Origin of the sequence: Acinetobacter sp. Ag2 (assembly GCF_001005515.1) — a bacterium.
In the GTDB taxonomy this organism is placed as follows: domain Bacteria; phylum Pseudomonadota; class Gammaproteobacteria; order Pseudomonadales; family Moraxellaceae; genus Acinetobacter; species Acinetobacter bereziniae.
Genome location: NZ_LBNA01000037.1, coordinates 1 through 57,671 on the forward strand (window position 1 = coordinate 1; position 57,671 = coordinate 57,671).

47 protein-coding genes and 1 tRNA gene are annotated in these 57,671 nt (G+C 38.6%); 22 read left to right on the forward strand and 26 right to left on the reverse strand.

What is annotated here, in order from left to right; all coding sequences use genetic code 11:
* Positions 1–543: BapA/Bap/LapF family prefix-like domain-containing protein (locus AAV97_RS05280; protein WP_046760028.1), on the reverse strand; the 543-nt coding region annotated here is incomplete at its 3' end.
* 722 nt (positions 544–1,265) lie between these two features.
* Here AAV97_RS05280 and AAV97_RS05285 point away from each other — a divergent pair.
* Positions 1,266–2,027, forward strand: a complete 762-nt coding sequence (locus AAV97_RS05285; RefSeq protein WP_046760029.1) for a 3-oxoacyl-ACP reductase — start codon at positions 1,266–1,268, stop codon at positions 2,025–2,027.
* A gap of 96 nt (positions 2,028–2,123) precedes the next feature.
* On the opposite strand, the gene sucD is transcribed toward AAV97_RS05285, so the two are convergent.
* From sucD to sdhC, 9 genes are all read right to left on the reverse strand, one after another.
* Positions 2,124–3,014: a succinate--CoA ligase subunit alpha gene (gene sucD / locus AAV97_RS05290; RefSeq protein WP_004829423.1), complete on the reverse strand. Its 891-nt coding sequence runs from the start codon at positions 3,012–3,014 to the stop codon at positions 2,124–2,126.
* Between the two features lie 12 nt (positions 3,015–3,026).
* On the reverse strand, positions 3,027–4,193 hold the full coding sequence (gene sucC / locus AAV97_RS05295; RefSeq protein ID WP_004829424.1) for an ADP-forming succinate--CoA ligase subunit beta: 1,167 nt from the start codon (positions 4,191–4,193) through the stop codon (positions 3,027–3,029).
* 168 nt (positions 4,194–4,361) lie between these two features.
* A complete protein-coding gene (gene lpdA / locus AAV97_RS05300) occupies positions 4,362–5,798 on the reverse strand; it encodes a dihydrolipoyl dehydrogenase (protein ID WP_005032929.1) in 1,437 nt (478 codons plus the stop codon).
* Positions 5,799–5,858: 60 nt separating this feature from the next.
* On the reverse strand, positions 5,859–7,073 hold the full coding sequence (odhB, locus tag AAV97_RS05305) for a 2-oxoglutarate dehydrogenase complex dihydrolipoyllysine-residue succinyltransferase (RefSeq protein WP_046760030.1): 1,215 nt from the start codon (positions 7,071–7,073) through the stop codon (positions 5,859–5,861).
* On the reverse strand, positions 7,073–9,910 hold the full coding sequence (locus AAV97_RS05310) for a 2-oxoglutarate dehydrogenase E1 component (protein ID WP_005032931.1): 2,838 nt from the start codon (positions 9,908–9,910) through the stop codon (positions 7,073–7,075). The genes odhB and AAV97_RS05310 overlap by 1 nt, the downstream gene beginning before the upstream one ends.
* A 624-nt stretch (positions 9,911–10,534) precedes the next feature.
* Positions 10,535–11,245: a succinate dehydrogenase iron-sulfur subunit gene (locus AAV97_RS05315; RefSeq protein ID WP_004829428.1), complete on the reverse strand. Its 711-nt coding sequence runs from the start codon at positions 11,243–11,245 to the stop codon at positions 10,535–10,537.
* Between the two features lie 14 nt (positions 11,246–11,259).
* Complete coding sequence (locus AAV97_RS05320) at positions 11,260–13,158, reverse strand: FAD-dependent oxidoreductase (protein ID WP_005032935.1); 1,899 nt, start codon at positions 13,156–13,158, stop codon at positions 11,260–11,262.
* Positions 13,159–13,170: 12 nt separating this feature from the next.
* Complete coding sequence (sdhD, locus tag AAV97_RS05325; RefSeq protein WP_004717289.1) at positions 13,171–13,536, reverse strand: succinate dehydrogenase, hydrophobic membrane anchor protein; 366 nt, start codon at positions 13,534–13,536, stop codon at positions 13,171–13,173.
* The gene (gene sdhC / locus AAV97_RS05330; protein ID WP_004829430.1) at positions 13,536–13,925 is read right to left on the reverse strand and encodes a succinate dehydrogenase, cytochrome b556 subunit; all 390 of its coding nucleotides are present in this window, start codon (positions 13,923–13,925) and stop codon (positions 13,536–13,538) included. Before sdhC ends, sdhD begins: the two co-directional genes overlap by 1 nt.
* Positions 13,926–15,002: 1,077 nt before the next feature.
* On the opposite strand from sdhC, the gene gltA reads away from it, so the two are divergent.
* From gltA to AAV97_RS05345, 3 genes are all read left to right on the forward strand, one after another.
* Entirely contained in the window at positions 15,003–16,277 is a 1,275-nt protein-coding gene (gene gltA / locus AAV97_RS05335; protein WP_004829431.1) for a citrate synthase, read from the forward strand.
* Between the two features lie 273 nt (positions 16,278–16,550).
* Positions 16,551–18,119: a peptide MFS transporter gene (locus AAV97_RS05340; RefSeq protein WP_009585090.1), complete on the forward strand. Its 1,569-nt coding sequence runs from the start codon at positions 16,551–16,553 to the stop codon at positions 18,117–18,119.
* On the forward strand, positions 18,116–19,918 hold the full coding sequence (locus AAV97_RS05345) for an aminopeptidase P family protein (protein ID WP_046760031.1): 1,803 nt from the start codon (positions 18,116–18,118) through the stop codon (positions 19,916–19,918). Before AAV97_RS05340 ends, AAV97_RS05345 begins: the two co-directional genes overlap by 4 nt.
* 324 nt (positions 19,919–20,242) lie before the next feature.
* Here the strand turns inward: AAV97_RS05345 and AAV97_RS05350 are convergent, their stop codons facing one another.
* Entirely contained in the window at positions 20,243–20,860 is a 618-nt protein-coding gene (locus AAV97_RS05350; RefSeq protein ID WP_228136511.1) for a hypothetical protein, read from the reverse strand.
* Positions 20,861–20,929: 69 nt separating this feature from the next.
* Positions 20,930–21,598 (reverse strand): YARHG domain-containing protein, encoded by a 669-nt coding sequence (locus tag AAV97_RS05355; RefSeq protein WP_004829446.1) that lies wholly within the window; start codon positions 21,596–21,598, stop codon positions 20,930–20,932.
* A gap of 177 nt (positions 21,599–21,775) precedes the next feature.
* On the opposite strand from AAV97_RS05355, the gene AAV97_RS05360 reads away from it, so the two are divergent.
* Positions 21,776–22,447 (forward strand): DUF2306 domain-containing protein, encoded by a 672-nt coding sequence (locus tag AAV97_RS05360; protein WP_046760033.1) that lies wholly within the window; start codon positions 21,776–21,778, stop codon positions 22,445–22,447.
* A 45-nt stretch (positions 22,448–22,492) separates the two neighbouring features.
* Here the strand turns inward: AAV97_RS05360 and AAV97_RS05365 are convergent, their stop codons facing one another.
* The 4 genes from AAV97_RS05365 to AAV97_RS05380 form a co-directional block, all read right to left on the reverse strand.
* Positions 22,493–24,274, reverse strand: a complete 1,782-nt coding sequence (locus tag AAV97_RS05365) for an NAD(P)-binding domain-containing protein (protein WP_046760034.1) — start codon at positions 24,272–24,274, stop codon at positions 22,493–22,495.
* Positions 24,275–24,291: 17 nt separating this feature from the next.
* Positions 24,292–25,137: an SDR family NAD(P)-dependent oxidoreductase gene (locus AAV97_RS05370; RefSeq protein WP_009585084.1), complete on the reverse strand. Its 846-nt coding sequence runs from the start codon at positions 25,135–25,137 to the stop codon at positions 24,292–24,294.
* A gap of 28 nt (positions 25,138–25,165) precedes the next feature.
* Positions 25,166–26,119 (reverse strand): metal-dependent hydrolase, encoded by a 954-nt coding sequence (locus AAV97_RS05375; protein WP_004829450.1) that lies wholly within the window; start codon positions 26,117–26,119, stop codon positions 25,166–25,168.
* A 676-nt stretch (positions 26,120–26,795) separates the two neighbouring features.
* A complete protein-coding gene (locus tag AAV97_RS05380; RefSeq protein WP_046760035.1) occupies positions 26,796–27,752 on the reverse strand; it encodes a metal-dependent hydrolase in 957 nt (318 codons plus the stop codon).
* 316 nt (positions 27,753–28,068) lie between these two features.
* Here AAV97_RS05380 and AAV97_RS05385 point away from each other — a divergent pair, with 316 nt between their 5' ends.
* From AAV97_RS05385 to AAV97_RS05400, 4 genes are all read left to right on the forward strand, one after another.
* Positions 28,069–28,875 (forward strand): alpha/beta fold hydrolase, encoded by an 807-nt coding sequence (locus AAV97_RS05385; RefSeq protein ID WP_046760036.1) that lies wholly within the window; start codon positions 28,069–28,071, stop codon positions 28,873–28,875.
* Between the two features lie 544 nt (positions 28,876–29,419).
* On the forward strand, positions 29,420–29,905 hold the full coding sequence (locus AAV97_RS05390; protein WP_004829453.1) for a hypothetical protein: 486 nt from the start codon (positions 29,420–29,422) through the stop codon (positions 29,903–29,905).
* A gap of 401 nt (positions 29,906–30,306) precedes the next feature.
* On the forward strand, positions 30,307–31,932 hold the full coding sequence (locus AAV97_RS05395; protein WP_005032961.1) for an NAD+ synthase: 1,626 nt from the start codon (positions 30,307–30,309) through the stop codon (positions 31,930–31,932).
* 5 nt (positions 31,933–31,937) lie between these two features.
* Positions 31,938–32,978, forward strand: a complete 1,041-nt coding sequence (locus AAV97_RS05400) for a hypothetical protein (protein WP_046760037.1) — start codon at positions 31,938–31,940, stop codon at positions 32,976–32,978.
* 996 nt (positions 32,979–33,974) lie between these two features.
* Here the strand turns inward: AAV97_RS05400 and AAV97_RS05405 are convergent.
* The 5 genes from AAV97_RS05405 to rlmE all read right to left on the reverse strand — a co-directional run bounded on the left by AAV97_RS05405 (position 33,975) and on the right by rlmE (position 38,615).
* Positions 33,975–34,051, reverse strand: a tRNA-Met gene (locus tag AAV97_RS05405).
* 349 nt (positions 34,052–34,400) lie between these two features.
* Positions 34,401–34,715, reverse strand: coding sequence for a DUF5713 family protein (locus tag AAV97_RS05410; protein ID WP_004829456.1), 315 nt, complete (start codon positions 34,713–34,715; stop codon positions 34,401–34,403).
* Positions 34,716–34,911: 196 nt separating this feature from the next.
* Positions 34,912–35,766, reverse strand: a complete 855-nt coding sequence (folP, locus tag AAV97_RS05415) for a dihydropteroate synthase (RefSeq protein WP_046760038.1) — start codon at positions 35,764–35,766, stop codon at positions 34,912–34,914.
* A gap of 129 nt (positions 35,767–35,895) precedes the next feature.
* Positions 35,896–37,785, reverse strand: coding sequence for an ATP-dependent zinc metalloprotease FtsH (gene ftsH, locus AAV97_RS05420; protein WP_004829458.1), 1,890 nt, complete (start codon positions 37,783–37,785; stop codon positions 35,896–35,898).
* 179 nt (positions 37,786–37,964) lie between these two features.
* The gene (rlmE, locus tag AAV97_RS05425) at positions 37,965–38,615 is read right to left on the reverse strand and encodes a 23S rRNA (uridine(2552)-2'-O)-methyltransferase RlmE (RefSeq protein WP_004829459.1); all 651 of its coding nucleotides are present in this window, start codon (positions 38,613–38,615) and stop codon (positions 37,965–37,967) included.
* Positions 38,616–38,813: 198 nt separating this feature from the next.
* Here rlmE and yhbY point away from each other — a divergent pair, with 198 nt between their 5' ends.
* Together yhbY and AAV97_RS05435 are read left to right on the forward strand one after the other, a co-directional pair.
* Positions 38,814–39,137: a ribosome assembly RNA-binding protein YhbY gene (gene yhbY, locus AAV97_RS05430; protein ID WP_004829460.1), complete on the forward strand. Its 324-nt coding sequence runs from the start codon at positions 38,814–38,816 to the stop codon at positions 39,135–39,137.
* Positions 39,138–39,148: 11 nt separating this feature from the next.
* Positions 39,149–39,688: a DOMON-like domain-containing protein gene (locus AAV97_RS05435; RefSeq protein ID WP_004829461.1), complete on the forward strand. Its 540-nt coding sequence runs from the start codon at positions 39,149–39,151 to the stop codon at positions 39,686–39,688.
* A gap of 94 nt (positions 39,689–39,782) precedes the next feature.
* Here AAV97_RS05435 and AAV97_RS05440 read toward each other — a convergent pair whose 3' ends face one another.
* Positions 39,783–40,247 carry a hypothetical protein gene (locus AAV97_RS05440; protein ID WP_004829462.1) on the reverse strand — a complete coding sequence of 155 codons (465 nt, stop codon included), beginning with the start codon at positions 40,245–40,247 and terminating at the stop codon, positions 39,783–39,785.
* Between the two features lie 319 nt (positions 40,248–40,566).
* On the opposite strand from AAV97_RS05440, the gene carA reads away from it, so the two are divergent.
* The 5 genes from carA (at position 40,567) to AAV97_RS05465 (ending at position 47,618) form a co-directional block, all read left to right on the forward strand.
* On the forward strand, positions 40,567–41,721 hold the full coding sequence (gene carA, locus AAV97_RS05445) for a glutamine-hydrolyzing carbamoyl-phosphate synthase small subunit (RefSeq protein ID WP_046760039.1): 1,155 nt from the start codon (positions 40,567–40,569) through the stop codon (positions 41,719–41,721).
* Between the two features lie 14 nt (positions 41,722–41,735).
* Complete coding sequence (gene carB / locus AAV97_RS05450) at positions 41,736–44,969, forward strand: carbamoyl-phosphate synthase large subunit (protein ID WP_009586339.1); 3,234 nt, start codon at positions 41,736–41,738, stop codon at positions 44,967–44,969.
* A 92-nt stretch (positions 44,970–45,061) separates the two neighbouring features.
* A complete protein-coding gene (greA, locus tag AAV97_RS05455; RefSeq protein ID WP_004829465.1) occupies positions 45,062–45,538 on the forward strand; it encodes a transcription elongation factor GreA in 477 nt (158 codons plus the stop codon).
* 399 nt (positions 45,539–45,937) lie between these two features.
* Positions 45,938–46,822, forward strand: a complete 885-nt coding sequence (locus tag AAV97_RS05460; RefSeq protein WP_046760040.1) for a class I SAM-dependent methyltransferase — start codon at positions 45,938–45,940, stop codon at positions 46,820–46,822.
* A gap of 166 nt (positions 46,823–46,988) precedes the next feature.
* The gene (locus tag AAV97_RS05465; protein ID WP_046760041.1) at positions 46,989–47,618 is read left to right on the forward strand and encodes a CatB-related O-acetyltransferase; all 630 of its coding nucleotides are present in this window, start codon (positions 46,989–46,991) and stop codon (positions 47,616–47,618) included.
* Between the two features lie 80 nt (positions 47,619–47,698).
* On the opposite strand, the gene AAV97_RS05470 is transcribed toward AAV97_RS05465, so the two are convergent.
* The gene (locus tag AAV97_RS05470; protein ID WP_005032980.1) at positions 47,699–49,087 is read right to left on the reverse strand and encodes an amino acid permease; all 1,389 of its coding nucleotides are present in this window, start codon (positions 49,085–49,087) and stop codon (positions 47,699–47,701) included.
* A gap of 351 nt (positions 49,088–49,438) precedes the next feature.
* Between AAV97_RS05470 and fahA the strand changes: the two genes are divergently transcribed.
* The 6 genes from fahA to AAV97_RS05500 all read left to right on the forward strand — a co-directional run bounded on the left by fahA (position 49,439) and on the right by AAV97_RS05500 (position 54,355).
* The gene (gene fahA, locus AAV97_RS05475) at positions 49,439–50,743 is read left to right on the forward strand and encodes a fumarylacetoacetase (protein WP_046760042.1); all 1,305 of its coding nucleotides are present in this window, start codon (positions 49,439–49,441) and stop codon (positions 50,741–50,743) included.
* A complete protein-coding gene (gene maiA / locus AAV97_RS05480) occupies positions 50,730–51,362 on the forward strand; it encodes a maleylacetoacetate isomerase (protein ID WP_046760043.1) in 633 nt (210 codons plus the stop codon). The genes fahA and maiA overlap by 14 nt, the downstream gene beginning before the upstream one ends.
* Before the next feature lie 19 nt (positions 51,363–51,381).
* On the forward strand, positions 51,382–51,927 hold the full coding sequence (locus AAV97_RS05485) for a VOC family protein (protein ID WP_005032987.1): 546 nt from the start codon (positions 51,382–51,384) through the stop codon (positions 51,925–51,927).
* A gap of 5 nt (positions 51,928–51,932) precedes the next feature.
* A complete protein-coding gene (locus tag AAV97_RS05490) occupies positions 51,933–52,637 on the forward strand; it encodes a CoA transferase subunit A (RefSeq protein WP_004829472.1) in 705 nt (234 codons plus the stop codon).
* An 11-nt stretch (positions 52,638–52,648) separates the two neighbouring features.
* Positions 52,649–53,290, forward strand: coding sequence for a CoA transferase subunit B (locus AAV97_RS05495; RefSeq protein WP_046760044.1), 642 nt, complete (start codon positions 52,649–52,651; stop codon positions 53,288–53,290).
* Positions 53,291–53,575: 285 nt separating this feature from the next.
* Positions 53,576–54,355, forward strand: a complete 780-nt coding sequence (locus tag AAV97_RS05500) for an IclR family transcriptional regulator (protein ID WP_004829475.1) — start codon at positions 53,576–53,578, stop codon at positions 54,353–54,355.
* A gap of 73 nt (positions 54,356–54,428) precedes the next feature.
* On the opposite strand, the gene hppD is transcribed toward AAV97_RS05500, so the two are convergent.
* From hppD to AAV97_RS05515, 3 genes are all read right to left on the reverse strand, one after another.
* Positions 54,429–55,484 (reverse strand): 4-hydroxyphenylpyruvate dioxygenase, encoded by a 1,056-nt coding sequence (gene hppD / locus AAV97_RS05505; protein WP_004829476.1) that lies wholly within the window; start codon positions 55,482–55,484, stop codon positions 54,429–54,431.
* A 262-nt stretch (positions 55,485–55,746) separates the two neighbouring features.
* Positions 55,747–56,514: a hypothetical protein gene (locus AAV97_RS05510; protein WP_046760045.1), complete on the reverse strand. Its 768-nt coding sequence runs from the start codon at positions 56,512–56,514 to the stop codon at positions 55,747–55,749.
* Between the two features lie 6 nt (positions 56,515–56,520).
* Positions 56,521–57,306 (reverse strand): enoyl-CoA hydratase-related protein, encoded by a 786-nt coding sequence (locus AAV97_RS05515; protein ID WP_046760046.1) that lies wholly within the window; start codon positions 57,304–57,306, stop codon positions 56,521–56,523.
* Between the last annotated feature and the right edge of the window lie 365 nt (positions 57,307–57,671).

Here is a 57,671-nt window from a genome sequence, read left to right on the forward strand (position 1 = left end):
TGAACTATCAGTAATATTTACTGTACTTCCTGCTTCTGCTGTTCCTGTAATTAAACGACCATTAGTCGAATGAACAAGAGGCTGATTGGGTGGCGTCACATCTCCATTTTTTTTATCACTGGATGAATCGTTATTGGCTATAGCAGCAATAGCACCTATACCTAAAGCACCACCAATCACCCAAGGTAGAATCTCAATATTTGCATCATGATATAGAAGTGGTTCTATATCATTGATAGAAATATAGTTTACAGTTTCTAAAACATCTTGTGTCTGATTTAATTCCAACAAAAATAATTTATTCTGGTCATCTTTTAAAACAACGTCATTATCTGAATGGCTAGCAAAAAAATTCTCAATTGAAATTTTCTCGCCACTTTTTAACAGAATGACCAATGCATTTCCCACTCTTTCTGTTGATGCAATATCTTCTTTTTTCACATTAATAATAACAACTGAATTTTCAACCAACTTCACATCGGTTGAGCCCTTTAAGTCTAAAACCTGATGAGTTTCTTTAGAAACTATTTGAATATTTAACATAATTTTTTCCCTTTATAATTTCATTAAATGTTTTGAATTTCATGTTTTTATTTGCAACGTTTTTGAGAGCACTCTTAATTGAATTGAACTATTTTTTAGTATTTTATTATTGAAATATAAAACGCACTAAACAAAATAACTAATATAAAAAGTCACAACATATACTCATGTTTTCTAATGATTTTATAAAAAAAATTAATCAAAAATTAAATAAAATAATTTAAATCAATATTTTTCAACACCTTATTATTTATTGTTTTTATCAAATTTAACAATCTATTAAATTAAATAATCATCATTATAAAATACATTCAACTATTAACAATAAATAGAACACAATATATAAAGTTAATGCAAACTATAACACATTAAATAAATGGTTAAATTCAAATATTCTAAGTATGAAATGCTAAAAAATATAAGTTTACTTTTAACCAAACATCCATCTTTCTTATACCCACCATCTTGTCACAGATGAGCAAAAGAATTTCGACGCCTATATCTATAATTTTGTTGTTCTTTGAAAATGAAGTTTTTAGGATATTTCTAAAAGTGGTGAAGCTTTTTCAATCATGAAAGGTTAATCATTGTTTAACTAATGCCTAAGCCTTTAGGCTAATATTTAAAATAAAATACTAAAATTTATACAAGATTAACCCATTTTAAATGCTTAGCATAAAAATGCTAAACTCTAACTCATTTCAATTCACTGGATGATTCGCATGGAAATACGTGATCAAATTATTCTCGTTACGGGTGGTGCACGTGGCTTAGGTCTTGCCATTACTCATGCTTTAATACGAGAAGGTGCAAGAGTTGTTGTAAACTATTTCAATAGCGAAGAATCCGCACAACAACTTTCCAGAGAACATGCTGAACAAGTATTTATTTATAAAGCAGATGTGACTGACGAAGACCAAGTGAACTTGATGTTCAAAAAAGCTAAATTGCATTATGGGCATGCCATTACTTCAGTCATTAATAATGCACTTTTATCTTTTAAATTTGATGGAGACTTACGTCCTAAAGTCGAAGCGCTGAGTTGGCATAGCATGCAACAGCAATTAGATAGTGCTGTTAAAGCAGCTTTAAATACAACTCAAGCTGCCTTAGAAGATATGAAGAAAGATCATTTTGGTCGTATCATTAATATTGGAACAAACCTCGTACAAAATCCTGTGGTTCCATATCATGATTATACAGCAGCGAAAGCAGCACTTTTGGCTTTTACTCGAACAACATCACATGATCTTGGGCAGTATGGAATCAATGTCAATATGCTTTCAGGTGGTCTATTACGTAAGACTGATGCCAGTAGTGCAACACCAGATCAAGTTTTTGACTTAATTGCTGCATCGACACCATTACAAGAAGTCACAACTCCTGAGCAGTTTGCAGATGCAATATTGTTATTTTTATCGCCTTGGTCTAGAGCAGTGACAGGACAAAACCTCATCGTTGACGGTGGCTTAGTCAAAGGTTAATGATATAGCGAAGATTGAAGCAAATATAATAAATAGTTAAAACAAAAATGAGAGCCTTAAGGCTCTCATTTTTAGATCATTTTTGAAATACTGGGATTAAGCCAAACCTTTCTTTTTCAATACATCAAGCATTGTTGAACCGAGTTCAGCAGGACTGCGCGTATATGCCATGCCTGCTTTTTCAAATGCAGCGAATTTCTCTTCAGCAGTACCTTTACCACCAGAGATAATCGCACCAGCATGTCCCATACGTTTACCCTTAGGTGCAGTAACACCAGCGATATAACCCACCACTGGTTTAGTGACATTTGACTGGATATACTCAGCAGCTTCTTCTTCCGCAGAACCACCAATCTCACCAATCATGATGATTGCTTCAGTTTGTGGATCTTCTTGGAAAAGTTTTAAGCAGTCAATTTGGTTCATACCCGGAATTGGATCACCACCGATACCGATACAAGTCGACTGACCTAGACCAAGTTTAGTTGTTTGAGCAACTGCTTCATAAGTCAATGTACCAGAACGTGAAATAATCCCGATTTTACCTGGCTGATGGATATGACCTGGCATGATCCCAATCTTACATTCACCCGGTGTGATAATCCCTGGACAGTTAGGACCGATTAAACGTGCATTATTACCATAAGTTTCAAGGTAACGTTTTGCTTTAAGCATGTCTAAAGTCGGTACGCCTTCAGTGATCACAACGATCAATTCAATACCTGAATCAATCGCTTCAACGATTGAGTCCAATACAAATGGAGCTGGAACATAGATCGAGGTTGCATTAGCACCTGTCTCTTTTACTGCTTCACGCATCGTATTAAATACAGGCAAACCGATATGCGTTTGACCACCTTTACCTGGTGTTACACCACCAACAACTTTTGTGCCGTATGCAATTGATTGCTCAGAATGGAATGTACCATTTTTACCCGTAAAGCCTTGTACCAATACTTTTGTGTCTTTATTTACTAATACGCTCATGATTGATACTCCTTACGCTTTCACTGCAGCAACAACTTTTTCTGCCGCATCGGCTAAACCGTTTGCAGAAATTAATTTTAAACCTGATTCATCAAGTAATTTTGCACCTAACTCTGCATTGTTCCCTTCTAAACGAACAACCACAGGCACAGTCACATTTACTTCTTGAACCGCTGCAATAATCGCTTCAGCAATCATGTCACAACGAACAATACCACCGAAGATATTGATCAATACACCTTGTACTGAACTATCTGAAAGAATAATTTTGAAAGCTTCAATAACACGATCTTTCGTTGCACCACCACCCACATCAAGGAAGTTAGCAGGCTGACCACCGTACAGTTTGATAATGTCCATGGTCGCCATCGCAAGACCTGCACCATTCACCATACAACCAATGTTACCTTCCAATGCGACATAGTTTAGATCAAACTCAGATGCTTTTAGCTCACGTTCATTTTCTTGAGATTTGTCGCGCATTGCAGCAATCTCAGGTAAACGATATAACGCATTTGAATCGATGCCAACTTTTGCATCTACACACAAAATTTCACCATTTTCACGAACTGAAAGTGGGTTAATTTCAAACAATGCAAAATCATTTTCAACAAATGCTTTATATGCACCCGTCATAATCGTTACAAACTGATTGATTTGTTTGTCTTTAAGACCCAACTGGAAGCCAACATCACGTGCTTGGAAAGGCAATAAACCTACCAATGGATCAACTTCAACTTTAATAATTTTTTCTGGTGTTTCTTCTGCAACTTTTTCAATTTCCACACCACCCTCAGTCGATGCCATAAAGGTCACGCGACGACTAGAACGATCAACAACTGCACCGAGGTACAATTCACGCTCTACTGGGTATACATCTTCACAAACAAGAATACTATTTACAGGCTGACCATTTGCATCTGTTTGATAGGTAACTAATCGCGTACCTAATAGATTTTTTGCGTATTCAGCCGCTTCTTCTTTTGATTTAACAACTTTCACACCACCCGCTTTACCACGGCCACCTGCATGAACTTGGGCTTTCATCACCGCGAATTTGCCACTAATCTGGTCAAATGCTGCTGATGCTTCTTCTGGAGTAGTGATTAAAATGCCTTCTTGAACTGGCATACCATATTTTTTCAACAGCGCTTTCGCTTGATACTCATGTAGATTCATCTTTTACCTTTTACTACTTTTCACATTGTTATGACACACCAATACCTAGACTTCCATCACAATAACTATTGGCATTTATTAAAAATTGTTGTTGTATTCTTAGATGATTATTCAATTAAAAACAACCATCAAAAGTAAAAAGAGCGGTCGAAACCGCTCTTTTTTGTTTTATTTACGTTTACGTTGGATGGCGTGAATCGCACGACCATCAACTGCAAGAGCAGCTTCGTGAACGACTTCTGAATATGTTGGGTGACCGAAAGTCATCAATTGTAAATCTTCTACAGAAGATACAAACTCAAGCGCAATCATACCTTGGTGTACGATGTCTGAAGCGCCAGGACCGATGATATGCATACCCAATAAACGATCTGTTTTAGCATCCGCAACGAATTTCACAAAACCTGCTGATTCATTCGCAGCTAAAGCACGACCATTCACAGCAAACGGGAATTGACCAGTTTTAACTTCGTGACCTTTTTCTTTAGCCTGTTCTTCAGTTAAACCTACCCAAGCCGCTTCAGGATGTGTATAGATCACAGAAATAATGGTGTCATAGTTTACTTGTGCAGCATGACCGTGCATTCGCTCAACAGCCATTACACCTTCTTCCATTGCTTTATGTGCAAGCATTGGACCACGCACCAAGTCACCAATCGCATATACACCATCAACAGATGTTGCACACCAATCGTTTACTTCAACCAAACCACGCTCAGTCAATTTAATGCCTGAATCTTCAGCCAACAAACCTTCTGCATATGCTTTACGACCTACACAAACAATCAATTTGTCAAAAGTTTGAGTTTTATCTTCACCAGCTTGGTTGTACTGAACAGTCACTTCACGACCGTTGATTTCAGTACCAGAAACCTTAGCGCCAATACGAATATCTAAACCTTGTTTCGTTAAAAGTTTTTGATAATCTTTTGCCAAAGCTTTGTCCGCCATTGGTAAAAATGTATCTAATGCTTCAAACACAACAACTTCAGAACCCAGACGACGCCATACTGAACCAAGTTCTAGACCAATTACACCAGCACCAATCACACCTAAACGCTTAGGTACTTCTTGGAATTCAAGTGCACCAGTAGAGTCAACAATTAAGTCTTCATCTACTTTTGCAACTGGAATATTTACAGGAACAGAACCAGTCGCAAGAATCACATATTTAGGCTCTAAAACTTGAACGTCACCACCTTCTAATGGTGTAAATTCAACTTTTTTACCCGCAAGTAATTTACCAGTACCTTGTAACCATTCGATGCCATTTCCTTTAAGGAGCTGAGCAACACCGCCAGTTAAATTGTCAACAACTTTGTCTTTACGAGCAAGAAGCTTTTGAAGATCAAGTTGTACATTTTCAACTGAGATTCCGTGTACATCTAAGCCATGAAGTGTGTCTTCATAATGATGTGAAGAATCTAATAATGCTTTAGAAGGAATACATCCTACGTTCAAGCAAGTACCACCTAAAGATGGCTTACCTTTGTGTACACGTTTTTCGATACACGCAACTTTAAAACCAAGTTGTGCAGCGCGAATTGCTGCTTCATAACCACCTGGTCCACCGCCGATTACAACAAGATCAAACTGTTGAGACATGCTTATCTCCAAGAACAAGCCTAGAGGATCGCCCTAAGCTTGTGATGTTATTCTAAAGAATTAAAGGTCAAGGATAAGTTTAGCTGGCTCTTCAAGTAACTCTTTAACCGTTACCAAGAAACCAACAGCTTCTTTACCATCAATCATACGATGGTCATAAGAAAGCGCTAAATACATCATTGGAAGAATTTCAACTTGACCATTCACTGCCATAGGACGCTCTTGGATCTTGTGCATACCTAAGATTGCAGTTTGTGGTTGGTTCAAAATAGGCGTTGAAAGTAATGAACCGAAAGTACCACCGTTGGTAATTGTGAACGTACCACCAGTCATTTCTTCGATAGACAATTTACCTTCACGTGCTTTAGCAGCATATGCACCAATACCAGATTCAACTTCAGCATAGTTCATGCGGTCAGTATCACGAAGAACTGGAACAACAAGACCACGATCAGAAGAAACCGCAACACCGATATCATAATAACCATGATAGATGATGTCATCGCCATCAATTGATGCATTTACAGCTGGATAACGTTTAAGCGCTTCAGTACACGCTTTAACGAAGAATGACATAAAGCCTAGACGTGCACCATGACGTTTTTCGAAAGCATCTTTGTATTGCTTACGCATTTCCATGATTGGCTTCATGTTCACTTCGTTAAACGTAGTCAACATTGCAGTTTGCTGAGTTGCAGCAAGAAGGCGCTCAGCAACACGTTTACGTAAACGCGTCATTGGAACACGTTTCTCGATACGCTCACCTACAGCAACACTCAATGGGATTGCAGGTGCAGCAGCTGGTTTAGTTTGATGATTGGCAACATCTTCTTTGGTGATGCGACCACCACGACCAGTACCATCAACATCTGCAGCAGCAATACCTGTTTCAGTAAGTGCTTTACGTACTGCAGGTGCTTGATCTTGCACTTGAGCACGCTCAACAACAGGTGCATTACCTGCTTGAGTTTGTGCAGCAGCTTGCTCAACTTTCTCTTCAGATTGAACTGCTTGAGTTTGAGCTGCACCAGAAACTGCACCTTCTTCAAATGTTGCGATTACTTCAGCAGAAAGAACTGTATCACCTTCATTTTTGATGATTGCAGAAATAGAACCATCAGCAGGAGCAACAACTTCTAAAACAACTTTATCCGTTTCAATATCACAGATCACTTCATCACGTGATACTGCTTCACCTGGTTGTTTGTGCCAAGTTGCGATTGTTCCGTCAGCAACTGACTCTGGGAACACAGGTGCTTTAATTTCGGTTGCCATTATTTAGATTCTCCTGATTGATCAGCCACGATCGCTAAAGCGTCATTTACGAGCTGAGCTTGTTGTTTTGCATGCAAATATGGTGAGCCACATGCAGGTGCAGCTGAAGCTTCGCGTCCTGCATAGCTAATTTGAACTTGTAGACCAGATTTCATTACACCTTCATATAAACGAGGAGCAATGAACAACCATGCGCCTTGGTTTTTCGGTTCTTCTTGACACCAAACGAGTTCTTTCACGTTTGGATATGTCGCAAGAACTTCTGCAAGACGTTTTTCTGGGTACGGATATAACTGTTCAACACGTACAACTGCAATGTTCAAGTTTTCTTCACGACGTTTTTCAAGTAAGTCGTAATAAACTTTACCACCACAAAGTACAACACGTGTTACATCTTGTTTGTTGATTTGATCCACTTCATCAATCACAGTCTGGAACGTACCAGTTGCAAGCTCATCTAAAGTAGATGTTGCAAGTTTGTGACGAAGCAATGATTTAGGCGAAGTCACAATCAACGGTTTACGGATTGGACGTACCGCTTGACGACGCATTGCATGGAAAATCTGTGCAGGTGTTGTTGGTGTAATCACTTGCATGTTTTCTTCAGCACATAACTGTAAGAAACGTTCAAGACGTGCAGATGAATGCTCTGGACCTTGACCTTCGAAACCATGTGGAAGAAGAAGTGTTAAACCACAAACACGCTCCCATTTGGTTTCACCAGATGAGATAAATTGGTCAATTACCACTTGCGCACAGTTTGCAAAGTCACCGAACTGAGCTTCCCAAATCACTAAGCTTTTTGGCAATGTTGTTGCATAACCATATTCGAATGCAAGAACCGCCATTTCAGACAATAAAGAGTCATAAATTGCAGTACGTGGTTGATTTTCTTTGATATGACAAAGTGGGATGTAAACAGAACCATCAACTTGGTTATGTAGTTTTGCATGTCGGTGTGAGAATGTACCACGACCAACGTCTTCACCTGTCAAACGAACCAAATAACCATCATCAAGAATAGAAGCATATGCTAGAGTTTCTGCTGCACCCCAGTTGAGTGGCATTTCACCTGTTTGCATTTTAAAGCGATCATCAATCACTTTTGAAACTTGGCGTTGCATCACGAAGCCTTCTGGAAGCTCACGCATTTTTGTACCAAGTTCTTTTAAACGCTCAATCGGGAATGTTGTATCCCAATCATCGGTATAGTCATGACCAAGGTATGGTGTCCAATCAACAAACATTTTTTTGTTTGGCTCAAGCACCAATGCATTCGCAACGTGATTTCCTGCTTCAAGATCTTCACGGTATTTTTCAACCATCGCATCAGCAGATGCACGGTCTAATACTTTTTCTTGTACCAATTGGTCAGCATAAAGCGTACGGGTCGTCGGCTTTTTGCTAATAACTTGATACATCATCGGTTGAGTTGCTGCTGGCTCATCTGCTTCGTTGTGTCCACGACGACGGTAACAGAACATGTCAATCACAACATCTTTACGGAATGTGTGACGGAAATCATGTGCCAATTGAGAAACAAACAATACTGCTTCAGGATCATCACCATTGACATGGAAGATCGGTGCCTGAATCATTTTAGCGATATCAGTACAGTATTCTGTTGAACGTGCATCACGTGGATCAGAGGTTGTGAAACCCACTTGGTTGTTCACTACAATGTGAACTGTACCACCTACGGTATAACCACGAGTTTGCGACATTTGGAAGGTTTCTTGGTTGACACCTTGACCTGCAAATGCAGCATCACCGTGAACAATCACTGGCAATACGTCATCACCACCAATGTCTTTACGACGGACTTGGCGAGCACGTACAGAACCTTCAACAACAGGTCCAACGATTTCTAAATGTGATGGGTTAAATGCCAAAGCCAAGTGAACTTCGCCACCGGGTGTCATTACATTTGAAGAGAAACCTTGATGGTATTTTACGTCGCCTGAACCTTTTTTATTCAGTGCTTTACCTTCAAACTCACCAAATAAATCAGCAGGGTTTTTACCCATGATATTGACAAGTAAGTTTAAACGACCACGGTGAGGCATACCGATAACGACTTCTTTACAACCTACAGAACCTGCACGTTGAATCAGTTCGTTCACCATAGGAATGAAAGATTCACCACCTTCGACACCGAAACGCTTAGCACCAACATATTTATTGCCAAGGAATTTTTCTAAACCTTCAGCTGCTGTTAAGCGTTCAAGTACATGTTTCTTTTGATCTGCTGAAAAGCCAAATTGACCACGCGCACTTTCAAGGCGTTGTTGAATCCAACGTTTTTCTTTTGTGTCAACGATGTGCATATATTCTACACCAATAGAAGCACAATACGTCGCTTCCATTGCGTTAACCATTTCACCTAAAGTGGCTTCAGTTTTACCAATCGCCAAGTTACCCGCATTGAAAACCGTATCTAAATCAGACTTGGTTAAACCATGGGCAGCAAGGTCTAAATCAGGCACGTCTTCGCGTTTAGCCAAACCAAGTGGATCAAGTTTTGCTTTTTGATGACCACGGTTACGATATGCTGCAATCAGTTGCAATACACCGATTTGACGACGTTCATGCTCAGTACTTACTTCGCTTTGAACCACTGGCTGAACACGACTTGAATTACGACCTAATAATAAGAATTGCTCACGAATATTTCCGTGTGGTTGGTCGCCTTTAGGGAATTTATCGAAATATTGACGCCAATCCTCACCTACTGAGGTTGGAGAAGAAAGGTACTGTTCGTAAAGCTCTTCAATATACGCTGCGCTGTCAGCGGAAAGTTCAGTATCAAGACGCAATGCGTCAGCAACTTCTTGCATTTGTGGACCCATTTCCTATTGCAAAAACATTAGAGGGTGCTTTTTAAGCACTCCCATGATTGATAATGCCAAATCGGTAAATTGACATTCACCCATCAGGTACTAATGACCATGGGGCGTTATAAACATTAGCTTATTACTAATGCATACAATGAATCATAACGCCTTCATTGGCATCATCACTCACTTATATACTCAACCGAGGCTGAGCAATTTTTTGCAAATCGACTTAGAAAAAACAAAAGACTTTTTGCTTTTTCTAAAGCGGTTCTAAACGGCATCTATAAAAAAGATTTATAAACCGATCTGAGTCACACTTATGTTGAAAAAATGTACCAAAAACAAAGTCACTTTTTCACATATAGTGGTTTGTTAAATCGTAACATGATCTGCCACTTCAATTGATTTTTTTGACACATACCATCTATAAATTAGCGAAATACATACAAGAAATAATCAATTATTATCCCTCCATTTATATCGGGTCAGTTGTTCTGTTTTCAACGCTTTTATCGCAAATCATCACAATAAAAAACAACATTCTCTTTTCCTGCTCTCTCCTCAATGAATTTGCATAAAAAAAAGAGCGCACATCTAGGATGTGCGCTCTTTATTGACGTCGTATTAACCTGCTTGGTCAAGCAACATGCTACGGATATGACCGATTGCTTTTGTTGGGTTTAAACCTTTAGGGCATACAGATACGCAGTTCATGATTCCTTTACAACGGAACAATGAGAATGGGTCATCAAGACGTGATAAACGGTCTTGAGTTGCTGTATCACGAGAGTCAATGATAAAGCGATATGCATTCAACAATGCTGAAGGACCCAAGAATTTATCCGGGTTCCACCAGAATGATGGGCATGAAGTTGAACAACATGCACAAAGAATACATTCATACAAACCATTTAAGTGTTCACGCTCTTCTGGAGATTGTAAACGCTCTTTAGGTGGCGCAGGTTGATTATTGATCAGGAATGGCTGAATTTTGTCATACTGATCGTAGAACTGATTCATATCCACAACTAAATCTTTAACCACTGGCAAACCAGGTAATGGACGAATGACGATTTTTTCAGGTAAATCGTTCAAGTTCCATAAGCAAGCAAGACCGTTTTTACCATTGATGTTCACACCATCAGAACCGCAAATACCTTCGCGGCAAGAACGACGGAATGTCAATGATTCGTCTTGAACTTTCAATGCTAGAAGTGCATCAAGCAACATACGATGCTTATCTGTCAACTCTAGTTTAAAAGTTTGCATATACGGCGCTTTATCCTTATCAGGATCATAGCGGTAGATTTCGAACGTACGAGTACCTCTACTCATCTTATCTCTCCCGATTAGAATGTACGTGGTTTAGGTTCAATTGGGTCTACAGACAATGGGCTGTAACGTACAGGTTTGTATTCAAGATGATTATCTGCTGAATACCATAACGTATGTTTCATCCACTCATCATCACGGCGACCATATGAATAGTGCTCATCATCAGCAGGCAATTCATAATCCACAACTGTGTGTGCACCACGACATTCTTTACGCGCAGCAGCAGAAATCAAGGTTGCTTTTGCGACTTCATATAAGTTTTCAACTTCTAAAGCTTCAATACGTGCTGTATTAAATACTTTTGATTTGTCTTTCAAATGAATGTTACGTACACGTGGTTCAATCGCAAGGATTTGTTTAACACCCTCATCAAGCAATGCTTGAGTACGGAATACGCCTGCGTGGTCTTGAACGATGTCACGAATCGCATCTGCAACTTCTTGGGCATTTTCACCAGAAGTTGAATCATCTAAATGACGAATACGCTTCAAAGTGTTTTCAAGCACATCATTTGGAAGTGGTTGATAATCATCACCGTGGTGTTTTGTCACATAATCAATGATGTGCTCACCAGCAGCTTTACCGAATACAACCAAGTCAAGAAGTGAGTTAGTACCCAAACGGTTTGCACCATGTACAGATACACATGAACATTCACCAATTGCATAGAACCCTTTTACAGGTACTGTGTAATTCATTGTGCCATTGGTTGTATATTCATTGGCTGCTTTATCAAATCCAGCATAGAAGCCTGGTTCATTTTTAGCTGCTTCAGGAATAACCACTTGACCATGAATATTCGTTGGAATACCACCCATTTGATAATGGATTGTTGGTACCACTGGAATAGGCTCTTTGGTAATATCCACGTTGGCAAATTTCTTACCAATTTCGAATACTGAAGGTAAACGTTTCATGATCGTGTCCGCACCTAAGTGCGTCATATCAAGAAGAATATAGTCACCTTTAGGACCACAACCACGACCTTCTTTAATTTCTTGGTCCATTGAACGTGATACGAAGTCACGTGGTGCCAAGTCTTTCAAAGTTGGTGCATAACGCTCCATGAACGGTTCGCCGTCTTTGTTACGAAGGATTGCACCTTCACCACGACAACCTTCAGTCAACAATACACCCGCACCAGCAACACCCGTTGGGTGGAATTGCCAGAATTCCATATCTTGTAATGGAATACCAGCACGTGCAGCCATACCTAGACCATCACCCGTATTAATATAAGCATTGGTAGATGCACGGTAAACACGACCAGCACCACCCGTAGCGAATAAAGTTGCTTTTGCTTGGAATACTGCAATCTTGCCTGTTTCTTGGTCAATTGCAGTTACACCGAGTACATCACCTGCTTCGTTACGAATTAAATCCAATGCGATCCACTCAACAAAGAATTGAGTACCCATTTTCACATTGCTTTGATACAGCGTATGAAGAAGCGCATGACCTGTACGGTCAGCAGCAGCACATGCACGAGGAACTGGTTTTTCACCATAGTTCGCAGAGTGACCACCAAACGGACGTTGATAAATTGTGCCGTCAGCGTTACGGTCAAATGGCATACCCAAGTGTTCAAGTTCATAAACAACTTTAGGTGCTTCACGACACATGAACTCGATTGCATCTTGGTCACCTAACCAGTCAGAACCTTTTACTGTGTCATAAAAGTGATAGTGCCAGTTATCATCTTGCATATTACCAAGTGATGCACCGATACCACCTTGTGCCGCAACAGTATGAGAACGTGTTGGGAATACTTTAGTTAGCACTGCAACTTTCAAACCTGCTTGAGCAAGTTGATACGAAGCACGCATACCTGAACCACCACCACCAACGATGACTGCATCGAAGAACTGGCTTGGAATATTTGAATAATCTTCTTTAGGGGTTAAAGCGCCCATGACATCTTCCTATCAATTCGCCCAAAAAATCTGGATTGCCCAGATCGCATATGCAATTACAGCAATAATCACTGCTGAAGTTAACACGATGCGTAAACCTGAAGCTGAAGGCCCCATTTGACGAGTAGTCACATAGTCAGTGAATACTTGCCACATGCCAATCCAAGCATGCGCAACAAGAGATAAGACTGCCAATAAAGATAAAATCTTCATTGGAAGTGTCATCATAAAGCCGAACCATTGCTCATAGTTAAATCCGCCATTGCACAGAATCCAACCTAATACCACAACAGTATAAACAGCTAGAACAACAGCACTTACGCGTTGGATATACCAATCACGAGAACCTGACCCCGTTAAACCTGTAGCACTTTTCATTAGAGAACAATCCATACGAATGATGCGATAATTGCTATCACAGCCAAGATTAATGCAATAGTTGCTGCTACGCGACCACTTTGCAACTCTTCAGCAAAACCTAGGTCAGCAAGTAGATGCTTAATACCCATAATGAAATGGAATAATAAACCAGCGACAAATACCCATACGATGAAGCGTACAACGAAGCCACCAAAGATTGCTTGAACTTGAGCAAAACCTTCAGGCGAAGACAAAGACTTGTCTAAAAGCCACAAAAGTACCGGTACGAGTAAAAATACGATGACACCTGAAAGACGGTGTAGAATTGATGCAATAGCCACAGGGGATTTTAAGTTTACATCTAAAACTTGACCCATGGACAAATTGACAGGTCTGTTGCTTTTCACAGCGGGCATCCTGTAAGTAAAAACTCCATCCGGAGTTTGTTGGAATTAATTCGAAGGAAAGCTAGCATTGTCAGACAAGTTAAATTGTCTGAACTTTAAACGACACTGAATTATAAAACGTGAACAGTCAAATTACAAACTGTCGAAATTGGCTTTTTCTTTAAAAAACACTCAAATAAGAATCATTTACATTCATTTGTAAGCTTATATCAATATTTTAAATCAAGCATTTAGCGCTATCTCTTTATTTTTTATGATTTTTAAACATAATACTTTTCGACATCATAATGGTGGATATTATTTTCATAAATTTAGACTAAAGCACAACAATACGGACAAAAGCGTCCTCTCCTACCATTATCCTAGAATTTTAAATGCTGTATTCAATTTAACCCTATACAGATACCCATTATGTCGCTTCTAAATATCGCTTTATTTTCATTTTTAATGGTCATTATTTTATTCTGTGATTTAATTTAAAGCTTTACAATAAGAAAGAACGACTTAGTTTGTGAATAATTCAATTTTGACTGCTCAATATTCCGCACATTTGCTTGTTTTAACAACATGCAAAACCTGATTTAACGGTTGTTTTGGGTGTTTTTTGTACCAAAAACTAGATTCAAAAACTATTTTTTAATCAATTAAGCACTAAAATGAAAATAAATATTTCATCATTTCATTTGGATGCTTTTCATACTGCCATTACATTAAAAGCTATGTAAGTCGTGAAATTTAGAAGTTTTTAAAACATGGAATCTAAGGAATTTGGCTTACAAAAACATCAAAATATTGGTCTAAAATGCCATTTCCTGTCTAGCAATCCTAATTATTTTTCTGCACCTAACTCTGAATTTACCTTATTATACTGACCGACTCTGAAATTTGATGCTCAATCTAACTGGTTAAAGTTGGACTAACTGTAGATGAAAACATGACTTTTTCATCCATAAGTATAATTGACAAAATTTCAGTACTCACTAAGCTAAATAGCAATTTTTGATCCGTCTGACTTGTGCATTACAAGATGACTAAGCAAGTTAGATAAAATATCCACCAGGACAGGAGATCTATTGAATGTCTGCAGCAACTGGCAAGAAAGCCGTTCTAGAGCTTGATGGCAAAAAAATTGAATTACCAATTTACAGCGGCACATTGGGCCCAGATGTAATCGACGTTAAGGATGTGTTGGCTTCAGGTCACTTTACTTTTGATCCTGGTTTTATGGCGACAGCTTCTTGCGAGTCTAAAATCACTTTCATCGATGGTGATAAAGGCGTTCTTTTACACCGTGGCTATCCTATTGCTCAACTTGCGACTCAAGCTTCTTACTTAGAAACTTGCTATTTATTGTTAAGCGGTGAGCTTCCAACTGCTGAACAAAAATCAGACTTCGAAAACAAAGTCCGCAACCACACTATGGTTCATGACCAAGTAAGCCGTTTCTTCAATGGTTTCCGTCGTGATGCTCATCCAATGGCTGTGATGTGTGGTGTTGTTGGTGCGTTATCTGCGTTCTATCACAATGGTTTTGACGTTGAAAACGTAGATCACCGTGAAATCACTGCAGTTCGTTTAGTTGCTAAAATTCCTACTTTAGCTGCTTGGACTTACAAATATACTATCGGTCAACCGTTCGTATATCCACGTAACGATTTAAGCTATGCTGAAAACTTCTTATACATGATGTTTGCTACTCCAGCAGATCGTGACTATAAAGTTAACCCTATTCTTGCTAAAGCAATGGACCGTATATTTACGCTTCATGCTGACCATGAACAAAATGCCTCTACGTCTACAGTACGTTTAGCTGGTTCTACTGGTGCTAACCCTTACGCTTGTATTGCTGCAGGTATTGCTGCGCTTTGGGGACCTGCTCACGGTGGTGCAAACGAAGCCGTTCTTAAGATGCTTGATGAAATTGGCACTGTAGAAAACGTTGCGCCGTTCATGGAAAAAGTTAAAACTAAAGAAGTTAAACTTATGGGCTTCGGTCACCGAGTTTATAAAAACTTCGATCCACGTGCGAAAGTTATGAAAGAGACTTGTGACGAAGTGTTAAGTGCACTTGGTATCAATGATCCACAACTTGCGCTTGCAATGGAACTTGAACGTATTGCGTTAAGCGACCCGTACTTCATTGAACGTAAACTTTACCCGAACGTAGACTTCTACTCAGGTATCATCCTTAAAGCGATTGGTATCCCAACAGAAATGTTTACTGTAATCTTTGCGCTTGCACGTACTGTGGGTTGGATCAGCCACTGGTTAGAAATGCACAGCGGACCTTACAAGATCGGTCGTCCTCGTCAACTTTATACTGGCGAAACTCAACGCGATATCAAACGTTAATTCGTTACGCGTTCAGATCGAACAAGAGACCACCCTTTGGGGTGGTTTTTTATTACATATTCATACCAATTTTCACACCAACTGGCACAATTTAATTATTTTAAAATTCTTTAAAAATCAAAATATAACAATATTAATAATAAGCATTGAAAGCTCAAATTTATATGTTAATGATAAAACTTACAAATCACTACTTTATAAAACACCCACAAATAACTTTATTTTATATATTGTTTAAAAATTTTTAATCATACATTTTCAAAGGAATTGAAGATGCCTCAACATTTATCCAAACAAGTGCACGACCCAGACCAAGCTTTTTTTGGTCACCCTAAACCATTAAAAGGTTTATTTTTTACCGAGCTTTGGGAACGTTTTTCCTATTATGGTATTCGCCCTCTATTAATCCTCTATATGGCGGCTTTAGTTGCTGATGGCGGTCTCGGTTTAGATCGTCCAACAGCATCAGCAATTGTCGGCTTATTTGCAGGCAGTATGTATTTAATGACCGTATTGGGTGGATGGGTTGCTGACAATTATCTCGGTCAAGAGCGCGCTGTGTGGTATGGCTCACTGATCATCGCACTCGGACATTTATCCATTGCATTGGCAGCCTTATTTGGACATTTCTTTTTTTATTTTGGTTTAGTTTTGATTGTGATCGGTTCTGGTTTATTTAAAACCTGTATTTCCGTCATTGTTGGCACTTTATATCAGGCTCAAGATTCACGGCGTGATGCAGGATTTTCCATTTTTTATATGGGAATTAATCTAGGTTCATTGACTGCCCCACTATTGACTGGTTTATTGGTAAAAGAACATGGTTGGCACTGGGGATTCGGCATCGGTGGGGTTGGAATGTTAATCGCCTTACTTATTTTTAAGTTAATCACTGTGCCTCAATTAAAACAATTTAATCATGTGCGTGGCAATGAAAATAACTGGGCTCGTCCTGTACATTACAATCCTAAAGCACCCCAAATGATCATAGGATTTCTTGCAGTTGTTGGTCTGATTATCGCTCTAGTTTCTCTTGGCATAATCAACATCAATCCAATTCAGATCGCCACATATTTCACAATCACAATTTGTATTTGTATTGCCTTATATTTCTGCTATCTATTGCTCTTTGCAGGTTTGAATAATACCGAGAAAAAACAAATCATCATCTGTTTTATTTTACTTATCACTGCTGCACTGTTCTGGTCAGCATTTGAACAAAAACCAACATCTTTTAATCTTTTCGCCCAAGACTTTACAGACCGCCAATTCTTTGGCTTTGAAATACCCGCCGTTTGGTTTCAATCGATTAACCCACTTTTCATTATTATTTTCGCACCGATCCTGGCATGGCTTTGGGTTAAATTGGGCAAACAAAATCGTGACCCTAGCTATATCACCAAATTCATTATTGCTTTACTCCTCGCTGCGGGTGGTTTCCTCGTGATGAGCATTGCCAGTTACTTGATCACCCAAAATGGTGGAACTGTTTCTGCATTGTGGATCGCATCAAGCCTCCTGCTTTTAACGCTAGGTGAATTATGCTTAAGCCCTGTTGGGCTCTCAACAATGACCAAACTTGCTCCAACCATCATTCGTGGACAAGTGATGGGACTTTGGTTTACAGCATCTGCTTTAGGGAATTTGATGGCAGGTTTAATCGGTGGTCATGTTTCTATCAATGAAGTTGAGCAATTACCCCTCCTATTTATGCGATGTGTCATCGCTTTACTTCTAGGCGCACTCGTTCTATGGTTAATGAAAAAACCGATTCGTAAATTACTCAATCAATCATCGACTCCCTCTCAAAAATCTCTTGATATGCAATTGGAAAAAGTATGAACGCTTTATCACCTGCCAACAAATTAGAAAACCTTCGTACAATTATGAAGAAATATCAGCAGGATGCTTTTATCGCCATGAGTGCAGATCCACATATGTCAGAGTATCTACCTGATTATTGGAAAATACGCCAATGGCTAACAGGCTTTACAGGTTCAGTTGGCACAATTGTCGTCACTCAAAACTTTGCAGGTTTATGGGTAGATGGTCGATATTGGGTACAAGCCGAACAGCAACTGGAAAATACAGGTTACGTTTTACAAAAGCAGACACCTGATCCTGCTTCAACACATTTGTCTTGGCTTTCACAACATTTAGCCAAAGATGCAAAAATTTGTGTCAATGGAAATACCATTTCAACTCAACAATATAGCGCATTATCAGCGCTTGCAATAGAACACAATTTCTTTATCCAAACAGACTTCGATTTAATTGATGAAATTTGGACTGAACGCCCAGCACTGCCCCTACAACCCATTTGGCAAATGGCAGATGATTTTAATACGCAAACACGCTTAGAAAAAATAAAAGCGATCCGTCACAAACTTATTCAGAAAAAAGCAACGGGGCATTTTATTTCTGCACTCGATGATATTGCTTGGATTTTAAATTGCAGAGGCAGTGATGTTGAATATAATCCCGTGTTCTTAGCACACTTATATATAGATCATTCTCGAACTGTGCTTTTCATTGATGATGCAAAACTTTCGACTGAAATGCAGCGAAGATTTGCTTTGGATAACATCGAAATCTTACCTTATAACGCAAGCATCGAGTTTTTGGTCGAACTTAAACAACAAAATATTTTAATTGCTCCAGCAAAAACATCGATTGCTCATACACAAGCGATTGAACACCATAATCACTTGATTCTAGATATCAATCCCAGCACATTATTTAAATCCCAGAAACACCCTTCAGAAATTCAGCATGTGCGCAATGCCATGATCAAAGATGGGGTTGCTTTGTGCCATTTTTTTCAATGGTTAGATACAGCGCTAACAAATAATGAATCCATCAATGAATTGACGATCGATGAGATGATCACTGGTTTCCGCGCCAAGCAAAAGGACTTTCTAGGACTAAGTTTTTCAACGATTGCAGGTTTTAATGCCAATGGGGCGCTACCCCATTATCGAGCAACTGAAGAAAGTTTCAGTGAAATCACGGGTGACGGCTTGTTACTGATTGATTCAGGTGCGCAGTATGCAGATGGTACGACAGATATCACCCGAGTTATCCCTATCGGAAACACAAGTATTGAACAAAAACGTGATTATACGCTGGTATTGAAATGTCATATTGCGCTTGCTCAAACTGTCTTCCCAGAAGGCATTGAATCACCTCTTTTAGATTCGATCACACGTCAAACCCTGTGGAAATATGGTTTGGATTATCGTCATGGTACAGGTCACGGTGTAGGCTATGCATTGAATGTTCATGAAGGACCTCAAGTCATCTCTTATTATGCGCCAGCGACATCTTTTACCAAGATGCGTGAAGGCATGATTAGCTCTAATGAGCCAGGCTTATACCATCAAGAAAAGTATGGGATTCGAATTGAAAATCTTGTCGTCAACAAAATTAAGCATTTTGAAGATACGACTTATGGTCAGTTCTTAGAATTCGAAACACTCACACTGTGCCCGATTAACCGAAGCTGTATTATTTTAGAGTTGTTAAATGATGATGAAAAAGCATGGCTGAACCAATACCATCAAATAGTCAGAGAACGATTAGCGCCCCACTTAGAAGGTGATGTTTTAAACTGGCTAAATGAAAATACCCAAGCAATTTAACTCCCATATCAATCAAAAAAGCGCAGAACCTTTTGACTGTGCGCTTTTTTGAAAAGCTATATGCCATTGATGCGTATAATAAATATAAAATTCCGTACTTTATTGCATAGTGAGTTTATGAAAAACACATACAATAAAATATCGTTTATCTTCAATAATAAAATTAACCATCGAATATATTGGGTGATGATATGAGGGTTGTGACCACCCTGCCTTATGTTTAAAGTTTAATGACTTTGCACAGATGATGCTTCATTTCTTCAGAGGTGGAAAAAGTGAATCCGATCTGATCGAATCACCGAACACTGCAATCAACAAGAGCACTTATAGTACGATTTTGATTCTTTCCGTTTGGGTTGCTACTTTTGCATTTTTACATGCATTGGATGATTGAATAGTTTTAATCACTTCATTGCGACTGGGTAAAATCTTTAAACTTGAAACAATTTCCCCACCCGTTTTACAATCTTCCTCGCCCAACTTCTCACTAAAACGCCCCGGATGACTCGAAGATTCAGCAGTTGCAATAATTTTAGCTTTCCACCCATCAAAATAGACTAAATCAGTTGTCTGGGAAACTTGCCCCTGCCCCGAGCCTGCAGACTCTATTTCAACCAAATCGATTGGTTTTGCTCGATATTGCACCGTATGGACTGTGAAATCATTGGCTTGACCACCGAACTCAAGTATTCGAGATTGTTTTAACTTTGGGCGCGTCAATATATAGCCTCCCCAAAAATTTCGTCCAGCATTTTCAAATGTTACACCAGAGAGATAAGCCAGCTCTCCAGACAACAAATGAACCTCTTTCATATAATCAATCATGATCGCTTTGGCGGGTGTCGCTTGAGAATCGTTTAGGTTCGTTATACTGTTGATCACTGCTTGTTCTGTAGGAGTTGCTGCAAAACTCAAGGCAGATGCACTTAGAACAAAAACCATAGTACTCAATCGAACTGAAGAATAGTAAAGCATAAAATAAACGCTCAGATTTTGTGATTGATTGTGTGCTTAACGTCCCCATTCCATTTTAGCCATGTATGGACGTATTTTTTTAATTCGTTGAATATTGGTTTTTTCAATCTGAGTTAATTGGTTTTCTACATTGGTACTACATGGCATATACCAGTTTTGATCAGCAAATTGATTGGCAATTTCACGATTTGCAAATGAATAACCATGTCGCGCATAAATTTCATTACGCATCCAATCCAGTTCTTCTGCGGGAATTTGTATATCTTGATCTTTCAATAAACGTTGAGAAGCAACAGGATAATCACCCACATCTTTTTGATAACGACATTGTTGCGGTTTTAAGTCAAAATATTTAGGTTTTACTTTTGCTGTTGTAGACTCCCAACTCGACTCCAACAGATTAGGTTGACTATGGCTCACTACAAAAGTAAATACCCCACTGCTTGAAGGTGCACCGCTTTCAGTTGCGGTAATTTTATAGCCTTGAGCTGTGTTCTGCACCTTACCTGTGAAGTTCTGTTTGTTCTTACCCAAAATACTGTAACCTTTGACCTGATTTCGATCTATGGATTGAATAAAAACACCGATTTTTTGTTCATCATATTTTCCAGACCAAGATTTCTGTAACTGTTGAATATCCAGTGCATAGCCACTTTGAGTAAAAATTGCGGAAAGCCCGATACATGTTATTAATCGCTTATTCATTGTTATTCCTATTTGTTATGACGATGAGTGATACATATTCACGGTAATTTTAAAACAAATTATCGTATTTGTGGTGCAACATAATGCAAAAAAAATCAAATTCAATCCAAATATAAACACTGTGTTTGGATATATCTTTGATTATAATTTACTGAACCCGTTTTATTACATAACAGTATGGCAAAAATAAAAAACAATCTGCCCACGATAAGTTTAGGTATAGTTTCTCTCTTGGTCTATGCCTATCTGTGTTACCTCATGGTCGCAATATGTTTGCAATATTTTCCTTGGAACACAGAACAGCATTTTTTATTGCTTAAGCAAGATGTAGTCAATACTCAACCTTGGCAGACGGCTTTTAAAATCCATGTGATCAGCAGTAGCTTTGTACTCATCGCTGGATTTACACAGTTTTTCCGTGTCTTTCGCACGCGTTTTCCCCGAATTCATCGCTGGAGTGGTTGGCTGTATCTGATCACCATTTTAGGGTTTTCTTTACCCAGTGGTTTAATTCTAGCTTTTTCAGCAGCTGGAGGGTTATCCACACAAATCAGCTTTATCTTATTAAGTTCACTCTGGGCAGTCACGACCCTAACCGCTTTGTACTTTTTATTCAAAAAACGTTGGATTTTACATCGTGACTGGATGATTCGGAGCTTCGCTCTCAGCCTTTCTGCATTAAGTTTAAGAACATGGAAAATGGGACTTTACACTTTGCAACCCTATTTTGATTGGCTGACACCTGTACATATCTATCAATTGGAGTCTTGGTTAGGTTGGGTGGTTAATTTAATTGTCGCAGAGATCATTATTCTCAAATTACATTTGCACAAAACAGCAAAGCCCTAAATAAATTTAGGGCTATCTGATCAAAATCTCAAACTATTAAAGGTTTTATTGCTTTTGGGTCACTGTATAGTGATTTAAATCAAGCTGTTTGAGCTGGTTACGAAGCTCTTGTAATGACCAAGGCCATGCCGCAAAATTTCGTCCATTTTCATCCAGATAATAAGACTTACAGCCACCTGCATTGAATACCGTTGTTTTTAGGTGCTTTTGTAGACGTCGATTATGTTTGGTAATCACATCCCCCTTAATTTCAAAACGGGTGAACTTCTGATCACGCATTTTTAGTAAACCATCAACAATATAGCCGACTTGCGCTTCTGCAATACCAATAAATGAATCATAGACCAGAATATTTGGACCCAAGACCAAGAATGCATTGGGAACATGTTCAATGCTTGCACCTAAATACGCTTCAGGAGAACTGTTTTTCCATCGCTCTGCAAGGACTTGACCATTGGCATCATAAACACGTTTACCAATCGGCGGATGAGAAACTTCAAAACCTGTTCCCCAAATGATCACATCAACTTCATGACGCTCACCATTGGCTGCAATCACCGTATTACCGTCTATTTCTACCAAACCATGAGGTACAAGGTTAACATTGTCTTGTTGTAAGGCTGGATAATAATTGTTTGCAAACAATAAACGCTTACATCCAATGGTAAAGTTAGGGGTCACGTCTTTACGCAGTTTTTCATCTTTAATTTGTAATTTGAGTAATTGCTTACTTAAAAAATTGACAGGTTCGAGTACTTTCGGATTGCGTAACCCAAAGTTAATCCCATTTAAAATCTGAGCAATACTGTTGCGCCAAGTTTGTTGAATGACTGGAAATCTAGAAATAATCCCTTTCGCAGTTTCATTCAATTCCATGTCAGCCTTAGGAAGTACCCAGGGTGCTGTACGCTGGAACACAATCAATTGTTTCGCTAAAGGTTGAACTTGTGGAATAAATTGAATTGCTGAAGCGCCCGTACCAATGACAGCCACACGTTTACCTGTTAAATCATAATCATGATTCCAACGTGCAGAGTGAAACATTTCCCCCTTGAATGTTTCAATACCTTTTAATTTAGGCATCGAAGGTTCAGTAATTGGACCTGTAGTAAAAATCACTGTTTTTGCTTGATAAGCGCCTTTAGCTGTTTCTAAGTGCCAAATATGTTGTACTTCATCCCATTTGGCACTGATCAATTCATTATTAAATTCAATTTTCTTACCGAGGTCGTATTTTTCCACCACCTCTTCTAAATAACTTAATATTTCAGGCTGTTTGGCAAACAGGTGACTCCATTTATGACTAGGAGAGAATGAAAAAGAATAAAGCGCAGATGGCACATCACAACCGCAACCTGGATAATTGTTATCACGCCACGTACCACCAACACGGTTGGCTTTTTCTAGTACAACATAGTCATGATAGCCCACTTGATTCATTTGATAAGCCGCAGCAATTCCAGAAATACCTGCCCCGACCACAATAGTATCGTAGGTATGAACGGGCTGTTTTTTCTGAGCATTGGTTACTTTTTTATCAGCAGTCTGTTCAGCGCTCTCTGGTTTCACTGTTGTTTGAGTTGTAGCTTTTGGTTGAGTCGACTTTACCGCAGCTTTAGCTGGCGTTTCAGACTTGGTTTTTGCTGTGGTAGAAGCCTGAGTACGTTTGGATACTGTTTTTACTTCTAGCGGTTTCTCTTCTGTATTTGCAGATTGTGTTGTGCTCGGTTGAGTCACATGCTTAATCTCTTCCAACGTTGTTTGCGTTGTCGTCTTTTTCACGCTTTTATCTTCTGGATGTGTATCTAAAGTGGTTTCAGTCGTCATATTCGTCTACTCAAATCTTATTTTACGTATTTATTAAATAATGGATAACCAATACCCAACACCTTGGCATACAATGCTGGCGAAGCACGTTTCATAATCCAGAACAGCTTTGCATCGGGTTGCGGAATGGTATAAAGCTTGTTTGCATCCAGATTATTTAAGGTCTTGATAGCAACTTGATCGCTGGTGGTAAATGCATGATTCATTAGCAAATCATCGGCTAGCCCTGCGTAATGTCCCGGTAAACGACCATTTTTCATAATATTGGTTGGTACCAATGTTGGACATAACACATTGACGCGAATATTGTCTTTGCGAAGTTCAGCGGATAGGGTTTCTGACAAAGCCAATACACTGGATTTGGTCACGTTATAAGCCGTCATCTCTGGTGCTGCGGTATAACCAGCCGCTGAAGCCACATTAATAATTGCGCCGCGACCTTGTTGTTTAAACTTTGGGACAAAGTAATGACAGCCGTGAATCACTCCCCACAAATTGACATGCATACACCATTGCCAATCCTCTAAAGAAACTTCATCAAACTTGCCACCTAAACCGACACCCGCATTATTAATAACCAAACTCACAGGATGATTCATTAATTTTTCAGCCTGTTCAGCCAGCGCTTTGACTTGCTCTTTCAGTCCAACATCACATTGCACAGCAAAGGCTTTTCCAGAAGTTTGTGACTCAATCAAATTTACCGTTTCTTGAGCAGCGTCTAAATTAATATCAGCACAAACAATCGTTCCACCACGCTTGGCAAGCTCCAAGGCAAAACTACGACCAATTCCACTGCCAGCACCAGTCACCACTGCATAAGCATTTTGGCTAGGTTTTACTTTTTTAGAAAAAAATCCCATATCTCTTCAATCCATCTATTTTTTTATTTTACGAACGCAATGTCGGGTAAAATTCTTTCGTTAAATAAGGCGTAAGAATACCGTTCTCAGGGTTCAGCAACTTTTCTTTGTAATATTCCAAAAATTCAGAGGTATCATGATCATTTGGATGAAAATTTGGACGTAGATAATCAAAAATATGCTTAAAGCTACTGCCATAAACCCCATCTTTTAAACCAAAAATCAGGCGAAAATTGTAAGGAATCTCACTCCAATAACGTAAGCTGATTAAATTTTTTGGATTACGATAAAAAGGAACCAAAAATGAAGCTGCTGAAATCAATACAAGAATCGTGATCAAAGCAGGGAAAAATCCAGCAATACGTAATAAATAGTTATTTGATAATTCTTGAAAAACATCAAAGGCAATGTCTTTATGCTCAGATTCTTCAAGCATATGCCACATCCAGATCGCACGCTGTTTTTCATCTTGAGAACGGAAGAAAATTTCCTCATGATTCATCATGTATTCAGCCAAAACAGCCGTGAAATGTTCAATTCCCGCCATCAATGAAAGTTTCATTGGCTGAGGAAGACGTTCAAATCCATATTCAAACGCCCATCCTGCCCAAGTACGGAAAAGCTTTACAGGCAAATCACGAATTAAATAGGCTTCGTTTAACTCTTCATGCATTTTAGAATGAATGGCTTCTTGACCAATCAATGATGTTACACGTTGCTTAAGCAAAGGATCAGTGATGAAATCACGATGATATCGTGCAGTATCAATCACCAAATCTTCACCGCGTGTCAAAAAAATTGACAATGAAGCAAAGTAAGCACTTGCTAACTCGGCATCCATATAAAATCTGTGATCGAGTTTTGCTGGATCAAAATCAAATTTCATATGCCGAATAGGAATAATCGGTGTTTGATTTGCCAAACTAAATGGCGCTGCAGCAAACATTTTAGCAACAGCTTTTTTTAACGGTTTCACGAACATAGAAAATACTCTTTATTCATTTAATCTGGTCACCCGTGCACAGGTCTATTTAACACATGGCACAGCTTGCCTTTTGAGTAAAAACTCTAATTTGATCACTAAAAATTACGACATGCTTTGTCAATTACCATTGGCATATGCAGACATTCGATTAGCAAATTATGACAACCACAACGGATTGTCTAACAATTACTCTGCAGTGTTGTTCTTCAAGATAGAAAATGTCCCATGAAGATAAGTTCTGTGATGTGTTGAGAAATCAAAACGGGTCAAATGTGCTATTAAGCAATACAAAAAAAAGAGCAACCATTTAGGGTCTGTGGACATTTCATAAATGGCTTGCGTTGTAGGTTAAAATTGAGCAGGTATGAGGAGTATACTCCGCAAGGAAATGAAGAGAATAGCGAGACTATTTTCAAGTTTCATAACGTAGCCTGAGATAATTTTAGCCACAACCCTGAGCAAGAACAAAGCACTGCTTTGTTTGCAGCGCAAGGCGCAGCGGGGACTAGCATGTTTTTTGTCGCTTCTTCGTTCCGAACTACTTATTTAGAATGACTAAATTTCGTATTTCGCGCCTAGAATCGCCTAAAAAACACACCTAGTCGCAAACATAGACGAATTGTCCACAGCCCCTAGTCACTCTTGTTTAAAAAGATGTTCAATTCACTCAGGTTTAGTTACGGATCGCTGGCGTAAATTCTTTGATAAAATATGGTGTCAGCGTTCCTGTCTCTGGATCAAGCAGCTCTTTCTTGAAATAGTCCAATAGTTCACTGGTGTCATGATCATTGGGATGAAAGCTTGGACGCAGATAATCAAAAATATGCCCTAAACTACTGCCAAACACCCCATCCTTTAAGCCAAAGAGTAAATACCAACTCCCCTTCGCTTCTCTCCAAAAGCTTAAACTCAAGGTATTTTGCGGGCGCCGTAAAAACGGCAAAAATAATGCACCTGCACCGACACCTACCCCAAGCGTAATTAAGGCAATAAAGAATCCTAAAATGCGTAAACTATAATTTGCTGAAAGAACTTGATAGGTATCATATGCAATATCTTTGTGTTCAGATTCTTCAAGCATATGCCACAACCATAAAGCACGTGTTTTTTCATCAAGTGAATGATTAAAAATATCTTGGTGTGTCATGGCATATTGAGCAAAAACAGCAGTGAAATGCTCGATTCCAGCCATCATTGAAAGCTTCAATGGCTGTGGAAATTTTAGAAAAGTATTATTAAATACTTGTTCAGCAAGAAAACGGTATAGTTGTACTGGCAAATGATTGGGAATCATCGTTTCATTATATTCTTCATGGACTTTAGAATGAATCGCCTCTTGCCCAATTAAACTGGTTAAACGCTGTTTCAAGATTGGATCTTTGATTTGGTCACGATGGTGACGTGCAGTTTCAATCACCAATTCTTCGCCATAAGTCAAAAAAATTGAAAGTGCTGCAAAATAAGCAGTCGCCCATTCCTTTTGCATAAAAAATTTAACATCCAGCTCATCAGGGCTGAATTTAAAATCAAAATGACGAATCGGAATATTAGCAACCTGCTCAGTTAAATCCACCAATTGGCTGGGAAAAACTTTTGCAAAGACCTTTTTGACTGGTTTAGCAAGCAACATATAAAACCTCATCTGTTTATCTATAGTGCAAAGCTTTGTCTAAAAATCCAGTACAAATTCACATTCCTAGTCAAAACCATGCTTTTATACAGCCGAAATTAAGACATATTGCATCAAATACCATTAGCATTTACGGTCAATCGATTGGCAATTTATGACTATCCAACAAAGTGTCAGACAAATAACTGAAACAAGTGTATTTGCTGATAAATAATGACCCGAGAGGACATTTTTAATCATCCACTTAACTTGGACCTGAGTTTAAAAAGTCGTTATGGTGAGTCACAGATTGATTTGATGAAGAAATGAGACTGACGTGTCTAATATTAAAATTGTTGAAGCTTGGCTAGATATAAAATCATATTCCTCCGTCGCAAAACTTTATGTAAAGTCATGGTCGCCTGATCAGCACTCAACTACACCAATCATTCTTTTGCATGATTCTTTGGGCTCAGTAGAACTTTGGCGAGAATTCCCTGAACGACTTGCCCAAATAACAGGACACCAAGTGATTGCCTACGATCGATTAGGTTTTGGACAATCATCTCCCCATCCCGACTTCTTGGATATTGATTTTGTAAAAAATGAAGCAATAGAAGGTTTTTCAGTCATTATAGAGCAATTCAAAATTCAAGATTTTATGGTGATGGGACATAGTGTAGGCGGTGGGATGGCAACTCACTGTTCTGTTCAGTATCCAGAGCAATGTAAAGCCTTAATCACCATTTCAGCACAGGCTTTTGTAGAACAACAAACCCTTACTGGAATTCAAGATGCCAAAACCAACTTTCAACATCTAGGACAAATGAATCGTCTTAAAAAATATCATGGAGGAAAAGCTCAATGGGTTTTAAATGCTTGGACTGAAACATGGTTATCTTCCCAATTCCGCCATTGGCAGTTAAGAGACACGATAACACAAATACAATGTCCTCTCTTGGTCATTCATGGAGAACTGGATGAATATGGCTCTTTGGCTCAACCTCAACAGTTTATCGATTATGCAACTAAAACAGTTCAATTAGAAATTATTGCAGGTGCAAAGCATATGCCACATAAAGAAAATCCTCAGCAAATATTAAATATTATTCATACTTTTATTGTAGGACTTGAAATTGCATAGCGTCATTTCATAAAAATGATTTGATTTCAATCTCATTCAATCCAATGAACTTTAGGGTCTGTGGACATTTCATAAATGGCTTGCGTTGTAGGTTAAAATTGAGCAGGTATGAGGAGTATACTCCGCAAGGAAATGAAGAGAATAGCGAGACTATTTTTAAGTTTCATAACGTAGCCTGAGATAATTTTAGCCACAACCCTGAGCAAGAACAAAGCACTGCTTTGTTTGCAGCGCAAGGCGCAGCGGGGACTAGCGTGTTTTTTGTCGCTTCGTCGTTACGAACTACTTATTTAGAATGACTAAATTTCGTATTTCGCGCCTAGAATCGCCTAAAAAACACACCTAGTCGCAAACATAGACGAATTGTCCACAGACCCTATACTTTTATCAAGATTCTTAGAAAATTTGTGAGTCACAGATAAGCATATTTAATTGATACAGATGATCTCGTTGGACTTCCTCATCATTATAAAATTGATTGTTATTTGGCTGTCCTATATTCAATGCTAAACTGATTCTAACTTTATTTTAATCCCTGCTAACAATGTTGAATTACTTTTGGCGCTTAGCAAAAATACTCAAAATTGATCAATTTAAATATCGCCCATTAACAAATGGAGAAATTCGAATTAGCCGAACTGTGTTTGGTGACTTGATTGATTATGATCAGGTAAAAATCATGAATCACCCATATTTGCCTTGGCAACCCGTTGGCATCTTAATGGCACCTAATGGCTATATTCATTTAAAAGATGCCGATTATTGTGAAGATTTTTCATGCATGAGTTTAGCCTATCAAGCTGTATTCATTCATGAAATGGCCCATATCTATCAATACCAACGCCATGAAAAAGTCCTGCTAAAAGGTGCAATTTTGCAGTCTGCAATGTATCTTAGTTTTGGTCGCTATAACCCTTATCGCTATACTTTGGTTCAAGGAAAGTCTTATTTTGACTATAATATCGAGCAACAAGGAGACATCGCTAAAGACATTTATTTAAATCGAATTGAAAATATCATTTTGAATTAAATCAAAGCTAAAATTTGACACTTTTCGCTTTGCTTCGGACTTTTTTGTGATCTATTTCATGATTTTTTTAAAAAGAACATTAATTCCGATGTAAAAAGCAAAAAATAATGAAAAATCACTAGTTTCTACAAAAAAAATACTCTAAATTCATGGTGTCATTGATGCTGCACTGAATAAACTTGATGAATCACTAGCTTCTGACATTTTTTTAGTTAAAATACTCAATGTCTGAAATTTTTGCCTTGCAAAAAAATAAAGATTTTTGATGATTTTTTGATGATTTTATAGCTTCGCCCTTTGGCAGTTTTTGTTGTGTCTATATATACATACGTTGAATAACTACATTTTAAAAATCAACAAAATGTATATAAATTACCCTATTGGAATAGGATTTGGTTTAAATGAAAAGTTTTAAAATTGCTCTTGCGCAATTCTCTCCATTCATTGGTGATCTTGATTCAAATGTTCAAAAGATGATTGAGCAAGCCAATGAAGCAAAAAAACAGAATGCTGAAATTATTGTTTTCCCCGAACTTTCTATTATCGGCTATCCAGCTGAAGATTTATTTCTACGCCCAAGCTTAGCTAAACGTACAGCTCAAGCTTTTGAAAAACTAGCCACGATCAAAGATATTGTTTTGGTATTTGGTTTTGTAAATCTTACAGATGATGGTCAACGTTATAATGCTGCTGCTGTCATGAAAGATGGTCAGGTACTCGGTATTTATAACAAACAAAATTTACCTAACTATAGTGTATTTGACGAAAAGCGTTATTTTAATGAAGGTCATCAACACCTCGTTTTTGAATACTTGGGTCATAAGTTTGGTGTATTGATCTGTGAAGATGTCTGGTCACTCAATACAGTTCAACAGTTAGCTCAATTGAATGTCGAAAGCGTATTGGTACTCAATGCTTCACCTTATGAAGTTGGTAAACCTCAACACCGTATCGTAACGCTGAAAGAATTAGCGAAACAATTGAATTTGCACTTGGTTTACGTCAACCAAGTCGGTGGGCAAGACGATCTGATTTTTGATGGTACAAGTTTTGTGATTAACCAATCAGGCGAAGTTGCATTACAAGCACCGAGCTTCATTGAAGACCTCTACTTTACAGAATACCAAATCGAAAACAAAAGCTATCAAGTCGTCGAAACTGCACCTGCTTTAAGTACCATGGCTGAGATTTACCAAGGTTTAGTTTTAGCAACACGTGACTATGTGCAACGCTCAGGCTTTCCTGGTGTAATTCTTGGATTATCAGGAGGTATTGACTCCGCTTTAACGCTTGCAATTGCTGTTGATGCCATTGGTGCGGATAAAGTTCAAGCGGTAATGATGCCTTATACTTATACCTCTCAAATCAGTGTTGAAGATGCTACTGAGCAAGCAAAGCGTATGGGAGTGACATTTGGTATTGCTGAAATTCATCCAATTGTAAACAGTTTCATGCAAACGCTCTATCCTTTCTTTGGCAACTCACCTGCTGATGCAACAGAGGAAAACCTTCAAGCTCGTGCGCGTGGCACACTGTTGATGGGTTTATCTAATAAATTTGGTAATTTAGTGCTTTCAACAGGCAATAAATCTGAACTTTCTGTCGGTTACTGTACTTTATATGGCGATATGGTGGGTGGTTTTGCAGTACTGAAAGACGTTTATAAAACCATCGTGTTTGAATTGGCGAAGTATCGTAACAGCATTTCTGAAACGCCTGTAATTCCTGAACGTGTGATTACCCGTCCACCTTCAGCTGAACTTCGTCCAGATCAAAAAGACCAAGATTCACTACCTGCTTACGATATACTCGATGCGATTTTATACGCCTATATCGAAGAAGAACAAAGCCAAGAGGACATCATCGCCAAGGGCTTTGAACGTGAAGTGGTCGAAAAAGTAATTCGTCTTGTTGATCGCAATGAATACAAACGCCGTCAAGGTTCAATTGGACCACGCATCAGTTCACGTGCATTTAGTCGCGAACGTCGCTACCCGATTGTAAATGGCTGGAAACCTGGTGTATAAGCCTCGTGAATGTGAATAATTCACTCCCAGCGAGCTTTGCTCAGGAACTTGCTCAAGCACTTTTGCTTGAGCAAGTGCGTTATACCAAACAACAATTACTTGATCAAAAAAATCCTCAATTCATTCAAAATTTTATTTCTCAAACTTATCAGAATGCTGACAAAATTCTTTTAAAAGACGTGATACAACTTGAACAACTCTGTTCAGTGGTTCAAAAATATGCATTTGAACTAAATTTGGGCGCTGATATTCTTGAGTTTATTGGTGTCGTTGCGCAAAAAATTCATCAATATGCAATTGGTAGCCAAACCGTTATCAATGATTTACTTTCAGATGAATCATTTGAATTATGGATGTTCAAAATTTTAGAACTTGAACAGCTCCGAGATTATCTTCAAGAAAATTTACAACATAATCCACAGATTCAACAGGTCAGCTTGCAACTCGCCAATCAAATTGTTGAAAGTAACACACCTTGGCTTAATCAGCTTCGCCACTACACAGTTAAACAAAATCGTCTTGGTTCCAAAGTCATGAGCTTTATCCAAGACCAACAGCAAAATATTGAATTAAAATTAGAAAACCAACTTGCGTCAGCAATACGCAAACAACTCAGCACGATTATTATGCTTCCCAATGAGGATTTAGCAGATATCGCGACACACATCTGGACTGAAATCAAACAACGCTCCTTAAAAGAAACATTTTCTCAACTTCAATCCATAGATTTTGAAGAGTTCTTTATCTTGGTTTATGAAACATGGAAAGAGCTTCGTGAAACAGAATATATGCAACAGGTTATTCTTAACGTAGTAGAAGCATTTTATGAATATTTTGGTGAATACAGTCTACAGGAATTATTACACTCTGTAGGTCTAGATAAAAATGACTTATTCATTGAAGCAGATCGCTTTATTCCACATACATTAGCTGCATTAGAACAGCACGGCTTGTTAGACAGTATCATCCAATCTTTGATAGCACCATTCTACTTAGATCCACAAACCCAGCGCTTTATAGAAAATTTTCTTGCTGAGAAAGCATAACCATTGATAAAACATAGATCGTCTTTCTATAGACAACGTCTCAGTTAAGCGATTTAAATCATCAATATAAAGTACATTAACCTGAGTACGATAAAAATCCTTGATGAAAGATGATACAGTCAAACCGCCTGATTATTCATACAAGTGATTTGGATGATTCATTTATTTTGTACTTTTTGAATCATTGATGGTCTTGCTATCGTGAGGCGACATGGATGTCGCCATGTTGAGCGGGGGTAAAGGATGTACCCCTCGCTCAACGAAAGATTTTTGTCACTTTTCATCTCTGAAAAGTGAGCCATCGCCTACGCAAAAGAATTTAAACTTTAGTACTAAAGCGTGGCAGTACAAGCTTTAGATCATCAAACAATCTATTGATCGCCTTCATTTTATTGGTCAAGAGAAATAAAACTATATTGATGGTTGCGCTTACGGAGCTTCGCTCCTCATGCCAAAACAAGTATGGCGAGCCCTTGCGGAGCTCCGCTCCTCATCCAAAATCGGATGAATATCCAGAAAAATCCACATAGATTTATTATCTTTCAATGAGTTGAAGATTTAATTGTATCGAATTCACGTTACATTAATAAAAGCTTAATATCATCAAGCAACATTTTCATATCATGGATTTTGTGAGTCGAAGCAAATTATATTTTACTGTAACTGCTTTCAACAGATTGAGGATATGTATATGTAGCACTAGAAATTTCATGGTTGATAAAGCTTGCTCTTATTTAAAAAACCATCACGACACATACATCTGTAAAAGGGCTAATATATGACTACGATGTGTTGGATAAATTGAACATCTTCATGTAACAATTTCAGTTCTCTTGTTTTTGTTATAAACATATCAAGCTTTATTAAAATAATGTTTGATTTAATTCAGCCTGATCACACAAATTTTTTAAACTCATGTGCTCGACATAGGGTTTCGCGCTAAAAAATTTGAGGACACAAAAAAAGAGACCATGCGGTGAGCATGGTCTATAAAAATGGTGGCTATGACGGGACTTGAACCTGTGACCCCCGCATTATGAGTGCGGTGCTCTAACCAACTGAGCTACATAGCCATAAACTGTGTGCGCATTATCTAAAGTTATACACCCTACGTCAAGCACTTAAATAAACTAATGCTCACACTTTAAACAATTGATATTTAAATGTTTAAAATTAATACATATTTATGTTTTTATCAGAAAATTAGCATATTCAAGCGATAAAATTATCCTGTAATCTACCTACAATATTTTAATCGTCGCTAAATTAAAGATTTAGTTTTTTATAGATGAAGATGTTTGAATAAAATAAGACTTAAACAAAACAAACGACCCAAAATAATTTTATAACCATTGAGCACTATAGCAACTATCGAATTTTAATGTTTCCAAGATTCAAATCTTGCAATAAAAAAGAGAGTGTTTACCACTCTCTATTTGCAACCAGCTCTTCCATTTCAAGATCAAGATAACCTTGATCCTGTATCACCATCATCAACGCTTCAGCAATATAATCTGCAGCAGTATCATCCAGTGAGGAGTCTAAGTCTTCAAACTGAGGCTTCATTTCATTAATTTCAGTCACAGTCAGATTTGCCAAAGAGTAAATTTCAGCATCGCTAAAACTGGTTTTAGCCACCTTTTTAGCAAATTGTTCAATGAGTTGCTTTATTTCGGCAACTAGAATATCGGGATAATATTCATCATCGAACATTGGGAGAAGTAGATCGTTAAACATAGCAACCTAAAATAAAACAGCAATTCACGCGCTTATATAACACATACCATACAATTCACCAAATCTACTTGCGACCTTAATGCTATTTTTTATATCACTTTTCTGAATAGAGAGAGAAATGCGCTTCAATCGTCATACTTATATCTTTGAAGAAAGATCGTTTGATCCAATCAAATTCAATTTAAAACACCTATCGCTAAATCGCGGTACGCATTGCCTGCCAAATTTGAATGGCGTCTGACATTGCTTTCACATCATGTGCACGTACCATACATGCACCTTGCTGAATACTCATCAAATGCGCAGCGACACTACCTATCGCACGATTTTGAGCATCTGCTCCACCCAAAGCCTCTCCAATAAAACGCTTACGCGATAAGGCGGATAAAATGGGATATCCCATTGCGTTTAATTTATAAAACTCATTCAATAATTTTAAGTTCTGTTGCGCATTTTTAGCAAAACCAAAACCGGGATCAATCATGATGTTTTCAGGCTTAACTCCTGCTTGTATCGCTTGATTGACACGTTGTTGAAGTTCCTTAATCACATCCAGAGTTACATCCTGATATTGGTCCAGTTGGTTCATGGTTGTTGGTTCACCACGCATATGCATAATAATCACAGGAATATCTAGTTCTGCAGCTGTTTGCAATGCATTTGGACGAGTTAATGCTCTTACATCATTCCAAATATGTGCGCCGACCTTGACTGCTTCACGAATCACTTCTGGTTGCGAAGTATCAACCGATATCACCACGTCATATTGGGCAAGCTCAGCAATTACAGGAATGACGCGTTGGATTTCCTCAGTGATTGCTACAGTTGATGCACCAGGTCGTGTAGATTCACCACCGACATCAATCACAGTTGCACCTGCATCAATCATTTGTCTAGCATATGCAATGGCTTGATCTTTTTGATTATGTAGCCCACCATCACTAAAAGAATCTGGAGTTACATTCAGTATCCCCATGACATGCGCTTTTGATAGATCTAAACTCAAACGCCCGCAACGCAAAATTTTATTCGGCAGTGACACCAATTGCATGTCGCTTCTCCATGATTAATTTGCATTAGTTTAACAATTACACTCCATTTCAAGATAAATTCTTTTAATAATAAATTGTATTTGCATAAAAAAAGAGCCTCGTATGAGACTCTTTTTGATTTATTCCAATCAGGTTGCCGGTAATGGTGGCGGAGTTGACGGACCATCTGTAGGCGTCACATCAATCACTGGATTATCAGCAACATAAACCTTAGGTGGTTGCGGCTCACGACCTTCCATGATGTCACGGATTTGATCACGATCAATAGTTTCCCATTCCATTAAGGCTTTCACCATTGCATGCGCAATATCTTTGTTATTTTCAAGAATATCACGTGCAACTTTGTACTGTTCATCAAGAATACGACGTACTTCTTGGTCAACTTGTTGTTGAGTTGCTTCAGAAATAGTGCGACTACCTACGTTTCCAAAGAAACCATTTTGGTTTTCATCTTCGTAAACCATCACACCCATTTTGTCAGACATACCGTACTTGGTGACCATTGCACGTGCCATTTTAGTTGCACGTTCAAAGTCGTTAGAAGCACCTGTCGACATTTGGTTAATGAATACTTCTTCTGCAATACGACCACCGAATAAGATAGAAAGTTCATTCAACATCTTAGACTTGTAATGGCTGGTTTGGTCATGTTCTGGCAACTGCCAAGTCACACCAAGCGCCCAACCACGCGGCATAATGGTTACTTTATGTACTGGGTCTGTACCCGGAAGAATTTCCGCTACAATCGCATGACCTGCTTCATGATAAGCGGTCGCACGACGTTCTTCTTCACGAATCACCATCGACTTACGCTCAGGTCCCATATAGATCTTGTCTTTAGCATCTTCAAAGTCATGCATGTCGACAGTGTTCTTATTGCGACGTGCAGCAAATAATGCCGCTTCATTGACAAGGTTTGCCAATTGCGCACCAGAGAAGCCCGGTGTACCACGTGCAAGTACTTTAAGATCAACACCTGTTACAGATGGAAGTTTCTTCAAATGCACTGCCAAAATCTGTTCACGACCTTTGATGTCAGGAAGACCCACCATCACTTGACGGTCAAAACGTCCAGGACGTAACAATGCTTTATCAAGTACGTCGGCACGGTTGGTTGCAGCAATAACGATAATACCTTCATTACCTTCGAAACCATCCATTTCAACCAACATCTGGTTTAATGTTTGCTCACGCTCATCATGACCACCACCAGTACCTGAACCACGATGACGACCAACAGCATCAATCTCATCAATAAAGATGATACATGGTGCATGACGTTTCGCTTGTTCAAACATATCACGTACACGCGAAGCACCCACACCTACAAACATTTCAACGAAATCAGAACCAGAGATGCTAAAGAAAGGAACTTTTGCTTCACCCGCAATCGCTTTCGCAAGTAAAGTTTTACCTGTACCTGGAGGACCAACCATCAACACGCCTTTAGGAATTGTTGCTCCTAAGCGTTTGAATTTTGCAGGGTCTTTTAAGAAATCTACGATTTCAACAACTTCTTGTTTCGCTTCATCACAACCTGCAACATCAACAAATGTTACTTTGATTTGGTCTTCCGAAAGCATTTTTGCCTTCGATTTTCCAAAACTCATTGGGCCATTTTTACCGCCTGCACCACCGCCCATGTTACGCATGAAGAACATGAACAATAAAATAATTAAGAGTACAGGGAAACTTGCAATGAGAAGTTGCATCAACAAACCTTGACGTTGAGGTGCAGTACCTTCAACAACAACGTTATTTTTGATGAGTGTAGGCATCAGTTCAGGATCTTGAACTGCTGGGCGAATACTTTCAAAGTTCGAACCGTTCTTTTTTTCGCCGCTTATTCTTTCACCATCAATTGTGACTTTACTAATTTGACCAGCATTCACCGCTGTGACGAATTCTGAATAATTCATCGCAGAAGGCTTACTGCGGTCACTGAGATTGCTGAAGATTAAGATCAGCACACCCAGTATGACCAGCCACAATACGGCATTTTTGAAGTAATCGCTCAAAGCTTTATTCCCATATATAACTATTTTGATCAGGCTCAATCATGCTTGATCGTAACAAAAAGCGAGTAATGAATTTCGCAATAAAGATTAAAAAGGTACAAAATGCACAATTTTTAACAACTTGGCAAGCATTTGTTGGCAATTCATTACGAACTACGAACATACCTTAAAAATGCCCACTATTGCGAAACTTTTTTACGACCCTGTCCAATTAAAAAAACTTCTTTTGAACGTGCACGTGAAGCAGCAGGTTTTGCTGTTTTCAATACATCAAAACTGTCCACGACTTGCTTTCGGAACTCATCAAATCCACTGCCTTGGAAAACCTTAACTACAAATTGCCCTTTAGGTCCTAAAACTTTATTGGCAAAATCTAACGCAAGTTCACACAAATAAATCTGGCGAGGTTGATCTACAGCCCTATTACCTGATGTATTGGGGGCCATATCTGAAATTACAACGTCTACAGTGCGTCCATTTAAAATATTTAACAATTTTTCGAAAACTTCTTCTTCTCTAAAGTCACCTTGTAAAAAAGTAACATCTGGTAAAGCGTCCATTTCCAAAATGTCTGAAGCAATCACTAAACCCTTATCACCGACCAGTTTTCCTGCGATTTGCGACCAGCTTCCTGGTGCAGCTCCCAAGTCAACTACAGTCATTCCGGGTTTAATCATTTTATATTTTTCTTGAATTTCAAGAAGTTTATATGCTGCGCGAGCACGATAGCCTTCTTTTTGTGCTTTTTTCACAAAAGGATCATCTAAATGCTCTCTCATCCACGCACGACTACTTTTGGATAACTTCTGGTTGGTAATGCGTGTAGCCATAACTCTCTTGATCTAAACAGATAACTAACTTGTGATTGTACGTGAAAAATATTCTCATTGCAGTATACATATGGATTAAAATCGATAGATATTGAGATGTTTTTTTGAATAAGCTTCATCGAATATTTCTACAGAATTTACAGCGCAGCGATATGGCTTTTGTTATACTAAGTCGTTTTTAAAATCAGGTTATTTTTTATGGCGACTCTATCTATCCAAGAACGTAAACGTTTACGTCAAATCGGACATGCATTAAATCCAGTTGTAATGCTTGGTGATAAAGGCTTGACTGAAAGTGTCGTTGAAGAATTAAACCGTGCTTTAAATGATCATGAGTTAATTAAAGTTAAAATTGCGGGCGAAGATCGCGAAGCACGTACAGCAACCATCACTGAAATAGCTGAAACAACTGGCGCAGAAGTGGTGCAAACCATCGGTAAAATTGCTTTGCTTTACAAAAAAGCAGCCAAACAAAATCAAAAACTCTCTAATTTGGTTCGTCACGCTCATCTTTCTAATTAAGATTTATTTTCATGGCAAGTTACGAACTGAATGCTTTTGATCGTCGTTTTCAAAGTATCTCTTTAGTGGGAGCGATTGAGCAGGTCAATCCCTACACCTTAAATGTAGGTTATTGGTTAAGAGATCCCAATCAATTTATTGTATACCCTGAACCTGTTACAGCACATCCGCGTCAAGATTTTCTTTGGGAAAATACCTGTTTTGAAATTTTTATTGGCGTGCAGGGCGAAGATCAATATCGAGAAGTTAACCTCTCCCCTTCTCAAGCTTGGCAAGCCTATCAATTTGAAGAATATCGCTATCCTGAGAATATGCCTCCTGTAGTTGCATACGATATTGAATTAAATCAGCTTAAGCGTACACATTATGGATTAAATGTGAGTTTAGATCTGACTGAGTTTATGCTTGCACATAAACTCAAGTGGTCTGATCTATTTATAGGACTCAGTGCTGTTTTGAATACCACACAAGGTCAACACTTCTTCGCCATGCAGCATAGCGGACAGCAAGCTGACTTTCACAACAAACGCGACTGGTTACATACCTTTTAATCGTCACTGTTGAATTGTCTTTTAAATAAAAAGTGAGGCATTTGCCTCACTTTTTATTTAGGTATAGTTGTTTATATACAGCCCAAACAACAACTTATTGCTTTGTCGTAACTTTATGCCAAACTTCCAACGTATGCTCTTTAGAACGTTTTAGTGTTTCAGTGAGCTGAACTTTATGCTTAGAGGAAATTTGTGAAACATCTTCACGAATTTCTTTACCTACTTCAGTCAACTCTTTCACCAAAAGGCTTAATTCCGATTTTAAGAAATCAGCTAATTCAACCAAGTCTTTTTGTGAAGTAGAAAATTGGGTTTTGATTACATCAAGACGTTGTACCAAATCTTGTTTGAAGTTTTGGACTTGATCTTGAACCTGTTCATTCAGTTGCTCTGTTTCAGCTTCCAGTTTTTTCTGAGTATCCGCCACAGCTTGAGAGACTTTTTGCTGCGCATCTTTGCCCAGTTTCTCTAAATTTTCCGCAGTTTCAGCTACAACCTCTTTCAAAGCTGCTGTATCTTTTGTTACTTTTTCAGTCACACTTTCTTTAGATATCGTCATATTGATTCCCCCTGGAATACGAAACAATAAGATAGCGTGAAGAAATAAATTTTAGATTTTGATTTGTCTGACAATTATTAAATACTTACAATTTCAAAAAATTCATATGAAAAGCAGAACTAATAAAAAATAGCAAGGCATTTATCTCACAATATCCACCTAAATAAAATGGACTTTTAATCAGTTCATGCGTATAATGCGCTGTTAAGTTATAAGCGAGCAGACATGAGGAGGGTAGGATTTAATTAGCCTTCCTTTTTTTTCGTCTACTCGCTTTTTTACAGCCCTATTTTTGTGGTTTTAGTTCAGGAGCTATGGTTTGAGCACCCCCGCCATTTTAGCCCTTGCTGACGGTACTGTTTTTAAAGGTACATCGATCGGCGCTACGGGAAGTACGACTGGTGAAGTCGTTTTTAACACTGCCATGACTGGTTATCAAGAAATTTTGACTGATCCAAGTTATGCACAGCAACTTGTAACTTTAACTTATCCTCATATCGGTAATACTGGTTGTAATGAAGAAGACACTGAATCAGGTCGAATTCATAAAGTCTGGGCGAATGGTCTCATCATTCGTGACCTACCTTTATTACACAGCAATTTCCGCGCAAATCAATCTCTTGGCGAATATTTAGAACAACATAACGTCGTTGCCATTGCTGATATTGATACACGAAAATTAACACGAATCTTACGTGACAAAGGTGCACAGAACGGTTGTATTCTTGCAGGTGAAAACATCACTGAAGAAGAAGCAATTGCTCAAGCACGTGCCTTTGGTGGCTTAAACGGTTTAGACCTTGCTAAAGAATGTTGCGATCCTGAAGGTTTTGAATGGACTGAAGGTTCATGGACATTAGGCAAAGGCTTCTCTCAACCTGAAACTAAATTTCATGTAGTTGCATACGATTATGGTGTCAAAACCAACATCTTACGTATGCTTGTAGATCGCGGTTGTAAGTTGACTGTGGTTCCTGCTCAAACCCCTGCTGAAAAAGTGCTCGCACTTAATCCAGATGGTGTGTTCCTTTCAAATGGTCCTGGCGATCCAGCAGCATGTGATTATGCGATTGAAGCTGTGAAGACTATTGTTGAAACTACAAACCTGCCTGTATTTGGTATTTGTTTAGGTCACCAAATTCTTGCTTTAGCATCTGGTGCTAAAACAGTAAAAATGCCGCATGGTCACCATGGTGCAAACCATCCTGTACAAAACATCGATGACCAAAGTCAATACCACGGTACAGTGATGATTACTTCTCAAAACCATGGCTTCGCTGTAGATGCAGAAACTTTACCTGCAAATCTTAAAGCAACGCATAAATCTTTATTCGATCAAACTCTACAAGGGATTCATCGTACAGATAAACCTGCGTTTAGCTTCCAAGGTCACCCTGAAGCAAGCCCTGGTCCACATGACTGTGCCCTATTGTTCGATCATTTCATCGAACTTATTGAAGCATCTAAGAAGTAATTAAGGAAGCGACCATGGCTAAACGTACAGACATTAAAAGTATCTTAATTATTGGTGCGGGTCCGATTGTCATCGGACAAGCATGTGAGTTCGATTACTCAGGTGCACAAGCATGTAAAGCCCTTCGTGAAGAAGGCTATCGTGTTATTTTGGTGAACTCTAACCCAGCCACCATTATGACTGATCCAACAATGGCAGATGCAACGTATATTGAACCGATTACGTGGCAGACTGTAGCTGCGATCATTGAGAAAGAACGCCCAGATGCTGTTCTTCCAACTATGGGTGGTCAAACGGCATTGAACTGTGCACTTGCACTTGATGCCAACGGTATCTTAAAAAAATATAATGTTGAATTAATCGGTGCAACCAAAGAAGCGATTGAAAAAGCTGAAGACCGTAAATTGTTCGACATCGCAATGCGTAAGATCGGTTTAGAATGTCCTCGTGCCGATGTTGCTGAAAGTATGGAACATGCACTTGAAATTCAAGCGCGTTTTGGTTTCCCTGTCATCATTCGTCCATCATTTACGATGGGTGGTTCAGGTGGCGGTATTGCTTACAACAAAGAAGAATTTATTGAAATTTGTGAGCGTGGTTTCGATCTTTCGCCAACTAAACAATTGTTGATCGATGAATCATTGATTGGTTGGAAAGAATACGAGATGGAAGTTGTGCGTGACAAAAACGACAACTGTATCATTGTCTGTACCATTGAAAACTTTGACCCAATGGGTGTCCATACAGGTGACTCAATCACTGTTGCACCTGCACAAACACTGACTGATAAAGAGTTCCAATTACTCCGTAATGCGTCTTTAGCGGTACTTCGTGAAATTGGTGTAGAAACCGGCGGTTCAAACGTTCAATTCGGTATTAATCCGAAAGACGGTCGTATGGTCGTGATCGAGATGAACCCTCGTGTATCTCGTTCTTCGGCTCTTGCATCTAAAGCAACAGGTTTCCCTATTGCGAAAATTGCAGCGAAACTTGCAGTCGGTTATACCCTTGATGAATTGAAAAATGACATCACTGGCGGTACTACACCTGCATCATTCGAGCCTGCAATTGACTATGTAGTGACTAAAATTCCTCGTTTCAATTTCGAGAAATTCCCACAAGCTGACGCAACATTGACAACACAAATGAAGTCAGTGGGCGAAGTGATGGCGATTGGTCGTAACTTCCAAGAGTCTGTACAGAAAGCATTACGTGGTCTTGAAGTCGGTACTTGTGGTTTCGATGAACAAATCGCTGTGGGTACAGAAGGCGCAAAAGATAAAATCTTAGTTGAGCTTAAAGTACCTGGTCCAGATCGTATTTGGTATGTTGCTGATGCCTTCCGTCATGGCTTTACTCTAGAAGAAGTTTTCGCTGCAACCAATATTGATCGTTGGTTCTTGATCCAAATCGAAGACATCATCAAGACTGAAGAACAAATTAAAACTTTAGGTTTTGGTGACTTAAACGCTGACAATATCCGTTCATTTAAGCGTAAAGGTTTATCTGATTTGCGTATCGCAAACTTAATGGGTATTTCGCAAAAGCAATTCCGTAAGCATCGTTGGAACTTGGGTGTATATCCAGTTTACAAACGTGTTGATACCTGTGCTGCTGAGTTTGAATCAGATACAGCCTATATGTATTCAACTTATGATGAAGAATGTGAATCTAATCCGTCTAGCAAAGACAAGATTATGGTCATCGGTGGTGGTCCTAACCGAATTGGTCAAGGTATTGAGTTCGATTACTGCTGTGTACATGCTGCGCTTGCTATGCGTGAAGATGGTTATGAAACCATCATGGTCAACTGTAACCCAGAAACTGTTTCAACAGACTATGATACTTCTGACCGTTTGTACTTCGAACCAATCACACTGGAAGACGTACTTGAAATCGTGCGTACTGAAAAGCCAAAAGGCATCATTGTACAGTACGGTGGTCAAACACCATTGAAATTGGCACGTGCTTTGGAAGAAGCTGGGGCTCCAATTATTGGTACATCTCCTGATGCAATTGATCGTGCAGAAGACCGTGAACGTTTCCAACAAATGATTCAACGTTTGAATCTTCGCCAACCAAGCAACAGCATTGTAAAATCTGCTGAAGAAGGCATGGCTGAAGCATCTAAAGTGGGTTATCCATTGGTGGTACGTCCTTCTTATGTGCTTGGTGGTCGTGCAATGGAAATCGTCTACAATGACGATGAACTTAAGCGCTACTTACGTGATGCGGTTCAAGCATCTAACGAAGCACCTGTATTACTCGATCACTTCCTTGATGATGCGACAGAAGTTGATGTTGACTGCGTATCTGACGGTAAAGATGTTGTGATTGGTGGAATTATGCAGCATATCGAACAAGCGGGTATTCACTCTGGTGACTCAGCATGTTCGATTCCACCTTACTCTCTTTCTCAAGAGATTCAGGACGAAATGCGTCGTCAAACAGTGGCTATGGCGAAAGAGCTTGGCGTTATTGGTTTGATGAACGTTCAATTTGCTGTAAAAGGCAACGATGTTTATATTCTTGAAGTTAACCCACGTGCATCTCGTACAGTACCATTTGTATCGAAATGTATTGGTGAATCGTTAGCAAAAGTTGCTGCACGTTGTATGGCGGGTCAATCTTTAGAATCTCAAGGATTCACAAAAGAAATTATCCCAACTCATTTTGCAGTAAAAGAAGCAGTATTCCCATTCAATAAATTCCCAGGTGTTGATCCAATTCTTGGACCAGAGATGAAATCTACTGGTGAAGTTATGGGTGTTGGTAAAACTTTTGGTGAAGCTTTCTACAAAGCTGTGTTAGGCTCTAATGATCGTTTACCAGGAAAGCCAACTGAAGGTGAAGTGAAACATGTATTTATTTCAGTACGTGATTCAGACAAACCTCGTGCACCTGGTATTGCGAAACAATTGGTGGATTTAGGCTTCAAAATTATCGCAACTGGCGGTACTTATGATGTCATTAAAGACGCTGGTATTGAATGTGAACGTGTGAACAAAGTCACAGAAGGTCGTCCTAATATTGTTGACCGCTTGAAAAATGGCGAGATTCACCTCATTATCAATACCACTGAAGGCAAACAAGCTCAGCAGGATTCATTCTCAATCCGTCGCTCTGCACTCCAAGGTAAAGTGTATTACACAACAACCTTGAATGGTGCTGATGCTGTATGCCAAGCTTTAGCAATTCAATTGCCAATGGATGTATATCGCTTGCAAGATTTGCAAACACTAGGTTAATTCGTTTCCGATAAGTCCCGTCACCTTATCGGTGGCGGGCTTTTTTCATTTCTAAACCAGTATTTTTTTAAATACGAAACTGAGGGACAACAATGCAACGTTATCCTATGACTCCCGAAGGCAAGGTTGCCTTAGAGAAAGAATTACAACAGTTGAAATCTGTTGATCGTCCACGTATTACTGCTGCAATTGCAGAAGCTCGTGAACATGGGGATTTAAAAGAAAACGCAGAATACCACGCAGCACGTGAACAACAAGGTTTCTGTGAAGGTCGTATCCAAGACATTGAAGGTAAACTCGGTGCTTGCCAAGTGATCGATGTAAAAGAACTTGAGCAAACAGGTCGTGTTGTTTTTGGTGTAACAGTTACGATTGAAAACTTAGATACTGAAGAAAAGAAAACCTATAAGATTGTAGGTGATGATGAAGCAGATTTTAAAATTAATAAAATCTCAGTGAACTCTCCTATCGCACGTGGTCTTTTAGGTAAAAATGAAGGCGATGAAGTAAAAATCGTCACGCCTCAAGGCGAAGTCGAATATGAAGTGGTCAGTGTTGAGTATATCTAAGTAAAACTACTCATCATATTGAGGGCTGATTATTCAGCCCTTTTTTCTTTTCGAGAATAATATTTGATTCTACAACAACAATAATTCAAATAACCTGTAAAAACTAATCCATCATATGCAATTGTTAAGGAGGCATCGCTTGCGCAAATCAATTTACACTTTAGAGCTAAAACAAAAAAATAAAAATTATATTTTTCAAAAATATATTATAATTTTTTAATCTTTTCACTCAGGATAAATTATATTTTCCTGGATGAGTTTTTAACAAATTGGCTATACAGAAAAATATCTGATGCCTTAAAAATAGCAATTATCACCACCTTGTCAAAATTTATTGCCATTGTTAAATAATCTATTTGCATTAGATTGATGGAAAATAAAAATTTCTTGAGGAACAATATGAAAGCTGGGCGTGTAAGTCGCACAGCAGAAGCAGCGGCTGCTCTGCGTGCCAACCACCATTTGAACGCTAGCGATCCTGTATTTTCAGATCCGTACGCTTTAGCAATGACCAATAGTCGCTGGCGGGTATTACTGAATAATGCCTTGTTTTGCAAAACGCTTAATTCAAAGTTGATGAATCAAACCTTTGGTAAATTGACTGGGCAAGTGGTTGGTCGTTCACGATATTGTGAAGATCTTTTACAACATGCAATTGAGAACCATCAAATTCATCAATATGTCTTGGTCGGTGCAGGCTTAGATTCATTTGTTTTACGTTTAGCAGCTCAATATCCGCAACTTAAAATATTCGAAGTTGATCATCCTGATACACAGAAGACCAAAATACAGAAGTTAAAGAAGATTTCTACATCCCAACAATTGCCTGAAAATGTAGAATTTGTCAGCATTGATTTTGAAAAAGAAAAGCTTTCTGAAGCTTTAACCCGAAGTGGTTTCCAATCTAAACACCCTGCTTTTTTCTCTTGGTTAGGCACAACGCATTATTTAACACCACAAACCACATTAGCCACTTTGCAAAATATTGCATCCATTGCACATAAACAAAGTGAAGTGGTTATGGACTACTCGATTGATTATAGAGAATTACAAGGTATAGAACGGTTTGGTGCGTTTGCTTTAACTCAATTTACTCAATTTCTTAAAGAACCTTTGATCGGTGCTTTTGGTTCAGATGCTTTACATCAGGCAGTGATCAAAATGGGATATCAAGTCTTGGAAGATTTATCAGGTCAACAGATCACTGAGCGCTATTTTAACCATCGTGCAGATCATATTCGTCATACGCATGGCTCGCATTTACTTCATTTAAAACTTATTTAAAATAAACCAAGCTGAAATATCATTCAGATATTTCTCACTTTTTAAAGATAGAACATGGAAATGATGTTGGTTTACTTAGGCTATTTGATTGAATTTATATAGCTCAATCCTATAAAGCTCATATAAAATAGTCACAACACTCTCCGCACATCAAGCAACCTTTAGAATGCCTAACTCGATAAATTCACCAGTAAAACACTGGTGTGAATTTGAATTTATTTCCAAAACTGTTAAAAATCCAAATATTCATATAAAAGGTAATTACTCCTATTACTCAGCGTATTGGGATCAAGGCTTTGAGCGTTGTGTAGTGCGTTATTTACATGACAAAGCATCCACTACTGAAAAGCCGATTGACCAATTGTATATCGGTAACTTCGTTTGTTTTGGTGCTGAATCCGTAATCATGATGGGAGGGAATCAGTTACACCGTCCTGACTGGATCTCAACATTTCCTTTTGATACCCGTAGTTTTTTACCTGCCGGGGATACAGTCATTGCGGATGGTTGTTGGATTGGGAGTCGTGCCATGATCATGCAAGGCGTAAAACTCGGTGAAGGTGCTGTTGTTGCAACAGGTGCAGTAGTCACCCAAGATGTCCCACCGTATGCAATTGTGGGCGGTGTACCTGCGAAGCTCATTAAATATCGCTTTACTGAGCAAGAGATTGCACAACTACTCTCCCTAAGGCTTTATGACCTTGATGAAAAGCAAATATTGAAAATGCGAGCGCAATTACAGACTGATGATCTACTTCAACTAATACAATTCTTAAAAAATCAAACCAATCAGTAAAATGTAGGCTCAATCTTATCAAAACAAAAAAGGGTTAAATTTTCATTTAACCCTTTTTATAAGATTTAACCAATCGTTGCTTATAGATCTGAATTTAAAGCTACATTGCGATGCGCATTCTTTAACTTTTTTTGTTTTAGATAGTAGGCAAACATCAAACACAATATCCAAGCAGGAATCATCATTACGGCGATGCGCATATCAGGGGTAAATGACATCACAACAAGAATACCGAACATAAAAATCATGCACAGATAATTACTGAATGGATAAGCAATACTAGGGAATTTGGTGGTTTGCCCTTGCGCTAGCATAGCTTTACGGAATTTTAGATGTGTCCATGAAATCACCACCCAGTTAATCACAATCGCGGCAACCACGAGCATCATTAACAAACCAAATGCTTTTTCTGGAAATGCATAATTCAACAATACACATAAAACAGTGACAAATGCAGAAACAAGCACTGCATTGGTTGGGATGCCACGTTTATTGATATGTTTAAGAAATTTCGGTGCATTGCCCTGTTGAGCCAAGCCCAATAACATACGGCTGCTACAATAGCTCGTTCCGTTATAGACCGAAACTGCTGCAGTAAGAATCACGAAGTTCAACAAAGTCGCTACGCCTTGACTATCCAGCGAAGCAAAGACCATGACAAAAGGGCTTCCACCTTCCGCCATTTTGTTCCAAGGGAACAAGGCAAACAAAATAAACAGTGTTGCGATATAAAAAATCAAAATACGATAAATAATTTGATTCACAGCCTTAGGCAAAGTTTTATCAGGATCTCTCGCTTCTGCGGCAGTGATTCCAAATAATTCAATACCGCCAAAAGCAAAAATAATCACTGCCATTGCCATGATCAGCCCTTCAACACCAAATGGGAAGAAACCGCCCAATGCCCAAAGATTGGTAATACTTGCTTGTGGTCCTGCTGTACCCGTTGCAAGTAAATAGGAACCAAAGCCAATCATCGCCAAGATTGCCAAAATTTTGACGATGGAGAACCAAAACTCCATTTCACCAAAAAATTTTACATGCAAAAGATTAATGCCGTTAATTAAAATAAAAAACGCCAATGCTGAAATCCATGTTGGGATTTCAGGCCACCAATATTGGATATATAAACCAATTGCACTGAGTTCAGCCATACAAACCAGAACATTGAGTACCCAATAGTTCCAGCCTGACATAAACCCTGCAAATGAGCCCCAGTACTTATAAGCAAAATGGCTGAATGAGCCACTGACTGGCTCTTGCACCACCATCTCACCTAACTGTCGCATCATAAGAAACGCAATCAGCCCTGCAATCGCATAACCGAGGATCACCGAAGGTCCCGCAAGTTTGATCGACTGCGAGATCCCGAGGAACAATCCAGTACCAATTGCACCACCCAGTGCAATCAACTGAATATGGCGATTGCTTAAACCATGTTTCAGGTTTCCTTGCTCGTGTTCTGACATATGATTATTCTCATCCTTGTCGCGTAATTTTTATATTCAAAATTACGTATATCATAAGTTAATCAAAAATGCCTATATCTAATCGAAAAATAATTGATTTACTTTTCTCATAACTGCGCATATAAGCAGAAATTTCAACAAATAACAATTATTATGAATTGTGTAATTAAATTATGTATTGCGTAATTATTAATTTTCAGTATGATAGAAATCATCATGTAGATCATTCTGGACTAGTCAGCATAATGAAGACGGATAAAAACAATAATATTTATTTGTTTTTCATAAGCTTGAGTGGAAAAAGAGAAAACGAAATAAGTTCTCATTCATAAGAGACAAGGAAAGCGCACCATGACACAACATTTAACGACCTTTCTTGAGATTGCACCTCAATCTGATTTCAGTATTCATAATTTACCTTATGGCATTTTTAGTGAAACCGCTCAGGGAGATAAACGTGTCGGTGTCGCGATTGGTGATTGGGTAATCGACCTCGCTGCTTTAGAAACATTAGGATTACTTCCAAATTGCAAAACTCAGTGTTTTAATCAAAGCAGCCTGAATAAATTTATCGAAACAGGTAAAAAAAATTGGCATTACATTCGCCAAACCCTACAAGACTTGCTTTCTGCAGACAATCCAACACTTCGTGATCATCCGGAATTACGCCAAAAAGTATTATTCAAACAAAATACAGTCACCTTACATTTACCAGTACAAATCTCTGGCTATACGGATTTCTACTCCTCTAAAGAACATGCAACCAATGTTGGAACTATGTTTAGAGATCCTAAAAATGCCTTGCTTCCAAATTGGAGTGAGCTACCTGTGGGTTATAATGGTCGTGCCAGTTCTGTGGTTGTTAGCGGTAAGGAGATTGTCCGCCCTTCTGGTCAAATTAAACTTCCTCATGAAGAACGCCCTCTCTTTTCGGCAACCCGTAAACTCGACTTTGAACTCGAAACAGCTTTTATCGTAGGTAAGACAACTGCGTTGGGTGAACCGATTGCAATTGAAGATGCGTGGGATCATATTTTTGGCATGGTCTTGCTGAATGATTGGTCTGCACGTGATATTCAACAATGGGAATATGTGCCCTTAGGTCCATTTAATGCCAAGACCTTTGCCAGTTCAATTTCACCTTGGGTGGTAACGATGCAAGCCTTAGAACCCTTTAAAGTCAAAGGTCCGCAACAACTGCCAGAGCCATTAGATTATTTAAAAGAACATACTCCCAACAGTTTTGATATTCATCTCAGTGTGGAACTACAAAGCTCACAATCACAGCAAAGTGAAGTGATTTGTCAAACCAACTTTAAATACATGTACTGGTCGATGGCGCAACAGCTGACTCATCACACCATTTCAGGTTGTAATGTTCAAGTCGGAGATTTAATGGGTTCTGGCACAATTTCAGGTCCTACAGAAAATTCTTATGGAAGCCTACTCGAACTTACTTGGAACACCACAACCCCCCTCACCTTATCCAATGGTGAAAAGCGCGGCTTCCTTGAAGATGGCGACCGTGTAGTAATGAAAGGCTATGCTGAAAAAGGTGCTATTCGAGTGGGCTTTGGTCAGGTGGCAAATACGATTTTACCAGCCAAACAGTTTAGCTTTAAGCAACACAAGGAATTGTGTGATGAAACTGTATAGTTATTTTCGTAGCTCTGCGGCTTATCGAGTTCGGATCGCTTTAAACCTGAAGCAATTGGATTATGTCATACAGCCTGTCCATTTGCTCAAAAATGAGCAACAACAAGAAAGCTACATCGCACTCAATCCAAGCCAGCTTGTACCAAGTTTGATTGATCAAGATCAGTCTTTTATACAGTCACTCAATATTTTGGAATATTTGGAAGAACGTTACCCATCACTTCCTTTATTACCTACAGATCTTGTTGAGCGCGCCAAAGTCCGTGCTTTTTCACAAACCATCGCCTGTGATATTCATCCCTTAGATAATCTCAGAGTGCTGAAATATTTAAAACATGAACTCGCTGTAAATGATGAACAGAAAAATCAATGGTACCAACACTGGATTATTGAAGGTTTTAAAAGCTTAGAGATGCAATTAAAAGACTCAAATGGTCAATTCTGCTTCGGCACTCAAGCCACATTTGCAGATTGTTGTTTGATTCCTCAAGTGTATAACGCCAAACGTTTCAATGTTGATCTAAGCGACTTTCCAAAGATTCAATCCATTGATCAACACTGCCTAAGCCTGCCTGCATTCTTAAAGGCGACCCCAGAACAACAACCAGATTGGGAATAAACAAAAAAGGAGTTTTATCATGAGCTTTGCAATTAAAAAAATTCATCACGTGGCTTATCGTTGTAAAGATGCCAAAGAAACGGTGGAATGGTATAAAAAAATGCTCAACATGGAGTTTATTCTGGCTTTTGCAGAAGACCATGTTCCATCAACTAAAGCATTTGATCCCTATATGCATTTATTTCTTGATGCAGGTCAAGGCAATGTGTTGGCATTTTTTGAATTACCGACTCAACCAGAAATGGGACGTGATGAAAATACGCCTCAATGGGTTCAACACATCGCATTTGAAGTTGAAGACTTAGATGCACTTCTTTCTGCAAAATCGCATCTTGAAGCCAATGGTGTCAAAGTGCTCGGTATTACCAATCATGGGATATTCCACTCGATTTACTTCTTTGATCCGAATGGACATCGTTTAGAACTAACATATAACGATGTTCATGCCGATGCGAAAATTTCAAAAATTACTGAAGAAATGAAGGTCGATATGCTGGATGAATGGAGCAGAACCAAACGCGCACCTCAACATACGCATTTCTTACATGAAGCTGAGTTAGGGTAATCATTATGGTCAATAAAGTATCAACGAGTGCCGAAGCAGCCCTGCAAGGTATCGTGCAAGATGGACAAACCATTGCTGTGGGCGGATTCGGACTTTGTGGTATTCCTGAAGCTTTGATCAAAGCACTTAAACAAAGTGGAGTAAAGCAACTAACCTGCATCAGTAATAATGCAGGCGTGGATGATTATGGTTTAGGGCTGTTATTGCAGTCTAAACAAATCAAAAAAATGATTTCATCCTACGTTGGGGAAAATAAAGTATTTGAACGACAGTTTTTAAATGGTGAACTTGAAGTTGAATTGACACCTCAAGGCACATTGGCAGAAAAACTTCGTGCAGGCGGAGCTGGAATCCCAGCGTTCTATACTGCAACTGGTGTTGGTACCAGTATTGCTGAAGGTAAAGAGCTTCGTGAGTTTAATGGTCAGTCTTTTCTCCTAGAGACTTCACTTTGTGCAGATATTGCATTAATCAAAGCTTATAAAGCGGACAAAGCTGGTAATCTGGTATTCCGAAAAACTGCACGTAATTTCAATCCTGAGTGTGCAATGGCAGGTCGTTATACGATTGTTGAAGTTGAGCATATTGTTGAGCTTGGTGAAATTGATCCTGATGACATTCATTTAGCAGGAATCTATGTCAATGCCATTGTACTCAATGCTCAGCCTGAAAAGCGTATCGAACAACGTACATTAAAAGTTGCAGTATAAGGAGTGACAGAATGGCTTGGACAAAACAACAAATGGCTCAACGTGCTGCCAAAGAGTTGCAAGACGGTTTCTATGTCAATCTCGGCATTGGCTTACCGACTTTGGTTGCCAATTACATCCCATCAGGAATGGATGTATGGTTACAATCCGAAAATGGTTTATTGGGCATTGATGAATTTCCAACTGAAGACAATGTAGATGCGGACTTGATCAATGCTGGTAAACAAACTGTCACTGTTAAAAAAGGTGGTGCATTTTTTTCAAGTTCAGAATCATTTGCCATGATTCGCGGTGGTCGGGTTAACCTTGCTATTTTAGGTGCGATGGAAGTTTCTGAACATGGCGATCTCGCCAATTGGATGATTCCGGGTAAAAAAGTCAAAGGCATGGGCGGTGCAATGGATCTTGTTGCAGGTGTTCGAAAAGTCGTGATTTTAATGGAGCATACGACCAAAGAGGGTCAAGCTAAAATTTTACCTCAATGCACCCTACCATTGACTGGTCGCAGAGTGGTTCATCGTATTATCAGCGACTTAGGTGTACTCGATGTAACTCAAAATGGTTTAGAACTGGTTGAGTTAGCAGATAATGTCAGTTTTGATGACATTCAAGCGGTGACAGCAGTCAGGATTAAAAATATTCAAGCTGCATAAAGCACAATCTGATCGGGATGGAAGATCAATGGCTTCGATCCCGATTTTTATTGCCTAAATTTCAGCAAGGTCTGTTATTTTAACTTGAGCATGTTGATATACAATACGTGGTAAAGTCACACTAAAATGCTCAATGCATAGTATGCTTATGCTATTCATCTATTTATCTCATTTAAAAAGATGATTTCTATTTTGTAGCATGCTCAGGCATTATGTGCTGAATGTAAAATCAAATATCGACAGCAAATCAAAGCTGCAAGATTAAATGCGATCAAGGGTTGTTGAATGATTGAAGAAAAGTTATCTGGTGGCGTTCAATCACTTGAAGTGGGCTTAGCCGTTCTCAATGCCCTTTTGGAACATAACAAACCGATTATATTAAAAGAACTATCAAGCAAGCTGGATATGCATCCTGCTAAAGTACATCGTTATTTAGTCAGCCTCATACGCATGAACTATGCAAAGCAACTGGAAGATGGTCAATATGCACTGGGTGATCAGGCTTGGCGTTTAGGTTTAAACTGCATTCAACATACCGATGCCCTACAGTTGGTACAGCATCGAATTTATGAATTACAAAATAAAATTGGCTGTGGTATTCAAATCAGTAAATGGTCACCTAAAGGTCCTTTAGTTGTACAATCGATTGAATCTAATCACCCAATTTCAATAGTCACCAAAGTCGGTTCAATTATGCCATTGGTCAACTCAGCTGCTGGGCGAGTTTTTGCAGCATATTTACCTGAGCCAATCATTAAACCATTGATATTTGCGGAATGGGAAAAAGCCGCAATCAATCATTATCAGATTAAACCGAGTCATTGGGATGAATTTATTCAACTTAAAGAAACCACTTTAGAACAAGGTATGGCAATTGCTCAAGGTGATCTTCTTACAGGCATCAATGCTATTGGTTTACCTATTTTTAATGCACATCAAGCTATGGAATTCTGCATTGTGGCTCTGGATAGTGAAGTATTTCTACCTGTGCATACAGGCAGTGAAAAACTTGAACTATTTAGACATGAAGTGGCTGCAATTAATCAATACATTCAAACGCGTTAAGTTATAGCTTTATCTCCCAAATAAAAAAGCCAAGAAAACACTTTCTTGGCTTTTTCTGCTGATACCAATCACTTTATTTGGCTTCTAATACACCACGACGGATTTGATCACGTTCAATAGATTCAAACAATGCTTTAAAGTTTCCTTCACCGAAGCCATCATCATCTTTACGTTGAATAAACTCAAAGAAAACTGGTCCAAGCATGTTTTCAGAGAAAATCTGTAATAACAGCTTTTTCTCGCCTTCTTTGGTATTTCCATCTAACAAAATACCACGTTTTTGTAACTCTTCAGTTGGCTCACCGTGACCAGGTAAACGATCTTTTAACATTTCATAATAAGTTTCTGGTGGCGCGGTCATAAACTTCAAACCTAAACCTTTCAACTTATCCCAAGTTGATATTAAATCGTCTGTGATAAAGGCAATATGCTGAATACCTTCACCATTGAAATCAGCCAGAAATTCTGCAATTTGACCATTCCCTTTATCTGAGTCTTCATTCAATGGAATACGGATCATACCATCTGGCGCAGTCAATGCTTTAGAGGTCAAACCGGTATATTCACCTTTAATGTCAAAGTAACGAATTTCCTGAAAATTAAAGATTTTTTCATAGAAATTCGCCCAATATTCCATGCGACCTTTATACACATTATGGGTTAAATGATCAATTTCATTAAGCCCTGCGCCACGCGGATTTTTTTCTACATCATCAAAGAAAACAAAATCATTTTCGTAAATATCACGATCTACAAGGAAAATTGGCATTCCTCCAATTCCCTTAATCGCTGGAATATTCAATTCCATCGGTCCTGCTTGTGAATACATAGGTTCAGCGCCTAGTGCTATAGCATTTTTAAAAGCTTTAGCTGCATCACGGGTTCTAAATCCCATTGCACAAGCAGAAGGTCCATGCTCTTTGAAAAAGAATGAAGCATAAGACTCTGGTTGATAATTCAAAATAATATTGATATTACCTTGACGCCACAAATACACTTTTTTAGATTTATGTTTTGCAACTTTGCTAAAACCAATGGTTTCAAAAATTTGATCTAATCCATTTTCCGTCGATACAAATTCAATAAAAGCAAAACCACATAATTCTAATGGGTTATCTAAAATATCCATCTAGTTTCCCTTATTTAGATAAATTCATCCGTTTTTTAATGCTGAGAACAGCTTATCGTTACTTTGATTCATTGATCAAAGCACCATGAAAGCTGGTCCTTTTCATTCCATCATTCAGCCTGTCTAATGCCAAAAATATCAGTTTGGTGACAGTGAACTTTTACTCTAAATTCATCCTATAAGAAATTTATAATTTATGCAATACATAATTAAATTATGTATTGTGTAATTTTATTGATTATTTACTCAAAATATCAGGTCACTATTTTTGCTGAAAAGGCACCACAATGTTATACGACTTTTCTACAACTTTTGATGATTCAGGTTTGAACGCTTCCCAATTAAAATCGTTAAAATTTAACCGCCATTGATAATATTCTTTGCCAATATCTTTAAATTGAATGGATAAATTAGAACCACTTTCATCATGACAGTGTGGAGAAGATTGATATTCCTCTTGAGAAAAACAGGCTCGAATCATCTCATATGAATGAAAAGCAACATCAGCCAACGCCAGCTTATAGGCATGATTCGGTTCTAACATGACAAAATCAGCGATCTCTTCTGCTCGTCCACCTCCAGAGTAAGTCGTACTCCAGCGCTTAACTACAGCAATAGCAAGCTTTTGACGATTTAAAGGATAAAATGCAGGATAAATACTCAATCCATCATTGTTTAATTCGTTATCAAAATCACTGTTACGACCATGATGCTGATACTGCTGAAAACTCCAAGAATTCAGTACAACATACTGATTGTTTTCTTTTATAAATTCGATTAATTGCGGTGTATCGTCAGTTAAATATAAATGAGTGTCAGCCCCTGATTGCTTTTTCCAAACTTCTACATCCTTTCCACAATTGACTTTTAATGCCTGACAAATTTGCTTGGCTTGTGAGCTTTCTGTTTTTAGCTTTATCCAAGGAATGGCTTTAATTTGATCGGCAACAGCAGCATGAGAGAGCAAGAACACCCATGTCAATATTATCCATTGAACAATGTTGTTAGATTGGCTTTTAAAGATAGGCATTATGATTTATCGTCCTTTAAAATGGGCTTGGTCTTTCATTAAAAAAGCACGGACTCCTTCTAAAAAATCTTCCGACTGCCCCGTCCTTCTTTGTAAATCCTGTTCAACTTTAATTTGAGTATAAAAATCATTGTGCATGGTGACCCGCATCGCTTGTTTGATCAATGCAAAACTCAAACTGGCTTGCGTAGCAAAATACTCAGCTAAACGTACAACTTCTAAAGCCAACTGATCATCTGCCACGACTTTATAAATCATTCCGATTCGTTCAGCTTCTTCTGCACTGATCTTTTCTGCTGTCAACATCAATGCTTTGGCTTTAGCAAAGCCAATCAAGCGTGGAAGTAACCATGTTGCACCGCAATCAGGAATAAGACCAATTTTACTAAAGATTTGCGAGAAACTTGCTGATTTTGCTGCAAGTGTAATATCACATAACAATGGCAAACTCGCCCCCGCCCCAACAGCGATCCCATTCACCGCACAGATGATGACTTTGGGCATATCATTGATGATGTCTAAGAGTGGATTAAAGTATTTTTCCAACACCTCACCTAAATCAATGACTCCACTATTGAGAACTTCTGGACTTATTGCTTGCCCTGCACAAAATGCTTTGCCAACTGCTGCAATGACAATCACACGAACTTCAACATCCTCTTTCCATTGCCTGAGTATCGCTATAATTTCTAGACTCATCTCAGGCGTTAAGCTATTCAATTGTTCTGGACGGTTAAGCTTTAAATAACCTACCCCATTTTTCTTTTCTATAATAACTGTTTGATATTCCATGATCATTTCCTCAATGTTTTTGTATAAATGATGTGGAGCAGTCTTATTCCCTTTGAGTTTGTTTCAAGTTCATTCTAAAGCATGTTTTTGATTTACAATTTACCAATTGTCTCAATTGATTTTTTATCCGTACTTTATTCTGTATATGTTTTATAACTCAAAGTAATTTAATATTTAAAAACAATAAAATACATATTAATTATAGCGTGGATTAAATTCATTTTTGGCGGATTCCTGTCTCAGCAAAGTATCACCAGGAGCCCTCGCATAACTAATGGGCGTTTATGCTAATGCATTGATTTAAATTTATGATATTTATATTAATTATCCCTATGCTTTTACTGGGTTTTATTCATTTCATATTC

Coding starts and splice junctions, on each gene's coding strand:
- AAV97_RS05315 (WP_004829428.1), bottom strand. CDS start 11,245: ATGAGTAGAGGTACTCGTACGTTCGAAATCTACCGCTATGATCCTGAT.
- AAV97_RS05365 (WP_046760034.1), bottom strand. CDS start 24,274: ATGACGACTGAAACCACTTTAGATACACATCCAGAAGATAAAAGCGTG.
- greA (WP_004829465.1), top strand. CDS start 45,062: ATGCAACGTTATCCTATGACTCCCGAAGGCAAGGTTGCCTTAGAGAAA.
- AAV97_RS05460 (WP_046760040.1), top strand. CDS start 45,938: ATGAAAGCTGGGCGTGTAAGTCGCACAGCAGAAGCAGCGGCTGCTCTG.
- AAV97_RS05360 (WP_046760033.1), top strand. CDS start 21,776: ATGGCAAAAATAAAAAACAATCTGCCCACGATAAGTTTAGGTATAGTT.
- AAV97_RS05370 (WP_009585084.1), bottom strand. CDS start 25,137: ATGGGATTTTTTTCTAAAAAAGTAAAACCTAGCCAAAATGCTTATGCA.
- AAV97_RS05490 (WP_004829472.1), top strand. CDS start 51,933: ATGGTCAATAAAGTATCAACGAGTGCCGAAGCAGCCCTGCAAGGTATC.
- AAV97_RS05410 (WP_004829456.1), bottom strand. CDS start 34,715: ATGTTTAACGATCTACTTCTCCCAATGTTCGATGATGAATATTATCCC.
- AAV97_RS05510 (WP_046760045.1), bottom strand. CDS start 56,514: ATGCCTATCTTTAAAAGCCAATCTAACAACATTGTTCAATGGATAATA.
- sucD (WP_004829423.1), bottom strand. CDS start 3,014: ATGAGCGTATTAGTAAATAAAGACACAAAAGTATTGGTACAAGGCTTT.
- folP (WP_046760038.1), bottom strand. CDS start 35,766: ATGCAATTGGTGTCACTGCCGAATAAAATTTTGCGTTGCGGGCGTTTG.
- lpdA (WP_005032929.1), bottom strand. CDS start 5,798: ATGTCTCAACAGTTTGATCTTGTTGTAATCGGCGGTGGACCAGGTGGT.
- AAV97_RS05310 (WP_005032931.1), bottom strand. CDS start 9,910: ATGCAAGAAGTTGCTGACGCATTGCGTCTTGATACTGAACTTTCCGCT.
- maiA (WP_046760043.1), top strand. CDS start 50,730: ATGAAACTGTATAGTTATTTTCGTAGCTCTGCGGCTTATCGAGTTCGG.
- rlmE (WP_004829459.1), bottom strand. CDS start 38,615: ATGGCTACACGCATTACCAACCAGAAGTTATCCAAAAGTAGTCGTGCG.
- AAV97_RS05390 (WP_004829453.1), top strand. CDS start 29,420: ATGTTGAATTACTTTTGGCGCTTAGCAAAAATACTCAAAATTGATCAA.
- AAV97_RS05495 (WP_046760044.1), top strand. CDS start 52,649: ATGGCTTGGACAAAACAACAAATGGCTCAACGTGCTGCCAAAGAGTTG.
- AAV97_RS05515 (WP_046760046.1), bottom strand. CDS start 57,306: ATGGAATATCAAACAGTTATTATAGAAAAGAAAAATGGGGTAGGTTAT.
- AAV97_RS05485 (WP_005032987.1), top strand. CDS start 51,382: ATGAGCTTTGCAATTAAAAAAATTCATCACGTGGCTTATCGTTGTAAA.
- hppD (WP_004829476.1), bottom strand. CDS start 55,484: ATGGATATTTTAGATAACCCATTAGAATTATGTGGTTTTGCTTTTATT.
- sdhD (WP_004717289.1), bottom strand. CDS start 13,536: ATGAAAAGTGCTACAGGTTTAACGGGGTCAGGTTCTCGTGATTGGTAT.
- yhbY (WP_004829460.1), top strand. CDS start 38,814: ATGGCGACTCTATCTATCCAAGAACGTAAACGTTTACGTCAAATCGGA.
- AAV97_RS05435 (WP_004829461.1), top strand. CDS start 39,149: ATGGCAAGTTACGAACTGAATGCTTTTGATCGTCGTTTTCAAAGTATC.
- AAV97_RS05355 (WP_004829446.1), bottom strand. CDS start 21,598: ATGAATAAGCGATTAATAACATGTATCGGGCTTTCCGCAATTTTTACT.
- odhB (WP_046760030.1), bottom strand. CDS start 7,073: ATGGCAACCGAAATTAAAGCACCTGTGTTCCCAGAGTCAGTTGCTGAC.
- AAV97_RS05340 (WP_009585090.1), top strand. CDS start 16,551: ATGCCTCAACATTTATCCAAACAAGTGCACGACCCAGACCAAGCTTTT.
- gltA (WP_004829431.1), top strand. CDS start 15,003: ATGTCTGCAGCAACTGGCAAGAAAGCCGTTCTAGAGCTTGATGGCAAA.
- AAV97_RS05350 (WP_228136511.1), bottom strand. CDS start 20,860: ATGGTTTTTGTTCTAAGTGCATCTGCCTTGAGTTTTGCAGCAACTCCT.
- AAV97_RS05285 (WP_046760029.1), top strand. CDS start 1,266: ATGGAAATACGTGATCAAATTATTCTCGTTACGGGTGGTGCACGTGGC.
- AAV97_RS05395 (WP_005032961.1), top strand. CDS start 30,307: ATGAAAAGTTTTAAAATTGCTCTTGCGCAATTCTCTCCATTCATTGGT.
- AAV97_RS05380 (WP_046760035.1), bottom strand. CDS start 27,752: ATGTTGCTTGCTAAACCAGTCAAAAAGGTCTTTGCAAAAGTTTTTCCC.
- AAV97_RS05470 (WP_005032980.1), bottom strand. CDS start 49,087: ATGTCAGAACACGAGCAAGGAAACCTGAAACATGGTTTAAGCAATCGC.
- AAV97_RS05465 (WP_046760041.1), top strand. CDS start 46,989: ATGCCTAACTCGATAAATTCACCAGTAAAACACTGGTGTGAATTTGAA.
- AAV97_RS05440 (WP_004829462.1), bottom strand. CDS start 40,247: ATGACGATATCTAAAGAAAGTGTGACTGAAAAAGTAACAAAAGATACA.
- AAV97_RS05345 (WP_046760031.1), top strand. CDS start 18,116: ATGAACGCTTTATCACCTGCCAACAAATTAGAAAACCTTCGTACAATT.
- sucC (WP_004829424.1), bottom strand. CDS start 4,193: ATGAATCTACATGAGTATCAAGCGAAAGCGCTGTTGAAAAAATATGGT.
- AAV97_RS05320 (WP_005032935.1), bottom strand. CDS start 13,158: ATGGGCGCTTTAACCCCTAAAGAAGATTATTCAAATATTCCAAGCCAG.
- AAV97_RS05500 (WP_004829475.1), top strand. CDS start 53,576: ATGATTGAAGAAAAGTTATCTGGTGGCGTTCAATCACTTGAAGTGGGC.
- carB (WP_009586339.1), top strand. CDS start 41,736: ATGGCTAAACGTACAGACATTAAAAGTATCTTAATTATTGGTGCGGGT.
- fahA (WP_046760042.1), top strand. CDS start 49,439: ATGACACAACATTTAACGACCTTTCTTGAGATTGCACCTCAATCTGAT.
- AAV97_RS05375 (WP_004829450.1), bottom strand. CDS start 26,119: ATGTTCGTGAAACCGTTAAAAAAAGCTGTTGCTAAAATGTTTGCTGCA.